The organism is Lentzea kentuckyensis (genome assembly GCF_002150765.1).
Taxonomy (GTDB): domain Bacteria; phylum Actinomycetota; class Actinomycetes; order Mycobacteriales; family Pseudonocardiaceae; genus Lentzea; species Lentzea kentuckyensis.
Window position 1 is genome coordinate 1 of the sequence record NZ_MUYM01000261.1, and the last position, 56,732, is coordinate 56,732.

55 protein-coding genes and 1 pseudogene (1 of these 56 running past the window's edge) are annotated in these 56,732 nt (G+C 68.9%); 24 read left to right on the forward strand and 32 right to left on the reverse strand.

The annotated features are described in order from the left end of the window. The 5 genes and pseudogenes from B0F77_RS46575 to B0F77_RS46595 form a co-directional block, all read left to right on the forward strand. Positions 1-1,721: pseudogene (locus tag B0F77_RS46575) on the forward strand (glycosyl hydrolase); the annotation flags it as partial. Between the two features lie 25 nt (positions 1,722-1,746). After that, complete coding sequence (locus tag B0F77_RS46580; RefSeq protein ID WP_086669424.1) at positions 1,747-5,076, forward strand: CARDB domain-containing protein; 3,330 nt, start codon at positions 1,747-1,749, stop codon at positions 5,074-5,076. A 54-nt stretch (positions 5,077-5,130) separates the two neighbouring features. Further along, complete coding sequence (locus B0F77_RS46585) at positions 5,131-5,982, forward strand: universal stress protein (protein ID WP_086669376.1); 852 nt, start codon at positions 5,131-5,133, stop codon at positions 5,980-5,982. Between the two features lie 4 nt (positions 5,983-5,986). Next, on the forward strand, positions 5,987-6,391 hold the full coding sequence (locus B0F77_RS46590; protein ID WP_086669377.1) for a hypothetical protein: 405 nt from the start codon (positions 5,987-5,989) through the stop codon (positions 6,389-6,391). 43 nt (positions 6,392-6,434) lie between these two features. Further along, positions 6,435-7,262: an MBL fold metallo-hydrolase gene (locus B0F77_RS46595; protein ID WP_086669378.1), complete on the forward strand. Its 828-nt coding sequence runs from the start codon at positions 6,435-6,437 to the stop codon at positions 7,260-7,262. A 3-nt stretch (positions 7,263-7,265) separates the two neighbouring features. Here the strand turns inward: B0F77_RS46595 and B0F77_RS46600 are convergent, their stop codons facing one another. From B0F77_RS46600 to B0F77_RS46610, 3 genes are all read right to left on the reverse strand, one after another. Then, complete coding sequence (locus B0F77_RS46600) at positions 7,266-8,201, reverse strand: alpha/beta hydrolase (protein ID WP_086669379.1); 936 nt, start codon at positions 8,199-8,201, stop codon at positions 7,266-7,268. Between the two features lie 148 nt (positions 8,202-8,349). After that, positions 8,350-10,350 (reverse strand): neutral/alkaline ceramidase, encoded by a 2,001-nt coding sequence (locus B0F77_RS46605; protein ID WP_086669380.1) that lies wholly within the window; start codon positions 10,348-10,350, stop codon positions 8,350-8,352. A gap of 25 nt (positions 10,351-10,375) precedes the next feature. Beyond that, positions 10,376-11,236 carry an EamA family transporter gene (locus tag B0F77_RS46610; protein ID WP_245849583.1) on the reverse strand — a complete coding sequence of 287 codons (861 nt, stop codon included), beginning with the start codon at positions 11,234-11,236 and terminating at the stop codon, positions 10,376-10,378. A gap of 69 nt (positions 11,237-11,305) precedes the next feature. Here B0F77_RS46610 and B0F77_RS46615 point away from each other — a divergent pair, with 69 nt between their 5' ends. Both B0F77_RS46615 and B0F77_RS46620 read left to right on the forward strand, forming a co-directional pair. Further along, positions 11,306-12,160, forward strand: coding sequence for a LysR family transcriptional regulator (locus tag B0F77_RS46615; protein ID WP_086669382.1), 855 nt, complete (start codon positions 11,306-11,308; stop codon positions 12,158-12,160). Positions 12,161-12,162: 2 nt separating this feature from the next. Next, positions 12,163-12,762: a 4'-phosphopantetheinyl transferase family protein gene (locus B0F77_RS46620; RefSeq protein WP_086669383.1), complete on the forward strand. Its 600-nt coding sequence runs from the start codon at positions 12,163-12,165 to the stop codon at positions 12,760-12,762. Between the two features lie 381 nt (positions 12,763-13,143). Here B0F77_RS46620 and B0F77_RS46625 read toward each other — a convergent pair whose 3' ends face one another. The 5 genes from B0F77_RS46625 to B0F77_RS46645 form a co-directional block, all read right to left on the reverse strand. Beyond that, positions 13,144-14,133 (reverse strand): beta-ketoacyl-ACP synthase III, encoded by a 990-nt coding sequence (locus B0F77_RS46625; protein WP_086669384.1) that lies wholly within the window; start codon positions 14,131-14,133, stop codon positions 13,144-13,146. Continuing rightward, on the reverse strand, positions 14,133-15,320 hold the full coding sequence (locus B0F77_RS46630; protein ID WP_086669385.1) for an aminotransferase class I/II-fold pyridoxal phosphate-dependent enzyme: 1,188 nt from the start codon (positions 15,318-15,320) through the stop codon (positions 14,133-14,135). The genes B0F77_RS46625 and B0F77_RS46630 overlap by 1 nt, the downstream gene beginning before the upstream one ends. Positions 15,321-15,346: 26 nt before the next feature. Further along, the gene (locus tag B0F77_RS46635; RefSeq protein ID WP_086669386.1) at positions 15,347-15,598 is read right to left on the reverse strand and encodes a phosphopantetheine-binding protein; all 252 of its coding nucleotides are present in this window, start codon (positions 15,596-15,598) and stop codon (positions 15,347-15,349) included. Beyond that, positions 15,495-16,499: a DMT family transporter gene (locus B0F77_RS46640; protein WP_245849585.1), complete on the reverse strand. Its 1,005-nt coding sequence runs from the start codon at positions 16,497-16,499 to the stop codon at positions 15,495-15,497. Before B0F77_RS46640 ends, B0F77_RS46635 begins: the two co-directional genes overlap by 104 nt. A 281-nt stretch (positions 16,500-16,780) precedes the next feature. Next, complete coding sequence (locus tag B0F77_RS46645) at positions 16,781-17,668, reverse strand: LysR family transcriptional regulator (RefSeq protein WP_086669388.1); 888 nt, start codon at positions 17,666-17,668, stop codon at positions 16,781-16,783. A gap of 82 nt (positions 17,669-17,750) precedes the next feature. On the opposite strand from B0F77_RS46645, the gene B0F77_RS46650 reads away from it, so the two are divergent. Continuing rightward, on the forward strand, positions 17,751-18,968 hold the full coding sequence (locus B0F77_RS46650; protein WP_086669425.1) for an MFS transporter: 1,218 nt from the start codon (positions 17,751-17,753) through the stop codon (positions 18,966-18,968). Here the strand turns inward: B0F77_RS46650 and B0F77_RS46655 are convergent. The 5 genes from B0F77_RS46655 to B0F77_RS46675 all read right to left on the reverse strand — a co-directional run bounded on the left by B0F77_RS46655 (position 18,922) and on the right by B0F77_RS46675 (position 23,236). Continuing rightward, entirely contained in the window at positions 18,922-19,752 is an 831-nt protein-coding gene (locus B0F77_RS46655) for a phosphotransferase (protein WP_158103040.1), read from the reverse strand. The genes B0F77_RS46650 and B0F77_RS46655 overlap by 47 nt on opposite strands. Further along, complete coding sequence (locus B0F77_RS46660) at positions 19,745-20,419, reverse strand: DUF1963 domain-containing protein (protein ID WP_086669390.1); 675 nt, start codon at positions 20,417-20,419, stop codon at positions 19,745-19,747. The genes B0F77_RS46655 and B0F77_RS46660 overlap by 8 nt, the downstream gene beginning before the upstream one ends. Continuing rightward, complete coding sequence (locus B0F77_RS46665; protein ID WP_245849587.1) at positions 20,419-21,165, reverse strand: YwqG family protein; 747 nt, start codon at positions 21,163-21,165, stop codon at positions 20,419-20,421. The genes B0F77_RS46660 and B0F77_RS46665 overlap by 1 nt, the downstream gene beginning before the upstream one ends. Positions 21,166-21,225: 60 nt before the next feature. Continuing rightward, positions 21,226-22,671 (reverse strand): argininosuccinate synthase, encoded by a 1,446-nt coding sequence (argG, locus tag B0F77_RS46670; RefSeq protein WP_086669392.1) that lies wholly within the window; start codon positions 22,669-22,671, stop codon positions 21,226-21,228. 85 nt (positions 22,672-22,756) lie between these two features. After that, positions 22,757-23,236 (reverse strand): hypothetical protein, encoded by a 480-nt coding sequence (locus B0F77_RS46675; protein WP_086669393.1) that lies wholly within the window; start codon positions 23,234-23,236, stop codon positions 22,757-22,759. Between the two features lie 177 nt (positions 23,237-23,413). On the opposite strand from B0F77_RS46675, the gene B0F77_RS46680 reads away from it, so the two are divergent. Continuing rightward, on the forward strand, positions 23,414-24,163 hold the full coding sequence (locus tag B0F77_RS46680; RefSeq protein WP_425435854.1) for an NPP1 family protein: 750 nt from the start codon (positions 23,414-23,416) through the stop codon (positions 24,161-24,163). A gap of 3 nt (positions 24,164-24,166) precedes the next feature. Here the strand turns inward: B0F77_RS46680 and B0F77_RS46685 are convergent, their stop codons facing one another. Beyond that, positions 24,167-24,838 (reverse strand): TetR/AcrR family transcriptional regulator, encoded by a 672-nt coding sequence (locus tag B0F77_RS46685; RefSeq protein ID WP_086669395.1) that lies wholly within the window; start codon positions 24,836-24,838, stop codon positions 24,167-24,169. 93 nt (positions 24,839-24,931) lie between these two features. Here B0F77_RS46685 and B0F77_RS46690 point away from each other — a divergent pair, with 93 nt between their 5' ends. Beyond that, positions 24,932-25,657 (forward strand): SDR family oxidoreductase, encoded by a 726-nt coding sequence (locus tag B0F77_RS46690; protein ID WP_086669396.1) that lies wholly within the window; start codon positions 24,932-24,934, stop codon positions 25,655-25,657. Then, positions 25,657-26,529, forward strand: coding sequence for an SDR family NAD(P)-dependent oxidoreductase (locus B0F77_RS46695; protein ID WP_086669397.1), 873 nt, complete (start codon positions 25,657-25,659; stop codon positions 26,527-26,529). The genes B0F77_RS46690 and B0F77_RS46695 overlap by 1 nt, the downstream gene beginning before the upstream one ends. A 3-nt stretch (positions 26,530-26,532) precedes the next feature. Here B0F77_RS46695 and B0F77_RS46700 read toward each other — a convergent pair whose 3' ends face one another. Beyond that, the gene (locus B0F77_RS46700; RefSeq protein ID WP_086669398.1) at positions 26,533-27,252 is read right to left on the reverse strand and encodes a polysaccharide deacetylase family protein; all 720 of its coding nucleotides are present in this window, start codon (positions 27,250-27,252) and stop codon (positions 26,533-26,535) included. 131 nt (positions 27,253-27,383) lie between these two features. Then, positions 27,384-28,127 carry a carboxymuconolactone decarboxylase family protein gene (locus B0F77_RS46705; RefSeq protein WP_086669399.1) on the reverse strand — a complete coding sequence of 248 codons (744 nt, stop codon included), beginning with the start codon at positions 28,125-28,127 and terminating at the stop codon, positions 27,384-27,386. Between the two features lie 65 nt (positions 28,128-28,192). On the opposite strand from B0F77_RS46705, the gene B0F77_RS50800 reads away from it, so the two are divergent. From B0F77_RS50800 to B0F77_RS46715, 3 genes are all read left to right on the forward strand, one after another. After that, positions 28,193-28,549 (forward strand): DUF202 domain-containing protein, encoded by a 357-nt coding sequence (locus tag B0F77_RS50800; protein ID WP_342746923.1) that lies wholly within the window; start codon positions 28,193-28,195, stop codon positions 28,547-28,549. Between the two features lie 184 nt (positions 28,550-28,733). Next, entirely contained in the window at positions 28,734-29,231 is a 498-nt protein-coding gene (msrA, locus tag B0F77_RS46710) for a peptide-methionine (S)-S-oxide reductase MsrA (RefSeq protein WP_086669400.1), read from the forward strand. Continuing rightward, complete coding sequence (locus tag B0F77_RS46715) at positions 29,210-29,707, forward strand: MOSC domain-containing protein (RefSeq protein WP_086669401.1); 498 nt, start codon at positions 29,210-29,212, stop codon at positions 29,705-29,707. Before msrA ends, B0F77_RS46715 begins: the two co-directional genes overlap by 22 nt. Positions 29,708-29,847: 140 nt before the next feature. Here the strand turns inward: B0F77_RS46715 and B0F77_RS46720 are convergent, their stop codons facing one another. The 3 genes from B0F77_RS46720 to B0F77_RS46730 all read right to left on the reverse strand — a co-directional run bounded on the left by B0F77_RS46720 (position 29,848) and on the right by B0F77_RS46730 (position 34,844). Then, a complete protein-coding gene (locus B0F77_RS46720; RefSeq protein ID WP_086669402.1) occupies positions 29,848-30,987 on the reverse strand; it encodes an AI-2E family transporter in 1,140 nt (379 codons plus the stop codon). A gap of 20 nt (positions 30,988-31,007) precedes the next feature. Next, complete coding sequence (locus B0F77_RS46725) at positions 31,008-33,968, reverse strand: DUF4062 domain-containing protein (RefSeq protein ID WP_143467330.1); 2,961 nt, start codon at positions 33,966-33,968, stop codon at positions 31,008-31,010. 102 nt (positions 33,969-34,070) lie between these two features. Next, positions 34,071-34,844, reverse strand: coding sequence for a DUF4142 domain-containing protein (locus B0F77_RS46730; protein ID WP_086669404.1), 774 nt, complete (start codon positions 34,842-34,844; stop codon positions 34,071-34,073). A 96-nt stretch (positions 34,845-34,940) separates the two neighbouring features. Here B0F77_RS46730 and B0F77_RS46735 point away from each other — a divergent pair, with 96 nt between their 5' ends. Next, entirely contained in the window at positions 34,941-35,426 is a 486-nt protein-coding gene (locus B0F77_RS46735; RefSeq protein WP_086669405.1) for a MarR family winged helix-turn-helix transcriptional regulator, read from the forward strand. 18 nt (positions 35,427-35,444) lie between these two features. Here B0F77_RS46735 and B0F77_RS46740 read toward each other — a convergent pair whose 3' ends face one another. Beyond that, positions 35,445-36,011: a GNAT family N-acetyltransferase gene (locus tag B0F77_RS46740; protein ID WP_086669406.1), complete on the reverse strand. Its 567-nt coding sequence runs from the start codon at positions 36,009-36,011 to the stop codon at positions 35,445-35,447. 58 nt (positions 36,012-36,069) lie between these two features. On the opposite strand from B0F77_RS46740, the gene lexA reads away from it, so the two are divergent. Beyond that, entirely contained in the window at positions 36,070-36,726 is a 657-nt protein-coding gene (gene lexA, locus B0F77_RS46745; protein WP_086669407.1) for a transcriptional repressor LexA, read from the forward strand. Positions 36,727-36,740: 14 nt separating this feature from the next. Here lexA and B0F77_RS46750 read toward each other — a convergent pair whose 3' ends face one another. From B0F77_RS46750 to B0F77_RS46760, 3 genes are read right to left on the reverse strand one after another with little or no spacing between them, the layout of a single operon-like run. Further along, the gene (locus B0F77_RS46750; RefSeq protein WP_086669408.1) at positions 36,741-38,264 is read right to left on the reverse strand and encodes a nucleotidyl transferase AbiEii/AbiGii toxin family protein; all 1,524 of its coding nucleotides are present in this window, start codon (positions 38,262-38,264) and stop codon (positions 36,741-36,743) included. A 28-nt stretch (positions 38,265-38,292) separates the two neighbouring features. Beyond that, positions 38,293-39,600 (reverse strand): DUF6297 family protein, encoded by a 1,308-nt coding sequence (locus tag B0F77_RS46755; RefSeq protein WP_086669409.1) that lies wholly within the window; start codon positions 39,598-39,600, stop codon positions 38,293-38,295. Continuing rightward, positions 39,597-40,208, reverse strand: coding sequence for an ABC transporter ATP-binding protein (locus B0F77_RS46760; RefSeq protein WP_086669410.1), 612 nt, complete (start codon positions 40,206-40,208; stop codon positions 39,597-39,599). Before B0F77_RS46760 ends, B0F77_RS46755 begins: the two co-directional genes overlap by 4 nt. A gap of 89 nt (positions 40,209-40,297) precedes the next feature. Here B0F77_RS46760 and B0F77_RS46765 point away from each other — a divergent pair, with 89 nt between their 5' ends. The 3 genes from B0F77_RS46765 to B0F77_RS46775 are packed head-to-tail and all read left to right on the forward strand — an operon-like array spanning position 40,298 to position 42,557. Continuing rightward, positions 40,298-41,455: an LLM class flavin-dependent oxidoreductase gene (locus B0F77_RS46765; RefSeq protein ID WP_086669411.1), complete on the forward strand. Its 1,158-nt coding sequence runs from the start codon at positions 40,298-40,300 to the stop codon at positions 41,453-41,455. Further along, positions 41,452-41,877 carry a MarR family winged helix-turn-helix transcriptional regulator gene (locus B0F77_RS46770; protein ID WP_086669412.1) on the forward strand — a complete coding sequence of 142 codons (426 nt, stop codon included), beginning with the start codon at positions 41,452-41,454 and terminating at the stop codon, positions 41,875-41,877. Before B0F77_RS46765 ends, B0F77_RS46770 begins: the two co-directional genes overlap by 4 nt. Next, a complete protein-coding gene (locus tag B0F77_RS46775; RefSeq protein ID WP_086669413.1) occupies positions 41,874-42,557 on the forward strand; it encodes a CE1759 family FMN reductase in 684 nt (227 codons plus the stop codon). The genes B0F77_RS46770 and B0F77_RS46775 overlap by 4 nt, the downstream gene beginning before the upstream one ends. Here B0F77_RS46775 and B0F77_RS46780 read toward each other — a convergent pair. From B0F77_RS46780 to B0F77_RS46790, 3 genes are read right to left on the reverse strand one after another with little or no spacing between them, the layout of a single operon-like run. Next, positions 42,548-43,279: an ABC transporter permease gene (locus B0F77_RS46780; RefSeq protein WP_086669414.1), complete on the reverse strand. Its 732-nt coding sequence runs from the start codon at positions 43,277-43,279 to the stop codon at positions 42,548-42,550. The two genes, B0F77_RS46775 and B0F77_RS46780, sit on opposite strands and share 10 nt — an antisense overlap. Further along, positions 43,276-44,010 (reverse strand): ABC transporter ATP-binding protein, encoded by a 735-nt coding sequence (locus B0F77_RS46785; protein WP_086669415.1) that lies wholly within the window; start codon positions 44,008-44,010, stop codon positions 43,276-43,278. Before B0F77_RS46785 ends, B0F77_RS46780 begins: the two co-directional genes overlap by 4 nt. After that, a complete protein-coding gene (locus tag B0F77_RS46790; protein ID WP_086669416.1) occupies positions 44,007-44,996 on the reverse strand; it encodes an ABC transporter substrate-binding protein in 990 nt (329 codons plus the stop codon). The genes B0F77_RS46785 and B0F77_RS46790 overlap by 4 nt, the downstream gene beginning before the upstream one ends. 54 nt (positions 44,997-45,050) lie before the next feature. On the opposite strand from B0F77_RS46790, the gene B0F77_RS46795 reads away from it, so the two are divergent. Beyond that, complete coding sequence (locus B0F77_RS46795) at positions 45,051-46,580, forward strand: FAD-dependent monooxygenase (protein WP_086669417.1); 1,530 nt, start codon at positions 45,051-45,053, stop codon at positions 46,578-46,580. Continuing rightward, positions 46,570-47,100 carry a cupredoxin domain-containing protein gene (locus B0F77_RS49560; protein WP_211294394.1) on the forward strand — a complete coding sequence of 177 codons (531 nt, stop codon included), beginning with the start codon at positions 46,570-46,572 and terminating at the stop codon, positions 47,098-47,100. The genes B0F77_RS46795 and B0F77_RS49560 overlap by 11 nt, the downstream gene beginning before the upstream one ends. Here the strand turns inward: B0F77_RS49560 and B0F77_RS46805 are convergent. From B0F77_RS46805 to B0F77_RS46820, 4 genes are read right to left on the reverse strand one after another with little or no spacing between them, the layout of a single operon-like run. Then, entirely contained in the window at positions 47,085-47,459 is a 375-nt protein-coding gene (locus tag B0F77_RS46805) for a YciI family protein (protein WP_086669426.1), read from the reverse strand. The genes B0F77_RS49560 and B0F77_RS46805 overlap by 16 nt on opposite strands. Positions 47,460-47,518: 59 nt before the next feature. Then, positions 47,519-49,198 carry a GMC family oxidoreductase gene (locus B0F77_RS46810; RefSeq protein WP_086669418.1) on the reverse strand — a complete coding sequence of 560 codons (1,680 nt, stop codon included), beginning with the start codon at positions 49,196-49,198 and terminating at the stop codon, positions 47,519-47,521. Continuing rightward, positions 49,195-49,473: a hypothetical protein gene (locus tag B0F77_RS46815; protein ID WP_086669419.1), complete on the reverse strand. Its 279-nt coding sequence runs from the start codon at positions 49,471-49,473 to the stop codon at positions 49,195-49,197. The genes B0F77_RS46810 and B0F77_RS46815 overlap by 4 nt, the downstream gene beginning before the upstream one ends. A 51-nt stretch (positions 49,474-49,524) precedes the next feature. Beyond that, entirely contained in the window at positions 49,525-49,857 is a 333-nt protein-coding gene (locus B0F77_RS46820) for a putative quinol monooxygenase (RefSeq protein ID WP_086669427.1), read from the reverse strand. A 93-nt stretch (positions 49,858-49,950) separates the two neighbouring features. On the opposite strand from B0F77_RS46820, the gene B0F77_RS46825 reads away from it, so the two are divergent. Next, positions 49,951-51,915 carry an MDR family MFS transporter gene (locus B0F77_RS46825; protein WP_086669428.1) on the forward strand — a complete coding sequence of 655 codons (1,965 nt, stop codon included), beginning with the start codon at positions 49,951-49,953 and terminating at the stop codon, positions 51,913-51,915. Here the strand turns inward: B0F77_RS46825 and B0F77_RS46830 are convergent. Then, on the reverse strand, positions 51,912-54,530 hold the full coding sequence (locus B0F77_RS46830) for an AfsR/SARP family transcriptional regulator (RefSeq protein ID WP_086669420.1): 2,619 nt from the start codon (positions 54,528-54,530) through the stop codon (positions 51,912-51,914). The genes B0F77_RS46825 and B0F77_RS46830 overlap by 4 nt on opposite strands. 194 nt (positions 54,531-54,724) lie before the next feature. Between B0F77_RS46830 and B0F77_RS46835 the strand changes: the two genes are divergently transcribed. Then, complete coding sequence (locus B0F77_RS46835) at positions 54,725-55,858, forward strand: endonuclease/exonuclease/phosphatase family protein (RefSeq protein ID WP_086669421.1); 1,134 nt, start codon at positions 54,725-54,727, stop codon at positions 55,856-55,858. Here B0F77_RS46835 and B0F77_RS46840 read toward each other — a convergent pair. After that, positions 55,855-56,145, reverse strand: coding sequence for a DUF1905 domain-containing protein (locus tag B0F77_RS46840; RefSeq protein WP_086669422.1), 291 nt, complete (start codon positions 56,143-56,145; stop codon positions 55,855-55,857). The two genes, B0F77_RS46835 and B0F77_RS46840, sit on opposite strands and share 4 nt — an antisense overlap. A 365-nt stretch (positions 56,146-56,510) precedes the next feature. Between B0F77_RS46840 and B0F77_RS46845 the strand changes: the two genes are divergently transcribed. Beyond that, a protein-coding gene (locus tag B0F77_RS46845; RefSeq protein WP_086669423.1) for a TetR/AcrR family transcriptional regulator crosses the window boundary here: on the forward strand, positions 56,511-56,732 show its start. It continues 330 nt past the right edge of the window; 222 of the gene's 552 nt are visible here — the first part of the coding sequence; the start codon lies at positions 56,511-56,513; its stop codon lies off the right edge, out of view.

Sequence of the window (56,732 nt, forward strand, 5' to 3'; positions counted from 1 at the left end):
CCGCCAAGCAGGGCAACAACACCGGTGAGCAGTCGCTGTTCATCGGGCGCGGCGCCAGCGTCCCGTGGCAGCACGTCGAGGCCGAGGACGCCGTCGCCGGTGGTGGCGCGCAGGTCCTCAGTCCGAACAGGACGATCGGTGACCTCGCCGGCGAGGCGTCCGGCCGCCGTGCCGTCACGCTGACCGGCACCGGCCAGTCGGTCGAGTTCACGACGTCGGCACCCACCAACACGCTCGTCACCCGGTTCTCCATCCCGGACAGTTCGGGCGGCGGCGGCATCACGTCGAACCTCAACGTCTACGTCAACGGCCAGTTCCACAAAGCCATCGACCTGACCTCGAAGTACATGTGGCTCTACGGCAACGAAGCCAGCCCGGGCAACTCGCCGGGCGCCGGCGGGCCACGGCACATCTACGACGAGGCGAACGTGATGCTCAACTCGACGTTCCCGGCGGGCACGAAGATCAAGCTGCAGAAGGACGCGGTCAACACCACGAACTACACGATCGACTTCGTGAACTTCGAACAGGTGACAGCTGCTGAAAACCCGGACGCCGCACGCTATGCCGTGCCCGCCGGGTTCTCCCACCAGGACGTGCAGAACGCGCTCGACCGGGTGCGGATGGACACCACCGGCACGTTGACCGGCGTCTACCTGCCCGCGGGCACCTACCAGACGCAGCAGAAGTTCACCGTCTACGGCAAGGCGATCCGGGTGGTCGGCGCCGGACCGTGGTTCACCAGGTTCCAGGCACCGACCAGCCAGGAGAACACCGACATCGGCTTCGACGCGCAGTCGTCCGCGAGCGGCTCGACGTTCAGCGGGTTCGCCGTGTTCGGCAACTACACCAGCCGCATCGACGGTCCTGGCAAGGTGTTCAACTTCGCCGGCGTGCAGAACATGACCATCGAGAACATCTGGGTCGAGCACATGATGTGCCTGTTCTGGGGCAACAACGTCGACAACAACGTCATCAGGGACAGCCGCGTCCGCGACCTGTACGCGGACGGCCTCAACATGACCAACGGGTCGGCGGGCAACCGGGTCTCCAACATCGAGGCCCGCTCGACCGGTGACGACGCGTTCGCGCTGTTCGCCGCCACCGACGCGGGCGGAACCGGCCAGCAGAACAACACCTTCGAGAACCTGAGTGTGCTGACCCCGTGGCGCGCGGCGGGTCTCGCGGTCTACGGCGGCAAGAACAACGTGTTCCGCAACATCTACGTGGCGGACACGCTGACCTACTCGGCGGTGACGATCAGCTCGCTCGACTTCGGCTACCCGATGGAGGACTTCGGGCCGGAGCCGACGACGTTCAGCGGCCTCACGCTGGTGCGGTCCGGTGGCCATTTCTGGGGCGCGCAGACGTTCGGCGCGATCTGGATGTTCTCGGCCTCCAAGAAGTACACCGGGATCCGGGTGAACGACGTCGAGATCATCGATCCGACGTACAGCGGAATCATGTTCCAGACCAAGTACAACGGTGCCGCCGAGAACATCTTCCAGGACACCGTGCTGTCCAACGTGAGCATCTCGGGTGCGCGCAGGAGCGGTGACCAGTTCGACGCCAAGTCCGGATTCGGCCTGTGGGCCAACGAGATGCCGGAACCGGGCCAGGGTCCCGCCGTGGGTTCGGTGACGTTCAACGGCCTGCGGTTCAGCAACAACTTCCAGGACATCAGGAACACGACCACCACTTTCACGATCAACATCAACTGATTCCCCTGCCGTGAAGGACGATTACATGAAATCCACGCTTTTGAAGCGTGCGGTGAGCGCTGGGCTCGTCACCGCACTGGCCGTCTTCGGACTGACACCCTCGGCGGGAGCAGCGGTCGTCCGGCTGTCCGCCACCCTGACCGCGTCGAGCAACAACGGCCCGTACGGCGCCGGCAACGCCGGTGACGGCAACCAGGGCAGCTACTGGGAGGGCACGAACAACGTGTTCCCGCAGTGGATCCAGGCCGACCTGGGCGCCGCCCGGGACGTCGGCAAGGTCGTGCTGCGACTGCCCTCGAACTGGGAGCAGCGCACGCAAACGCTTGCCGTGCAAGGAAGTTCGAACGGGTCGCAGTTCAGCGACATCTCCGCGGCGAGCGGTAAGGTGTTCTCGCCCGCGTCCAACAACACGGTGGCGCTGGACTTCGCGCCGACCAGCGTCAGGTACGTCCGCGTCACGATCACCGCGAACACCGCGTGGCCAGCGGGTCAGCTCAGCGAGTTCGAGGTGCACGGCGAATCCGGTCCGGTCGATCCACCGCCCGCCGGGGACAACCTGGCGCAGGGCAAGCCGGTCGAGGAGTCCGGGCACGTGCACGACTTCGTCGCGGCCAACGCGGTCGACGGCAACACCGGAACGTACTGGGAGTCGAGCGGCCTCCCCGGCCACCTGACCGCGAAGCTGGGCGCGAACGCGGACGTCACCTCGGTCGTCGTGAAGCTCAACCCGGACCCGATCTGGGGCGCGCGCACGCAGAACTTCGAGGTGCTGGGCCGGGAGGCGAGCGCTTCCGAGTTCGGGACGTTGAAGGCGCGCGCCGACTACCGGTTCGACCCGGCGAGTGGCAACAGCGTCACCATCCCGGTCACCGGCCGGGTGTCGGACGTGCGGTTGCACTTCTACTCGAACACCGGCGCGCCCGGTGGCCAGGTCGCCGAGTTCCAGGTGTTCGGCGCCGCCGCACCGGCTCCCGACCTGACCGTCACGAACCTGACGTGGACCCCGGCCAGTCCCAGTGAGGCCGACGCGATCAGGCTCACCGCGACCGTGCGCAACGGCGGCACCGTGGCGTCCGGCGCGACCACGCTGAACGTCACGCTCGGCGGCACCGCGGCGGGGACCGCCCAGGTCGGTGAGCTCGCCCCTGGCGCCACCGCCACCGTCAGCGTCGACGCCGGTCGCCGCGCTGCCGGGACCTATGCGGCGGCGGCCACCGTGGACCCGGCCAACCAGATCGCGGAAACCAACGAGGGCAACAACACCTTCACCTCCGGCTCGCCCCTGGTCGTCGGCCAGGCGCCCGGACCGGACCTGCAGATCACCGGTATCACGCCGAACCCGTCGTCCCCGGCGGCAGGCCAGCAGGTGACGTTCGCGGTGCAGGTCAACAACCGCGGCACCTCGAACGCCGGAGCCTCGGTGACCCGTGTGGTCGTCGGCGGCAGCACGTTGACCGCCAACACCTCCGCGATCAACGCCGGTCAGACCGTGACCGTCACCGTCGGCTCGTGGACCGCCACGAACGGCGGCGCCACGGCCACGGCGACCGCCGACGCGTCCGGTCAGGTCGCGGAGACCGACGAGAACAACAACACCTCGACCCAGTCCATTGTGGTCGGCCGCGGCGCTTCGGTTCCGTTCACCAGCTATGAAGCGGAATCGGGCCGCTACCAGGGCACGCTGCAGCAGGCCGACGCGAAGCGCACGTTCGGGCACACCAACTTCGGCAGCGAGTCGAGCGGCCGCAAGTCGGTGCGCCTCGACAGCCAGGGTCAGTTCGTGGAGATCACCTCGACGGTCAGCACGAACTCGATCGTCGTCCGCAACTCGATCCCGGACGCGGCCGCCGGCGGTGGCCAGGAGGCGACGATCAGCCTGTACGCGAACGACCAGTTCGTGCAGAAGCTGACCCTGTCGTCGCGGCACAGCTGGCTGTACGGCACCTGCGACGATCCGGAGTGCCTCACGAACCGGCCGGGTGGCGACGCCCGCAGGTTGTTCGACGAGACCTCCCAGCTGCTCGCGAACTCCTACCCGGCGGGCACCCGGTTCAAGCTGCAGCGCGACGCCGGTGACAACGCGCAGTTCTACGTCATCGACCTGATCGACCTGGAGCAGGTCGCGCCCGCCACGCAGAAGCCCGCCGAGTGCGTGTCCATCACGCAGTACGGGGCCACCGCGAACGACCAGACGGACGACGCGGACGCCCTGCAGCGCGCCGTCACGGCCGACCAGAACGGGGAGATCCCCTGCGTCTGGATCCCGGAGGGCAGGTTCCGCCAGGAGAAGAAGATCCTGACGCTGTTCAACAGCGGTCAGTACAACCAGGTCGGCATCCGCAACGTCACGATCCGCGGCGCCGGCATGTGGCACTCGCAGCTGTTCTCGCTGACGCAGCCGCAGGACGCGAACACGATCAACCATCCGCACGAGGGCAACTTCGGGTTCGACATCGACGACAACACGCAGATCTCCGACATCGCGATCTTCGGTTCCGGCCGGATCCGCGGCGGTGACGGCAACGCCGAGGGCGGCGTCGGCCTGAACGGCCGGTTCGGCAAGAACACCAGGATCTCCAACGTGTGGATCGAGCACGCCAACGTCGGTGTCTGGGTCGGCCGCGACTACACCAACCTGCCGGACCGCTGGAACCCCGGCGACGGCCTGCAGTTCACCGGCATGCGCATCCGCGACACCTACGCCGACGGCATCAACTTCACCAACGGCACCCGCAACTCCACGGTGTTCAACTCGTCGTTCCGCACCACGGGCGACGACGCACTGGCGGTGTGGGCGTCGAAGTACGTGAAGGACCAGAACGTGGATGTCGGCAGCGGCAACGCGTTCCTCAACAACACGATCGCGCTGCCGTGGCGTGCCAACGGAATCGCCATCTACGGAGGTGCGAACAACCGTGCGGAGAACAACGTCGTCTCCGACACCGCGAACTATCCGGGCATCATGCTGGCGACCGACCACGACCCGCTGCCGTTCTCGGGCACGACGACGCTCGCCAACAACGCGCTCTACCGCACCGGCGGCGCGTTCTGGGGTGAGGCGCAGGAGTTCGGCGCCATCACGCTGTTCTCCCAGAACCTGGCCATCCCCGGTGTCGTCATCCGCGACACCGAGATCCTCGACTCCACCTTCGACGGGATCCAGTTCAAGGGTGGCGGCAGCGGGATGCCGGACGTGCGGATCACCAACGTGCGCATCGACGGGTCGAACAACGGCTCGGGCATCCTCGCGATGGCGCAGGCCCGTGGTTCGGCCAGGCTCACGAACGTGACGATCACCAACTCGCGGGACGGCGACATCCTGATCGAGCCCGGTTCGCAGTTCGTCATCGACTAGGTCACCTTTAGAACCACCTCCAGCCGGGTATGCCCTGGCTGGAGGTGGTTTCTCATGTCCACTGTCGTGGTCGGGTTCGACGGCTCCGATCGCTCCCGCGCAGCCGTGCGCTGGGGCGCCGAAGAGGCTTCCCGCTGCGGTGCTGCCCTCCAGGTCGTGCACGCCGTCCGCGCGCCACTGCCCGAACCCGTTTTCACCCCGACGTCCGCCCCGATCCCGGAGTTCGTCACCGAGGAGACGATGCGTCGCGCCGCCGAGGACCACCTCGCCGAGCTCGCCGTCGAGATCAGGCAGGACTGGCCGGACCTCCAGCTCTCCACCGCCGTGCGCCTCGGCCGTCCGGTCGACGTGCTGGCCGAGGAGACCGGCGAGCTGCTGGTGCTCGGCTCGTCCGGGCGCACCGGCATCGCGGAGATGTTCCTCGGCTCCACCGCCGCCGGACTCGTGTCGATCGGCGGACGCCCCGTCGTCGTCACCCGCTCCGGACCGCTGGACGGCCGTGTCGTGGTGGGCATCGACGGCTCGGAGACGTCCACGGACGCCATCGAGTTCGCCTTCGCGTTCGCCTCCCGCCACGGCCGCGAGCTGCTCGCCGTCCACGCGTGGAACGACGTCGGCTGGGCCGAGCTGCCCGAGTACGACGTGGACCACGTCCGTGCGGACCTGGCGAAGCTGCTCGACGAACAACTGGCGCCCCACGTCGCCCGCCACCCCGAGGTGCACGTGGCACAGGAGGTCGCCTTCGAGGCGCCCGCACGCGCGTTGCTCCAGGCGGCCGACGGCGCTGCGCTCGTGGCGGTGGGCAGCCACGGCCGTGGGGCGGTGAAGCGTGCAATCCTGGGTTCAGTGAGCCACGCTGTGCTCCACCACGCGCCGTGCCCGGTCGCAGTGGTCCATCGGAGGTGACGTCATGCGCGGGTTGCCCGTGCTGTTGATGTGTTTGGTGCTGACGGCCTGCGGAGCGCAGAACTCGCCACCGCTGACACCGGGATCGAGCACGCCGGCCACCGACACGTCCACGCCGAGCATTCCGGCCCCGCTCCCGCCCTCGTCCGCGCCGCTCACCACGACGCCTTCGCGCGCGTTGGATCCGGGCGTGACGACGGTGCGGGGCACGGTGTCGGCGGGGACCGAGGCGGGGTGCCTGATCCTGGCCACCTCCGCCGAGCAGTACCTGCTGCTCGGCGCCGATCCGGCGATCGCGGTGGCCGGCGCGGAGATCGAGGTGACCGGGAAGGCCGATCCCGGGGCGATGACGACCTGTCAGCAGGGCACGCCGTTCCACGTCGCCAAGACGCTGCGGATCAATCCCTGAACGAGGTTGACCTCGACCTAACTGAAGGTCGCAGACTTCGATCATGACGATCTGGATCTGCGGCACCTGCGGTGTCGAACACCCTGACAGCGAACGACCTCCGGCGGCCGACTGCGTGATCTGCACCGACGAACGGCAGTGGGTGCCGGCGTCCGGCCAGGTGTGGACGACGCTGGAGAAGTTGAGCACTGACGACTACGAACTGGTGCACCAGGAGATGGAGCCGGGCATCCACCGGCTGCACCGGGAACCGGAGTTCGGCATCGGCCAATGGACGTTCCTGGTCCAGACGCCGCAGGGCAACCTGCTGTGGGATCCGCCGAACCACCTCGACCGCGCGCTGCTCGACAAGATCGCCGAACTGGGCGGGGCCGCGGTGATCGTGGCGAGCCATCCGCACATGTACGGCTCGCAGGTGAGCCTCAGTCACGAGCTCGGCCACGTCCCGGTGCTGGTGCACGCAGCCGACCGGCGGTGGGTCCAGCGGGAGGACCCGGTGATCCGGGAGTGGTCCGGTGCCGAGGAGATCCTGCCCGGCGTCACCCTCGTCGAGGCCGGCGGGCACTTCCCCGGCGCCGCTGTCGCGCACATCGCCACCGGCGCCGAGGGGAAGGGCACCCTGCTCGTCGGGGACACCATCGTGCCGGTGCCCGCGGCCGGCTGGGTGACGTTCATGCGCAGCTACCCGAACCGGATCCCGCTCTCCGCCGGACTGGTGCGACGGATCGCGGAGCGGCTCGAACCCTATGCGTACGACCGTCTTCACTCATTGCTCGGCGCTTCGGTCCTGAGCGACGCCAAGGGAGCGGTGCGCCGCTCCGCCGACCGCTACGTCGCGTGGGTCAGCGGGGCGAACGACCACCTGGGGTGAGCATCAGCCGTTGAGGGCCTTGCGGAGGAAGCCGGCGGCCTGGTCGATCGCGGCCTCGGCGGCGTGCGTGCCGCGCAGCGCGTTCAGCATCACGAAGTCGTGGATCGCGCCCGCGTACCGGACGGCGGTGACGGGCACGCCGGCCTCGCGCAGCTTGTCCGCGTAGGCCTCGCCCTCGTCGCGCAGCACGTCGGCCTCGGCGGTGATCACCAGTGCCTGCGGCAGACCGGCGAGCTGGTCCTTGGTGGCGCGCAGCGGGGACGCGGTGATCTCGGCGCGCTCGGCCGGGTTCGTCGTGTACTGGTCCCAGAACCACTGCATGCCGTCACGGCGCAGGAAGTAGCCCTCGGCGAACTGCAGGTACGAGTCGGTGTCGAAGGACGCGTCGGTCACCGGGTAGAAGAGGACCTGGGCCAGCAGCGCGACGTCGCCGCGTTCCTTGGCCTGCAACGTCAACGCGGCCGCCATGTTGCCGCCGACCGAGTCACCGGCGACCGCGATGCGGGTGCTGTCGAGGCCGTGGTCCTTGCCGTGGCTGAGGATCCACTGGGCGGCGGCGTAGTTCTGGTTGATCGCGACCGGGTAGCGGGCCTCGGGTGACAGCGAGTACTCGGGGAAGACGACCGCGGCGCCCGCACCGACGGCGAGCTCGCGGACCAGGCGGTCGTGGGTGTGGGCGTTGCCGAACACCCAGCCCGCGCCGTGGATGTAGAGGATGACGGGCAGTGGGCCTTCGGCACCGGCCGGCTTGACCACGCGGATTTTGAAGCCGTCGAGCTCGACCCACTGCTCGTCGATCTCGGGCTTGTCGATCGCACCCGACTGCACCTCGTCGACGGCCTTGCGGCCCTCCTCCGGGGCGATCTCGAACAGGAACGGCGGCGTGGCGGTGGCGGCGGCGAACTCGGCGGCGGCGGGCTCGAGGACTGGGCGCTTCATGGCTGCTCCTTCGGGTCGGATGCCATAAAGCTAGTGCGCGATTAAATCGTGCACAACGTAATCACTGCCTCGCCCGGCCCGGGAATAACCGATGAAGGGCACCTTCATCCACCTCAGGTGGATGAAGGTGCCCTTCATCGACAGCCTGCTAGCCGACGGTGAAGCCGGCGGTCGCGCCGGTGAAGCCGGTGATCCTGCCGGTCCACCCGGACTTCTCGTCGCCGTGGTGCACGATCCGGTAGGTGCCGGCGGGTGTGTCCGCCGGGATCTGCCAGGTGATCGTGGCGTTCGAGAACGCGATGCCGACCCGTTCCCACTTGTAGCGCGTGGACCAGTCACCGTCGTCGGCGACGCGCGTCCACTGGCCGTTGACCTGCCGCTGCACCTCCAGGAACGTCCCGTTGCGGTGCAGGTTGTTCTTCGGGTGGCCGGTGACGAACACGGCGGTCACGGTCTCGCCGCGGGCATAGGACGACTTGGGCGCCGAGAGAACGTCGCCGTACTTCTTGTCCGCGGGCTTGTCGTCGAGCACGACACCGGTCTGCAGGTTGATCTCGGTGAACGGCGGCTTGCCCGGGTTCGGGCCCGCCGGCAACGCGGATCCGGCCTTCATCGACGCCGCGATCTTGCCCAGCTCCTGCTGGTACGCGGGCGTGGTGTTGCGGCCGAACAGCGTGGAGCCGCCCTCGTACTGCTGCGAGTCGTACTCCTCCGGCGTGGTCACGTACTGGCTGTAGTCGTTGGCGTAACCCTGGATCAGCACGTTCTGCACGGGCACGCCCAGTTCGGAGGCCACCGCCCTGCGGATGCGCAGGCCCGCGGTGATCGTGACCTCACCCGGCATCGCGATGAGGTGCAACTGTCCGATGCGGACGATCTGCAGCGGCACGATGTTCGGCGTCGCGCCGATCAGACCCGTTGGCACCAAAGAGGCCTTGGGGTACTGACAGTCCCGCAGCCACTGCGGGACCTCCATCTGCAACGGCTCGAAGAGCTTCTTCCACGGCGACTGCATGCCCTCGGAGAAGCCGGGGATCGCCGGGCCGTCCTCGACACTGCCCGCGATCGTCGACGCGCCGACGACGCCGGAGCACGTGGTGCCGGGCTTGCCGTCACTCATGAACCTGCCCTCGACCTGCACGGCCGACATGTCCACGAACCGCATGCGGGAGTCGACGCCGCCCGAGACGGCGGCCTGCGGACCGCGGTAGATCTCCTGCGCCTTGCGGTTCTGCCGCTCGCCGATGATGCGCGCGTTCTCCCACTCGTTCTCGGTGGGGCCGGAACCGGGCTTCAGGTTGAGGTTCGGCGACATGTCACCGGCGTTGGTGTTCGGGAACGCCGCCACGAACCCGGCGGTGTCGTCCAGGTAGCGCACGCCCTTGTCGTCGTGCTCCCACTGGTAGGCCGCGTAACCCTTGTTGTCGGGGCTGATCAGCGTGTTGGCGTTGGTGATCGACGTGTTGTGCGTGGCGAACCAGCTGATCGCGCCCACGTCGTTGCCGGACTGCTTGAACTTCAGCACGGTCATCTGCGGGTCGATCCCGGCGGGGAAGAAACCCTTGTCGGGGTTGCGGTCGAACGCCACCCGCGACCGGTTCACCGACGCGTTCGTGAGCTCGCCGAACCCGAGGCTGATCGAGCCGGGCTTGAGGTCCTCGTGCGCCTCGACGACCGACTCGGCGATGCCGTCGACCACGGCGGCGAGCGCCTGCGGTTGCAGACCGAGGATCGACAGGTTGTAGGCGAGGTTGTGCGACTGGCCGCCGGGCCCGCTGTGCGTGTGGGTCGCGGACAGCAGCAGGTTCTCGCGCGTGTAGGTGGTGCCGTACCTGGCCTGCAACTTGTCGAGCACGCCTTCCTGGACCGCGCGGAAGATCATCGCGAGGTCGGCGTTGACGTACGCGACCCGCTTGTTCGTGGTCCGGTCGACCACGACGTACGCCCGCGACCGCAGCCGCTGGGCGATGCCCGTCGTCTTCTGATCGAACTTGGAGTAGCCCATCATGCCGTTCTCGGCGGCCGGGCCGGTGACGTCCGCGATGCCCCGGCCGACGAGGTAGGGCTCGGGTTCCGCCCACGCGAACGGCCCGCTGACCAGGGCCGCTCCGACGAGGGCGGCGATGACCGTCATGACTGCTGTCCGCATGGACACCCCACTAAGTGAAGGGGATTCACATTTCGGACTGCACGTTAGGTGATCCAGGCCACTTCGAGCAAGTGACGGCGAGTGCATTGGCGGTGACGACGAGCAAGATTCCGGCCCAATGGTGGAGCGCGAGTGCCTCCCCAAGCAGGATCAGACCCGCGAGAGCGGCCAGCACCGGATGCACGCTGCAGGCCAGCCCGAAGAACCGTGCGGGCACCTTCCGCAGAGCGATCACGTCGGCGGCATAGGGCACCACGCTGCAGAACACGCCCGCGCCGATCGCGTACAGCACCGACATCGCCGTGAACTGGCCCTGGACGACCAGGAAGACCGCGACCGGGACGTAGAGCAGCGCGGACACGCTCGTCGCGGCCGCCGGCGCCTGCAGGCCGGGCAGCCGCTGCCCGACCAGGCGGTTGAGCAGGATGTACGCCGCCCAGCACGCGGCGGCGAGCAGACCCGCGCCGATGCCGAGGTAGTCGCTGCTCGGGCCGGGCAGCACCAGGACGTAGACACCGACGGCCGCGATCAGCACGAACAGCACGTCCTTGCGGGTGTGCGAGCCTGCCAGCGCGACCGCGAGCGGCCCGAGCACCTCCAGCGTGACGGCGAGACCGAGGCCGATCCGGTCAACCGCCGTGTAAAGGCTGAGGTTCATGGTTGCGAACACCAGGCCGAGCGCGATCGTCGGCCACCACTGCGCCCAGGTGAATCTTCGCGGATCGGGCCGGGCGACCGGCAGCAACACCGCGGCGGCCACGAACTGGCGGACGGCCACGACCCCGGCCGGTCCGATCGTGGCGAACGCGTGGGCACCCACGGCGGCGCCGAGCTGGCTGCTGGCGGCACTGGCAGTCATCGTCGCGAATCCACCGAGGCTCTTCATGCCGCACAGCCTGCGGTTTCCGAGTTGATACGGGAAATGCATGATCCGCTCTACCTATACGCTGAGCGCATGGATCTGCGACAGTTGCGGGCGTTCGTCGCGGTCGTGGACGCGGGGACGTTCACCGACGCGGCGCGGGAGCTCGACCTCACGCAGGCGTCGGTGTCCCGCGCCGTCGCCGCGCTGGAGGTCTCGCTGGGCGTGCGGCTCCTGCAACGGTCGACGCGGCACGTGGCCCTGACCGTCACCGGCACCCAGGTGCTGGCCGGCGCGCGGCGGGTGCTGGACGAGGTCGCGCACCTGCACCGGATCGCCGAGCAGTCGCGGACCGAACTGCGGATCGGCTACGCCTGGGCGGCGCTGGGCAAGCACACCCGGCGCCTCCAGAAGGTCTGGGCGGCCGCACATCCGGGGCTGCCACTGGTGTTCGTCCAGTCGAACTCGCTGACCGCCGGCCTCGCCGAGGGCACCGCCGACGTCGCGGTCGTGCGCAAGGCCCTTGACGACCCGCGGTTCGAGACGGCGTTGCTCGGCACCGAACGGCGCTACGGCGTGGTCGCGACGGACAACCCGTTGGCACGCAAGCGTTCGCTGAAGCTCGCGGACCTCGCCCGATACGGGATCGCGGTCGACGACCGCACCGGAACGACCACCCTGGACCTGTGGCAACCCGGCAAGGCCCCCGCGGTCGTGCGCAACACCCACGGCGTCGACGAGTGGCTGACCCTGATCGCCGCAGGGCAGGCCGTCGGCATGACGTCCGAGGCGACCGCGTCGCTGAACCCACGGCCGGGCGTGGCTTATCGGGCCGTGCAGGACGCACCGCCGATCGCGGTGTGGCTCGCGTGGTGGAAAGACCAGCCGCCACAACATCTGAACGACCTGGTCACGATGGCGTGCGACGCCTACCGGCCTAAGCTTTGATCATGCGGTTGTTCGTCGCCCGTTGCGACACAATGGATTTCCCGTCGGCGTTGGAGGCGCTGCCCTCGTCGGCGCGGGCGCGGTTCGAGGGCAGGGCGCCGTCCGCCGGCGCCCTGCGGTCGGCCCTGGCCGAGCTGCTGGTCCGCGAAGCCCTGCCGGCCGGGCAGTTCGGCGTCGAGTTCGTCCGCGACGGCAAGCCGCACGCACCGGACCTGCCGGACTTCCACTTCAACGTCTCGCACTCCGGCGCACTGGTGGCCGCCGCGGTGGACGACGCTCCGATCGGCGTGGACGTGCAACGGTTCGGCACCGCGTCACCCGAGGTCGGGCTGCGTTACTTCCACCCGGACGAACGGCACCGCGTCGACACCGGCCGGGCGTTCCACACGCTGTGGGCGGTGAAGGAGAGCTACGTCAAGCAGACCGGCCGGGGCCTCGCGACCAGGCTGAGCTCGTTCCTGGTCACCGAGGACCTCGACGTGCTGGTCGACGGCGTTCGCCAACCCGTGCACCTCCGGACGTTCGACCTCGAGGACCACGTGCTCGCGGTGTGCGCGGCGAATCCGATCACCGTGACACCGCGGCACGTGGATCTTCCCTAGTAGTGCTTTGTCGGGTCCGGAGGGACGGACTTCCGCGACAGCGGGCACAGGCGACCCCGGTGGTCGCGCTCTCACGATGCTGCACCTGCAAGTTGGTTGTAGTTACGAGCCGATGTAATCGATTGCAGATCACCTCAACTACCACCAACTGCGCTGGTAGTGGCCATGCGCGCACCGACACACGTCTGCGCAGGTCCAGGCAACCCGACAAAGCACTACTAGTGCGGTGACCACAATCCTCACCGTGTTGTGCGCGGCCAGGTGGACGCCTCGCGGCACCTCCCCCACGCCCCCGTACCACCAGTACGAGGCCGTGGGGGAGGCACCACGATGCATCGCCCTGGACCGTGCACAACACGGCAAGGGTTCGTGGCCACCGCACTAGACTTCCAGCGCCGGCCAGGTCAGCGCCGCCGCACCCCACGTCGCACCCGCGCCGAACGCCGGCAGCACCACCTTGTCGCCCGGCTTGATCCGGCCGGTCGTCGCACCGTGGTGCAGCGCGAGCGGGATCGAGGCCGCCGCCGTGTTGCCGACCTCCTCGATGTGCACGACGGCCTGTTCCTCGGCCAGCCCGAGGTGCTTGGCGAGCGCGTGCAGGATGCGGGCGTTCGCCTGGTGGCCGACGACGTGGTCGACCTCCGCGACGTCCCAGCCGACCTGCGCGAGCGTCCGCCGGGTCACCTCCTCCATGTGCTTCACGGCGTGGGCGAACGTCGCCCTGCCCTGCATGGTGATGTGCGCGGGCGAGGTGTCGCCGACGGCACGGGCCCGCGCTCCCCCGCCGGCGACGGTGATCAGTTCGGCCAGCGACCCGTCGCTGTGCAGGTTCACCGCGCGCACCGCGCCGAGTTCGGCGGCCTCACCCGCTCGCAGCACCACGGCACCCGCGCCGTCGCCGAAGATCGGGCTGGTGGCGCGGTCGGCCGGGTCGACCAGCGTCGTGAAGCTCTCCGCCGCGACCACGAGCACGGTGCCCGCGATCTCCCCCGCGATGAGGGCGCGCCCGGTCTGCAGGCCGTAGAGGAACCCGGAGCAGACCGCCGCCACGTCGAACGCGGGCACGCCGGTCAGGCCGAGCCTGGTCGCCACCTCCGGACCCGTGGCCGGACACAGCCGGTCCGGCGTGGTCGTGGCCAGCACCACGTAGTCCACTTCGGACAGACCAGCGCTCTTCAACGCGAGCGCGCCAGCCTCGACGGCCAGGTCGGCGGTACCGAGGCCGTCGCTGATCACGTGCCGCTGCCTGATCCCGGTGCGGGTGCGGATCCACTCGTCGGACGTGTCGAGCCGCGCCGCGAGGTCGTCGTTGGTGACGACCCGCGGCGGGACCCACGCGCCCAGCCCGCACAACACGGCCGAACGCGTCATCAGAAACCGAACTCGCGCTTGGCCTGGATCAGCAGCGAGACGAGCCGCTCGCACTCCGCCGGCGTGTGACCGGCGGTGATGCCGACGCGCAGCCGCCCGGTACCCGCCGGCACGTGCGGATAGACGAACGCCGCCGCGAAGACCCCGTTGCGCGCCAGCCAGTTCGCCACCCGGACCGTCTTGTCCTCGTCGCGGATCATCACCGGCACGATGTGGCTGCGGGTGTCGCCGAGGTCGACGCCGGCCTCGCGCAGGCTGTCGAGCACGAACGTCACGTTCGCCTCCAGCTTGGCGCGCAGCTCCTTGCCGTGCTCCTCCAGGTGCGTCAGCGAGGCGAGCGTGGCGCCCGCGACGGCCGGCGCCGACCCGCGCGAGCTCGTGTAGGACGGGGCGAGGTAGCGCAGTTCCCGCTCGAACTCCGGCCGGGTGAGCACGAACCCGCCGACGCTGCCGAGCGCCTTGCTGAACGTCGCGACGATCGTGTGCACCTTGTCGAGCACCCCGAAGTGCTCGGCCACACCCAGGCCGTTCGGGCCGATGATGCCGAACGAGTGCGCCTCGTCGACCACGATGTGCGCGTCGTACCGCTCGGCCAGCTCGGCGATCCGGTCCAGCGGCGCGTAGTCGCCGTCCGCGCTGTAGAGGCCGTCGACGATCACGATCCGCCTGCGCTTGTCCTGCGACTTCTGCAGCAGCTGCTCCAGCTTGGCGGTGTTGTTGTGCGGGAACGTCCGCACCTCCGCGCCGGACAGCGTGCTGCCCATGAACACCGACACGTGCGCCGTGCGGTCGTTGATGATCACGTCCTGCTTGCCGGCGAGGGTGGAGATCACGGCGAGGTTCGCGGCCATGCCGGACGGGAAGAGCACCCCGGAGCTCAACGGCGACAACGCCCCGAGCTTCGCCTCGATGTCGTGGTGGATCCGCGTGTGCCCGCACAGCAGCTGCGCGCCGTAGGTGTTCGTGCCGTACCGGCCGATCGCGTCGATCGCGCCGTCCTTGAGCACCTGCGACTGCGACAGCCCCAGGTAGTCGCAGGAGCCGAACATCAGCAGGTTCTCGTACTGGTCGGTCGTGACCGCGGGGCCGTCGTTGGACTCGATCACCGGGAAGAACGGCGAGATGCCCTCGTCCTCCCACTTCGCGTACAGCGCCTGCAGCGCGTTGCTCTTCGACTGAATGGCCATGGTGAAATCCCCCTGAATTTCGAATGTCAGGAAAGCTTTGCGGTGATGGACTCGACCAGTCCGCCCACCGTCGAGTTCGCGTCCAGCACGAACGTCTCCAGCAGTTCCTCGAGATCGACGCCGAATTCTTTCTCGACGCTCATGAGAACTTCGGAGAACGTCAGCGAGTCCATGTCAATTTCGTCGAGCTTCGACGCGAGCGTGACCCCGCTGACGCCCATCTCCTCCTCGATCTGGGTGATCACGAAGGTGTCCAGACCGGTCAGAGTTGCCGACATTGTTCCCCACCTCTTGTTTTTTCGGACCGATGATTCCCTGACTGAGCAGGATTCCGAGGACGACGATCAGCGCCCCCACCGGCTGGTTCCAGAACAGGTGCTCCCCCAGCACGACGATGCCGAGCACCACGCCCACCAGCGGCGAGATGTAGGTGACGGTCGAGGCGGGGGTGGCTCCCCAGCGCTCGACGATGATCGTGTTCCAGATGTAGGCCACGCCGCTGGCGAGCACGCCGAGCACCAGCACGGCGAGCACGATGGTCGTGTTCAGCTCCACCGGTTCGAACACGAAGAACGGCGCGGTGAGCAGCATCATCGCCGCCGCGAGCGTCACCTGGACCGCGGCGATGGTGGCCGCGTCGTGGGAGTGCTGGCCGGAGACGTACCGCCGCATGTGGCTGAACGCGAGCCCGTAGCTCGCCGTCCCGACCAGGCACGCCACCTGCGGCAACGCCGTCCCGGACAGTTCGTTGAGCTGTCCGAACAGCCGCCACGGCGCGAGCACGACGAGGATCCCGGCGGCACCGACGACGATGCCGAACGACCGCAGCGGGCCGAGGCGCTCGGCGGGCAGCAACGCGAGCCCGATGACCATCGTCATCAGCGGCGTCGTGGCGTTGTAGATGCTCGACAGGCCGGACGGGATGTATTGACCGGCCCACGCGAACAGCAGCAGCGGCAGCACGCACAGCAGGAACGCCACCACCGCGAGGTGCCCGATCAGCCGGCGGTCCTTCGGCCAGCGTTTCCTGGTGAGCAGCAGGATCACGTTGAGCGTGACCGCGCCGAGCACGAGCCTGCCGAGCACCAGCTGCTGAGGCGACAACCCGGCGAGCGAGATCTTGATGAAGAAAAAGCTCGAACCCCACGTCAGTGCGAGCACCAGATATGCGACAAGCACGCCAAAACCGCGCGACCCCGCCATTACTCCCCCTGTTTTGACGCATGGCAACAGCACAGCAAGCCCGAAAGTCGTGTGTGTTGCCCGCGACGCTGCGAGCGGATCCCCAGTGGTTCCTGACCAAATTCCTACCCAGGTCGGGAAGAACCGTCAAGAAGGTGGTCCGGCTTCACTCGAACGGCCCCAATCGATCACCAATGGGTGGACGTTCCAGGCGACTGGACGTACCGCTGCTAAAGTGCGCCCGCCGTCGAATCGAGAATCCGTTTTCGCTTCACTCTTCACTGAGTGAAGAACTCGTGCACCACCGCGATCAACGCCCTGGCCGCCGCGCTCGGCGCGCGGTCCGCCGGCCTGGCCAGCCCCAGCGGCCATCTGAGGTCCGCGCCGGTCACCTTCAGGGTGGTCACGCCGGCCGCGGCACCGAGGATGGAGTCGGGCAGCAACACGACGCCGAGGCCGTGCCGCACGTAGTCGACGCCGGTGCGGATGTCGGACATCTCCAGGGTGACCCGGCGCGGCACCGCGGCCGCCGCGAACGCCCGGTCCGCGACGGCCCGGTTGCCGAAGCCCAGCGGCGAGTCGATGAAGTCGAGGCCGGCGAGGTCCGTGATCGGGACCTCGGTCCGGTCCGCCAGCGGATGACCGTGCGGCACCACCAGATCCATCACCGAATGGGAGAGTCCGTCGAGGACGATCCCGTCCGGCACCTCGCCCGGCAGGGACACGAACGAGAGGTCGAGGCGGCGGTCCAGAAGTTGTTCGACCAGCCCCTGCGACCCCGAGGTGGCCACACTGGTGCGCACCAGCACGCCGGGGTGGCGGCGGTGGAACTCGCCGAGCAGCGCTGGCAGGTCCATCAGCATGATCGAGTTGAGCGTGCCCAGCCGGACGGTGCCGGTGAGGCCGCCCCGCACCTGTGCCACGGCGTCCCCCGCCTCGGTGGCCGCGTCCAGCACCGCCCTGGCCTTGGGCAGGAGCACCTCGCCCACATCCGTCAGCAGGACCCGCTTGGCGTTGCGGTCGAGCAGGGCCGCGCCGAGCTCGCGTTCGAGGGTCTTGATCGCGGCGGAGACGGCCGACTGCACGACGTGCAGGCGAGCGGCGGCACGGGTGAAGCTGCGTTCCTCCGCGACCGCGACGAAGTACTCCAGCTGGCGCAGGTCCACACCAGCGAGTATCTCAGAAAGTGATGATCGTCAGCTTCAACTTTCGTTGGACGTGATGAAGCCTGGCACGCAGGGTGGTGGCATGTCCCTGCTCCTCGATTCACCGGTCGCCCCGCCACCGGCGGTCAGCAGTCGCCACGGCAGAGGCTTCTGGGCCGTCGCCGGCGCCTTCCTCATCGCCATGGCCTACTCGACGGTGCCGTCGCCGCTCTTCCCCCTCTACGTCGCCCGCGAAGGCTTCTCGACCTTCGCCATCACCGTGGTGTTCGCCGCCTTCGCGGCCGGCGTCGTGATCAGCCTCGTGCTCGCGGGCCACGTGTCGGACTGGGCCGGCCGCAAGACCGTCCTGATCTCCGCACTGGGCCTGGAACTGGTGTCCGCCCTGCTCTTCCTGACCAGCACCGCACTGCCCGTGCTGATCACCGCCAGGCTGGTCAACGGCCTGGGCGTCGGCATGATCACCGCGACCGCCACCGCCTACCTCCACGACCTGCACGCGCGGCACCGCCCCGGCGCCTCGCCGCGCCGGTTCGAGATCGTGTCGACCGCCGCGAACATCGGCGGCCTCGGCTTCGGCGCGCTGATCGCGGGAGTGCTCGCGCAGTACGTGTCCTCGCCGTTGCGCACGCCGTACGTCGTGCTGGCCGGGCTGCTCGTGGTCAGCATCGTCGCGGTGGCACTCACGCCGGAAACCGTTGCCAGAAAACATGTTTCCTATCGTCCACAACGGATCAGCGCCGACCACGGCGACCGCAGGGGCTATGTGATCGCGGGTGCGGGCGCGTTCTCGGCGCTCGCGGTCTTCGGCGTGTTCACGTCCGTCTCACCGGGATTCGTGGCGGGTGAGCTGCACCACCCGTCGCGGCTGCTGGCCGGTCTCGTGATCTTCATCGTGTTCGGCGGCGCCGCCCTCGCACAGACCGTCGCAGGTGGACTGCCGGTGCGCGTCCTTCGCACGATCGGCATTGGCGGACAAGCGATCGGCATGCTGCTCGTCGTCGGCGGGATGTATGCGACGAGTTTCCCGCTGTTCCTCGCCGGTGGGGCGATCGCAGGGGCCGGCGCGGGGGTGCAGTTCAAGGCGGCGATCGGAGCGGTCGCGTCGATGGCGGCACCGGCGAAGCGCGGGGAGGCGTTGGCGGGCCTGTTCTTCATCGCCTACCTGGGAATGAGCGTGCCGTCGCTGTCGATCGGCCTCGCGACGCGGTTCCTCGCACCCACGACGGTCATGACGTGGTTCGCCGGAATCCTGCTCATCCTCCTGGCCGCACTAGGGCTAGCCGTTGCACGGCGGTCCTGACGTAGTGATCCTGGCCGGAGTCGATGCCGTAGAGCCCGGAGTCGACCGGCGCCATCCGGACACGTTCCTCGACGTGCCGCCGCATCCCAGGCCAGGTTCGCCCGCCGTGCCGTTCGTAGGCCTCGAGCAGCTCGTCGAGCCGCCCGAACCGCTGCACGAGCCGGCGGAAGTCGGCACCGGGATCGCCCACCAGCGCGTCGGTCCAGTCGATGACGCCGGAGAGCCTTCCGTCGTGCACCAACGTGTTCGCCGGCTTGATGTCGGCGTGCACCAGCAACGACCACGGCGGCCACGGCTCGTCGTCGCCGAGCCACTCCTGCCAGTGGTGCCACCACGCGTCCGGCAGCCCCAGCTCGGCGCGGGCGCGGTGGATCTTGCGCGCGATGGTCTCGCGGATCGCGTCCGGCTGCCGCACCTCGACGCCGGTCCGCGCGGCCTCGTCCTGCGGTACCGCGTGCAGGGCGGCGAGAAACCGCGCCACGTCTTCGAAGTACCGCTCCGGCGGGTTCTCCGAGATGTCGCCGGGCAGCTTGCGGTAGACGGCCACGTGCTCGACCTCGGGCAGCCAGCGCGGCACCGCCACCGGAACGCGGTCCGCGACGAGATCGAGCAACGCCCGTTCGGGACCCATGCACTTCAACGGCCAGTCACGCCGCGGCGCGCGCAAGATCCAGCCCGCGCCGTCGGCGTCCTCAGCGTGCAACACGAGGAAGTCCGCACCGGTGGTGGCGAACTCGACGGGCCGCAGTCCGAGCTCGGTGGCGAGCTCGTTCAGGTCAGTCAATGTGCAGCTGGGCGGGATGGCGGACGTCCTTGGTGCACAGCAGGATGTTCAGATTGCCCTCGCTGCCGAACTCCCACTCGACGTCGTCACCAGACGGCTCGTGCGTCGCGAGCGACAGCGTCTGGCGTTGCACCGAACCGCACTCCGGGCACGCGAACTCCAGCGGGCCCGACTGCCACCACGCGGTCCAGCCGCCGATCTTCGAGCCGCTCGACGTCTCCGGCCACTCCTCGTCCCGCAGTTCCTCAGGACGTTCGACCGGCTTCGGGTACTCGACGTACCGGATCGGCTCGAAGACGTTGACCGTGGGGACGTACATCTCCTCCTGCACCGACGGCTCGGGCTCCTCCTCGATCAGCTCGAACACCGTCGTGGAGTCACGCCACACCAGCCGCACGTCCGGGCCGTAGGCGTGCTCGGCGTCGTGATCGAGCGTGCAGAGGAACACCTGCAGCAGATCGATGCCGTCGGGGAACGGCAGCTCCGCGAAGTCGCGCTGATACAGCTGCACGGCACCGACAAAAGGCTCGCCGTGTTCGTCGCACGACGGCCACGGCTCGTCGATCGGCCACAGCATCGGGCCGCCGATGTGGCTGTCGGCGTCCGTCGGCTCGCCCTCCAGCGGGTTCAGCAGCACCGCGGGCCTCGCCCAGTCCTGCCTGCCCATCAGTCGACGTGCAGCTTGATCGGGTGCCGCACGTCCTGTGTGCACGCGAACACGTTCAAAGCGCCCTCCCGGCCGAACTCCCACCCGACGACCGCGCGTTCGGCGGTCTCGCAGGAACAGAGTTCCTTCTCGGGTTCCTCATGGGTGTACAGAGCTAGCAGAAGGCGGCGGTCGGTCCCGCAGGTGGGGCACTCCAACCCGTACGGCGAGGTCTGCCACCAGAACGCCCAGCCGCCGATCTTGCTGCCGTTCGCGACCGGTGGCCAGTCGTTCGCGCCGACGGGCTGTTCGTCGCCCATCGGGTGCTCGACGATCCGGCACGGGTGCAGCACGCACGGCCGTGTGCGGTACTGGGGCTCGAACACCGTGGGTTGCGGTGGAGCCTCCAGGGCGTCATCGACGGCAGACGAGCGCCACACAAGGCGCACGCACGGGCCGAAATGGTCCGTCTTCTCGTCGGTGTGTTCCAACGGGCACAACAGGACCTGGAGCAGATCGGTGCCGTCCGGGAAGGGCAGCTCCGGGAAGTCGCGCCGGAAGAGCTGCACGGCGCCGATCAACGCGACGCGGACGCCGAGGCTGTCGGCGGGGAGGATCGTGAGGCCCTCGTCGTGCTTGCTGCCGTCACACCACGGCCACGGCTCGGCCGCGGGCCACAGCATCGGCCCACCGATGTGGCTGTCGGTCACTCCCGGAGCACCCTGGGCCGGATGCAGACGAACAGCGGGCCGGGCCCACTCCCCCATGATCGACACGAGAGAACAGGCTAGCTTCCGGCCCCTCGCAAGGGGCCGGAAGCAGCCGAATCAGTCCGTTCCCGACTCGATCGCCGCGGCGTCGAGGAGTGCGTCGGCGTCCGAGACCTCACCGCGCGAGGCAATGGCCTCCGCGCCGCCGTCGGGCACCTCGCCGATCAGCTGCGTCGGCTCGACCTGGGCCGCGATGAGCGCCGACTGCCGCGTGCCGACCATGCCGAGGCCCGCGAAGAGCTCCAGCTTGGCGCGCGAGTCCGCGATGTCGAGGTTGCGCATGGTCAGCTGGCCGATGCGGTCGACCGGGCCGAACGCCGAGTCCTCGGTGCGCTCCATCGACAGCTTGTCCGGGTGGTAGCTGAACGCCGGGCCGGCCGTGTCGAGGATCGAGTAGTCGTCGCCCCGGCGCAGCCGCAGCGTGACCTGGCCGGTGACCGCGGAGCCGACCCACCGCTGCAGCGACTCGCGCATCATCAGCGCCTGCGGGTCGAGCCAGCGGCCCTCGTACAGCAGCCGGCCGAGCTTGCGGCCCTCGTTGTGGTACGCCGCGACGGTGTCCTCGTTGTGGATCGCGTTCACGAGGCGCTCGTAGGCGATGAAGAGCAACGCCATGCCGGGCGCCTCGTAGATGCCGCGGCTCTTGGCCTCGATGATGCGGTTCTCGATCTGGTCGGACATGCCGAGACCGTGGCGGCCGCCGATGGCGTTCGCCTCCAGCACCAGGTCGACGGCGTTGCCGAACTCCTTGCCGTTGATGGTGACCGGGCGGCCCTGGTCGAAGCCGATGGTCACGTCCTCGGTCGCGATCTCGACCGACGGGTCCCAGAACTTGACGCCCATGATCGGCTCGACGATCTCGATGCCCTCGTTGAGCAGTTCGAGCGACTTGGCCTCGTGCGTGGCGCCCCAGATGTTCGCGTCGGTCGAGTACGCCTTCTCGACGCTGGACCGGTAGGGCAGGTCACGCTCCAGCAGCCACTCGGACATCTCCTTGCGGCCACCGAGCTCGGTCACGAACGCCGCGTCGAGCCACGGCTTGTAGATCCGCAGCGACGGGTTCGCGAGCAGGCCGTAGCGGTAGAACCGCTCGATGTCGTTGCCCTTGTAGGTGGAGCCGTCGCCCCAGATCTGGACGTCGTCGTCGAACATGGCGCGCACGAGCATGGTGCCCGTGACCGCCCGCCCGAGCGGGGTCGTGTTGAAGTACGCGCGGCCACCGGAGCGGATGTGGAACGCGCCGCAAGCCAGCGCCGCGAGCCCCTCCTCGACGAGCGCGGCCCGGCAGTCGACGAGGCGCGCGATCTCGGCACCGTACGTGCCGGCGCGGCCGGGGACGGTCTCGATCTCGGGCTCGTCGTACTGACCGATGTCCGCGGTGTACGTGCAGGGCACAGCGCCCTTCTCACGCATCCACGCGACCGCGACCGACGTGTCGAGACCACCGGAGAAGGCGATGCCGACGCGTTCGCCGGCCGGAAGTGAAGTGAGCACCTTGGACACGTTGAGAATTATGCACGACAATGTATGAGCATGCACGTTCGGGGGTCTGTTACTTGTGCCTCAACCGTGTTTGCGCAGGTCGAGCCTAGATAGAGTCCAACTCGTCGGCCTTGTCCTGCATCCGCTCGATGCCGCCCTCGCGCTCGTCCGCGCGCATCGCCGTGATCGCCGCGAACAGGTGCGCGCCGATGTACGGATCCTGCTCCTTGCGCTCGTAGACCTCACCGAGCGTGGCGTTGTACATGGCGTGCGACATCGCGGCGAGCAACGCCCGTGCGCGAGGTGCGACGCCCGTGGGTGCGACGGCGTCGATGATCGGGGTGACGCGTTCCCAGACCTCGTCCGGCGGGCCGGGCGGGTAGAGCTGGTTGAGCGCGAGCAGGCCGTTCTCCAGCGCGCCCATCACCAGCCGGACCTCGTCGTCGTCCTCCGGCAGGATGCGCGCGACGCCTTCGGCATCCCGCTCGTGGTACGCGATGGCGAGCCGCAGGCCGATCGCCTGGCTGCGGTTCTTCTGCTCAGGCTCGGCGCACCACCACCGTTCCCGCGCGGTCCTGGGAAACATGGTTCGCAGTGTGACGACACTGGACCATTCCCGCCCGGCGTGCCGGCCGCGCCATCGTTGTTAATTTTCCGGTACGGCAAAGTTTTGGCCACGTATCTAGACGTGAACGCCGTTCATGTACCACCTTCTGCCTGGCAAGCCTCTCCGCTCCCCTGCTCCCCGGAATCGAGGCCCCTGTTGAGGAAGAAGCTCCTACCCGCGCTGGCCGGCGCACTCCTGATCACGGCGTTGTTCCCCGGAATCGCGCTCGCCGACCCGCCGCAGGCCATCCCGGCCAACTACGAGGAGGCCGACGGCAAGTGGCAACCGGCGTTCGACTACGACGGTGACGGCTGCTATCCGACCCCGGCGATCTCGCCGACCGGTCAGGTGGCGTCGGGCCTGAAGAACTCGGGCGCGCTGAACGGCCAGTGCCACGACAAGTCCGATCTGGACAACACGAACTCCTACAGCCGCAGCAAGTGCAACAACGGCTGGTGCGCCTACCTGTACGACCTGTACTTCGAGAAGGACCAGGCCGTGCCGGGCTGGGACTGCTGCGGTCACCGGCACGACATCGAGCACGTGATCGTGTGGGTGCAGAACGACGTGGCCCAGTACGTCTCGACGTCGGCGCACGGCAAGTACAGCACCTACTCGCGGGACAAGGTGGCCTGGGAAGGCACCCACGCGAAGATCATCTACCACAAGGACGGTGCCAGCACGCACTGCTTCCGCCTCGCGGGCTTCACCGAGCAGGCGGAGAACCACTACGGGGTCTACCAGTACCCCGACCTGGTCAGCTGGAACCGCTTCCCGGCCGGGGTGCGCGACGTCCTGGTGAACGCCAACTTCGGCAACGCCTCGCTGGCGATCAAGGACAGCGCGTTCAACCACAACCTGGGCATCGCGAAGCCGTCGGGGATCCCGTTCGACCCGAACGCGTGAGGCTCACTTAGCGACGCGATCGAGCCATTCGGTCAGGAGGGCCCGTTCCGCTGGAGACAGCATCAGGGGCGGGTCCTCCTCCAATGCGGCCCTCAGCGCGATCGCACGGCTCGGGATGTCCGTCGGCTCGTCCGGTGAGGCGTCCGTCGTGATCGCCCTGATCACCTGTTCCCGGGAGAACGTGATCAGCCCCAGATCGCGCTCGCGCTCCGGCGTCGCGATCAACGACAGCACCACGCCCATGCCCGCCGCGTGCACGAACTCCGCGGCCTGCTCGACCGGAACGGTCAACCGGCCCACCGCCGCGATCCGGCTGATGATCTCGCGGAGCATCGCGTCCGCCTCCAGCCGCGACTCGCGCTTGCGCGCCTCGCCGTACATCAGCAGGTAGAACGCGGGCTTCGCGAGGCCGAACCCGATGTGCATCTCCCACCCGCGACGCAGGTCGTCGACCGGGTTGTCGCTCGCACCCATCGCGTGCTTGGTCGCGAGGTAGTCGGAGAACCCGTAGGCCGCGACGGCGTCCAGCAGGCCGTCCTTGTCCCCGAACAACCGATACAGCGTCGGCGCCTGCACCCCCGCCGCCGACGCGACCGCGCGCGTGGAGACGGCTTCCTTGCCGCCCTCGATCAGCAGGTCGGCCGCAGCCTTCACCAGACGCGCTCTCGTGTCCATGTAACGACGATAACACATCAGAGGTAGCGCCGATTCGATACCGGTGATACGTTGATTGCGTTAGCGACGGAAACAGCAGCTGGGAGCACTGATATGACACGCGTTGCGATCGTCACCGGCGGTTCGAGGGGCATCGGGCGGGCAGCGGCCGAGCGTCTCGCCGCAGACGGCATGGCCGTCGTCATCGTCTACGCCGGCAACAAGACCGAGGCCGACAAGGCGGTCGAGGAGATCAAGTCGACCGGTGGCCAGGCCATCGCCGCGCAGGCCGACGTGGCCGACGAGATCGCGCTTTCAGCGGCCTTTGATCTTGCCGTTGAGACTTTCGGCGGCGTGGACGTCGTCGTGAACTCCGCAGGCATCATGCCGTTGGGCACGGTCGCGGACATGGACCTCGAAGTCTTCGACCGCATCATGCGCACCAACGCCCGTGGCACGTTCGTCGTGTCCCAGCAGGCAGCGCGTCGTCTCCGCAACGGCGGCGCGATCATCAACGTCTCGTCGTCGGTCGTGGGCCTGCGGTTCCCCCAGTACGGCGCCTACGCGATGTCGAAGGGCGGCGTCGAGGCGCTGACCCTGGTGCTGGCCCGCGAACTGCGCGGCCGCGACATCACCGTGAACACCGTCGCCCCCGGCCCCACCGCCACCGCCCTGTTCCTGGACGGCAAGGACGAGGCGACGATCGACACCCTCGCGAAGCAGGCGCCGCTGGAGCGCATCGGCTCCCCCGACGACATCGCCGAGGTCATCTCCTTCCTGGCGGGACCGGCCCGCTGGATCAACGGTCAGGTCGTTCGTGCGAACGGAGGCATCATCTGATGGGCAAGATCATCGTGGTCACCGGAGCGTCCAGCGGGTTCGGGGCGCTCGCTGTCCGTGCGCTGGCTCGCGCGGGCCACACCGTCTACGCGGGCATGCGGGAAACGTTGGGACGCAACGCACCCGCGGTCGCCGAGCTCGGTGCGTTCGGTGCGGAGAGCGGTCTCGACGTGCACGCCGTCGAGCTGGACGTGCAGTCGCAGGAGTCCGCCGACGCCGCGGTCGCGTCGATCATCTCCGAGCAGGGCCGCCTGGACGTGGTCGTGCACAACGCCGGCCACATGGTCACCGGCCCGGCCGAGGCCTTCACACCGGAGCAGTACGCGGCGCTGTACGACGTGAACGTCCTGGGCACCCAACGGGTCAACCGCGCCGCCCTGCCGCACCTGCGCGCGCAACGCTCCGGCCACGTCGTGTGGGTGGGTTCCTCGTCGACGCGCGGCGGCACTCCCCCGTACCTGGCGCCGTACTTCGCGGCCAAGGCGGCGATGGACGCGGTCGCCGTGTCGTACCGCGCCGAGCTGCTGCGGTTCGGCATCGAGACCACGATCGTCGTGCCGGGCGCGTTCACCCACGGCACCAACCACTTCGCGCACAGCGGCACCCCCGCCGACGGCGATGTCGCGTCCGCCTACGAGGAGTTCTACCCCGGCCTGATGGACCAGGTCGGCGCCCGCCTGGCAGAGCTGGAACCGTCGTGGGCCGACGTGAGCGCGGTCGCCGATGCCATCGTGTCGGTCGTGGGCGCGGAGAAGCCGCCGTTCCGGGTGCACGTCGATCCGTCCGACGACGGCGCCGAGGTCGTCAACAAGGTGGCGGACCGGGTCCGCGGCGAGTTCCTCCGCCGGGTGGAGCTGGCCGACCTGATCTGATCGTCAGGCTTGGCCGAGGAGCGCGGACACGGTGACGAACCGGTAGCCGCGCTCCTTGAGGTTGCCGATGATCGGCTTGAGCGCCCGCCTGGTCTGGTCGCGGCTCTGGTACATCGGGTGCAGCAGGATGATCGAGCCCGGCTTGGTGAGATTCAGTGCCTCCTGCTCGATCTGTTGTGCCGTGGGCGTTCCCGCCGAGTCCGGTTCGACGTCCCACATGATCGTCTTGCGGTCGTGCCGGCTCAGGTAGTGCGGCAGGGCGAAGAGCTTCTTGCCGTTGGGCGGGCGGAAGTGGATGGTGCCCTGGTAGCCGGTCTTCCTGATCTGCGCGTCGGTGTCCTCGACCTCCCTCGCCACCGTGCTCGGCAGCACGCCGACCATGCGCTGGTGGTTGTACGTGTGGTTGCCGATCTCGTGGCCGGCCTCCGCGATCTTCCTGCCGAGCTCGGGGTGGTTGTGCAGGTCGCGGCCCATCAGGAAGAACGTGGCCTTGACCTGCTCTTCGTTCAGCGTGTCGAGGACCTGCTGGGCGCCGGCCGGATCAGGGCCGTCGTCGAAGGTGAGCGCCACGACCTTCTCGGTCGTTTCGACGCGGTTCACCAGCTCACCGAAGAACTGGAACGTGCGGGAACTGCTGAGGTTCCAGAGGGTGGCCGCCACGGCGAGCACGACGACGAGGCCTGCGGCGGTGATGATCGTTGGCTTGCGGCGCAACCACTTCATGCGTCCACTATGGCCAACGCGCCCTTCCCGATGCGCAGCACCCCCGTCATCGAGCGGCGGATCACCATCGCCGAACAGCCCGAACACCGTGACGAAGCCGAGCGTCATCAGTGCGCTGGAGCCGAGCGAAGTCAACGCACAAAGGAGACAGGGGCTCTACGGGTGGTTGCGCGTGGCTCCATTCCTGGCCTTGCCAGGCGGGGTCCAGCGGGGTGTGCGCGATGTGGTTGGTTGTAGTTGGACAGCGTCTTCATGCCCACGCCGAGAATGATGTCGAGGACGTTCCGTCGCGTGTAGCCGGCCGCGAGGAACACGTCGATCTCCTCGTCGCCGACCCAGCCCCGGTCAGCCACGATCGACCGGGTGAGCCGCCGCACCGCTTCCAGTTCGTTGTCCGGCAACGGCTTTCCTGCTCGGAGCGCTTCGACGACGTCCTCGGCGACGCCGACGCGCAGAGCGATGGTGGAGTGCGCGGCCACGCAGTAGGCACCATGAGCCCGTAGCCGCGGCACGCACCGTCGTCGGTGGGCAGGTACGCCGCAAGCGCCGGGTGGCCGTTCGCCCGCGCTCAGCTGGGCGAAGAGGTGGATCATCGTGTCGTATCCGCGTTCGACCAGGTCGACGACGCCGCTGGGCGTGGCGGCGTCCAGTGCTCGCGGGTCGTGGATCAGCTCGCCGGTGACGATCTCACCGTCCCGCACGGTCAGCAGCTCGGCGGCGGTCATCAGCCCGTCGACCGGCGCCATCCGCCAGTCGATGATCGAACACACCGCATCGCCGTCGCGGAACTGTCGCCGCACGGAGAACTCGCGCACCCCGGCACCGGCCTGCTTCGCCATCGCGCGGAACCCTTCCGCGCTGTCGAAGCTCGCCACCGGGCCGCGGCGCGGCCGTTCCCCCTCACTGATCCCGCCGGCCGCCCGAACTCATCGCCCGCGTCCTGGAACCGCTTCGCCGTGGCCTTTCCGCTCAGGAACCGGACTACCGGTTCACGCTGGCCAACGAACGCACGTTCCTCTCCTGGATCCGCCGGACTCGCGCTGGGATGCATCGTCTTGGCGTTCTCGAACTTGAGTGGACCTACGGTCACTGTGCGTACACACGGCGCCAGCTAGGCAGGCTGCACGGGAGTGGCAGCCTGACGAGGCAGCCGGGTCACCCGCGTCGCCGAGGGCAAGCGCCAGCACAAGGTCAACATCGTGTGGGAGTGGCGTATCGCCGACGTCCGCGACGCCCTCCAGCGCCACTGCCCGCTGCAGCCCGTGTGCGAGTGGGTTGGCCTCGGCGGCCCGGCTAGAATGCTGGCCTGCTCGCGCAACACAACGCCGACCTCGAGTACTGGCTCGCCCTCTGCTTCAAATCCCGCGAGAGGTCCGACAATCATCGGCGGTGGCCGTAATGGTTACGTCACAACCTGGCGGGGATGAACCCGGCGAGCCAGAGCGTTCTGCAGAGTGAACACCGAGTAGAGGAGAACCACTGTGACGGAGAAGGCTGTTCTCGCGGGCGGCTGTTTCTGGGGCATGCAGGACCTGTTCCGCCGCCACCCCGGAGTCGTCTCCACCCGCGTCGGCTACACCGGCGACCCCAGCACGCCGAACGCCACCTACCGCCGCCACGGCAACCACGCCGAGGCCATCGAGATCGTGTTCGATCCCGCGCAGCTGAGCTACCGGCAGATCCTGGAGTTCTTCTTCCAGATCCACGACCCGTCGACCCGCAACCGCCAGGGCAACGACATCGGCGCCAGCTACCGTTCGGCGATCTTCTACGACACCGATGCGCAGAAGCAGGTGGCCGAGGCGACCATCGCCGACGTCGACGCCTCCGGCAGGTGGCCGGGCAAGGTCGTCACCGAGGTCACCCAGGCGTCGGACTTCTGGGAGGCCGAGCCGGAGCACCAGGACTACCTGGAGCGCTACCCGAACGGCTACACGTGCCACTACGTGAGGCCGGAATGGCAGCTCGGCGAGAAGTAGAGATCGTCGGCCTGCACGTCTCACCCGTGCACGCCTGCGAGGGCCGTCCGTCGGACGGCCCTCGTTCCGATCCTGAACCCGTTTCGCGCGACCACGTGGAGATCCGCGCCAAACGCGGCATCGTCGGCGACCGGTACTTCAACCACCCGGCGCACCGCAACGCCGCCGTCACGCTGATCGCCGCCGAGTCACTCGACCCGTGGCCCGTGGATCCCTTGGTGGCACGGCGGAACATCGTCGTGCGCGGGTTCGATGTGGACGCACTGCCGCGCGGCACCGTCTTCAGTCTCGACTCCGGCGACGGGCCGGTGCGGTTCGAGGTCCACCGGCCCGCGAACCCGTGCGCCTGGATGGACGCCGTGATCGCGCCGGGCGCGTTCAAAGCCTTGCGGGGCAAGGGTGGTGTCCGGACCGTGCCCCTCGACGACGGGGTGTTGCGCCTCGGGACAGCGGCGTTCGGCACAGTTGGCGGATGAAGTGGTTGCGCCGCAAGCCAACGATCATCGCCGCGATCAACCCCACCACCGCACGCACGCGCCGGCGTGGCCTCTGGTTCCGCTCACCATCGCGAACCTGACCGAGAACGAGCCGGAGGTGCAGGTGCTCTGCTCGGTGTTCACTCAGGAGAACGTTCGGTCTCGGCCGGTTCATCCCCGTCAGGCTCTGACGTGACCATTGCGGACTTCGCCTCGATGACCTCGCCCAGGTAACGCAGGACGACGGCCACCGCGGCGGCGACCGGCACGGAGAAGAACGCGCCCGCGATGCCGTACAGCGAGGTGCCCGCGGTCACCACCAGCAGTACGACCGCCGCGTGCAACCGCAAGCTGCGTGACTGCAGGATGGGCTGCAGCACGTTGCCCTCGACCTGCTGCACCACGATCACGATGACCAACATGATGATCGCCGTGGTCAGCCCGTTGCTGACCAACGCGACCAGCACCGCCAGCGCCCCGGCGATGAACGCACCGATGATCGGGATGAAACCGCCGAGGAACGTCAGCGCGGCCAGCGGCACCGCCAGCGGCACCCCGAGGATCACCAGGCCCAGCCCGATGAACACCGCGTCGATGAGCGACACGATCGCCTGGCTGCGGATGAAGCTGCCGAGCGTGACCCACACCCGCTCCAGCACCGTCGTGACGTGCCCGCCCGCACGCTCACCGATGAGCCCGCGCAGCCAAGGCGTGAACCGCATGCCGTCCTTGACGAAGAAGAAGGCGAGCAACAACGCCACCAGCCCCGTGACGACACCGGACGTCACCGCCCCGGCGCCGGTCAGCAACCCGTTGGCGATCGACCCGATGCTCGACTTGACCTGCTCGACCCCCTGAGCGATCAACCGGTCGAGGTCGGTGTCCTTGAGGTTGAACGGCGGCCCCGAGGCCCAGTTCTGCAACTGCTGGATGGCCTCCTGCGCGCTCTCCGCGATCTCCGGCACACCGGACGCGATCGACGTGGAGATCGCCGCGATCACCCCGCCCAGCACCGCCAGCCCGACGACCAGCACGATCGTCGCCGACAACGCCGAGTTGAACCCCTTGGACATCAACCACCGAGCCGGCGGCCACAGCACCGTCGTGATCAGCAACCCGAGCAGCACGGGCATCACGACCACCCAGAGCTGCCCGATCACCCAGAAGACCATCCAGAAGCCGAGCGCGGCCAACGCCGTCCGCAGACTCCAGCGCGCGAGCCAGCTCACGCCGTGCCCGATGGCCTCACCCTTGTCCGCCCACCTGCGTTCCCGTTCCACACCGCACAGTCTGTCGTGATCTAGCCCGATCGGGTGGCAGACCCGCCGTTTTCACGGCGCAGCGACTCCATGTAGGCGCGTACGTTCGCCTCCCACGGCAGTTCCGGATCGTTGGCGGGGTCGTAGGGCGGCAGGACCGGGATCTCGGCGCCCAACGCTTCGAGCAGTCGCCGCGCCTGGTCCAGATCGAACCGCCGGACGTACGGCTCACCGTCCGCCCACGCCCAGCGGTAGGCGGCCAGCGCGTGCTTCTCCGCCTGTTCGACGTCGCCGATCGCCAGCCACAGCTCGGCCAGCGCTTGATCGTGCGTAGTGCGCGCGGCCGCAAGTTCGTTCGCTGCCTGCACCGGCTCGGTCAGCCGTCCGAGGTGCAAGTTCGCCAGCGCCAGCCGCGCTTCCGCCATGCCGTCGTGCATGCCGATCTGGCGGGCCATGCTCACCGCCGTGGACAGCTCGGCGGCGGAGCGCTCCCAATCGCCGCGCCGCGCGAGCCACGTTCCACGGAGCCGATGCACCCCTCTGGTCACGTATCTGATGCGATGCCGGTGGGCGCCCGCTTCGACCTCGGCAAGCACATCCGCCGTCAGGTCGCCCTGCTGGTACCGGAACCAGGCGTGGTCCAGCATGGTCTCGGTCCACAGCCGCGCAACACCGCGGCCAGTCCGGCCCACGGCCAGCGATTCCCACATCTCCTCTGCTTCGTCGATCCTGCCCACCACCACGAGCCAGACGAACGCCCGCCGCCGGGCTCGGTAGATGTGCTGCCGACTCCCGATTCGGTCCGCCAGCTCGATGGTCATCCACGTGGCGCGCTCAGACGCCGCGATCAGGTTCAGCTGACGGAACACCCGCGCGACGTTCGACAGAAAGACGACTGCCCCGGTCAGATAGCCCGCTCTGATCGCCAACCGCAGCGCCATCTCGTACAACGCCAGCGCCTGATCGACGTCCCCGAGGCGCCTCAGCACTCCCGCCGCACTGTTCGCCAGCGTTGCGGCCGCCCGGTCCGGCAACCCCGCCGGCGGCGACGACCACCCCGCGCCGAAGAACGGCTGGATCAAGGACAACATCTCCGGAAAGGCCTCGAACCGGTACCTCAGCACGCTGTTGAGTCCGCCGACGTAGATGTCGGCGGCTTCCGGCAACCTGCCGATCCGCAGCAACGTGCCGACCACGGTCAGATCGTCGCGCAGTTCGTCCATGCTGGACACCGCGTCGTACCGAGTCGTCCGGCGCGCGGAGAAGTGGTCGACCACCCGGCCACCCAGCATCTCCCGATCTCGAGCGGTCAGTTCGTCCGCGACGACGGCACGAACCACCGGGTGCAGGTCGTAGCGCTTCGCCTGCCGGTCGTACTGGAGCAACCCCCTGCGCTCCAGGTCGGGCACGGCTGAGGTCACTCCGTCCTGACGCAGACTCAGCGCCTTCAGCGTCTCGTAGTCGACCGCGTCCGACAGCAACGCCATGGTGGACAACAACTGCGCGCTCGGCGTCGCCAGTGCACGGATCGCCTCGCGCAGGATGTGGTTGCGCTTCTGGACCAGATCGAGCCGCCCGACGTCCAGGCTCCCTCCGCCCTGAGGATCCCCCGCCCACCTGTCGAAGTCACCTCGCGCGGGCAGGTACTCGTTCACGAGACCCGCCACGATCCCGGTGACCAGCGGATGGCAGTCGCAGTGGCGCTGCAGGAACGACCGCATCGCCTCGGAGTCGCCCGTCACCTGGCAGTTGCGCAGCAGCGCCTCGGCGTCGGATGGCCGCAGCCCGGGCAGACGGTGGTGCAGCACACCGGGAATCGGCTGGCTGGACTGGTTGAGCAGCTGCCTCGGCACGAGCCGTGACGTGATCAGCACCCGCGACGACCCGACTCCGGCCAGCCGCCGCAACAGATCGTCGTCCTCCGGCCGGATCGCCGTGGTGGGATCGCGGTGCGCGATCTCGTCCGAGCCGCCGGCGTCCTCGTCCAGCACCTGGGCCGCGTCGAGCCGGTGATAGGCGACCAGAACGCGTTCCAGCCCGTCCAGCACCAGCAACCACGGTCTGGACTCCAGCTCACGCACGACCAGTTCGGTCAGCTCGGGCTGTTGCTTTCCGGCGAACGTCTGCAACGGATCACCGGTCATGTACGCCAGGGCATGCCGGCAGAAGTCGGACATGATCGCGCCCGCCTCGTAGAACGAGTACCAGAACCGGCCCGCCCAGTCGCCGCGCACGCCCAGCGCGTGCCGCTTCGTCCACTCCCACGTCAGGATGCTCTTGCCGGAACCACCGATCGCCTCGAACAACAGCACCGAATGCTGTCCGTCGGGATGGGCCCAGTCGTTCAACGTCGTCAGCTGGGCCTCGCGGCCGACGAAGTCGTGGGAGCCGAGGTAGCGCGGCTTGGCGTAGAGAGCCGGCGCGGCCGGGACGTGGTCCTCCCTCCCCACCGGTGGGGAGGGAACGGGTACGTCGAGCACACGGCGCAGTTCGGCCACCGACTGGATGGCGGCCGTGGTGAAGGAACCCAGGTCGTTGAACTCCGCGTAGACCCGGTGCACCTCGCCGCCCGCGAACTTGGCCTCCTCGCGGAACGCCTCCAGCTTCGCCCGCTTGCCGGCGTCGAACTCGAACCCGTCCTCGGTCAGCAGATGACCCGAACCCATGACGAACACCAGGATCGGTCGTCCCAGCCGTACCGCCTCGCGGAACTCCAGATGGGTCAGCGACAGGCCGTCCGGGTTCTCCGGGCACGAGGGAACCGAGCCGTAGCGGCGGCCGATGATCGCGATGTAGGCCGCGGCGTCGCGCACCTTCTGCAGGGACGACTCGACGACGGTGACCAGGCGGGCGGAGTCGGACTCCATCGCCACTGGGTGGAGTTGCTGGCCCTCGATGGCGTTCATCAGCGCCACCCGGTGTTCGCGCAGGTCGGCGAAGGTCGACGACACCATCACACCGGGGTATTGCCGTGGCGCGGACATGTGAAGATCTCGCGCCACGGCCCGAACCTGTTACGCCCCGAACGGGTCAGGCGTGCGAGTGGACGTACGCGCGGCCGAGCATGGGAGGCGGTTGTGCCTGCGGGTGCTGCGGGTCCGACGCTACGGGTGCATCTTGCGACTGCTCCGGCCACTGCTCCAGAACCAGATACCGGCCACGATCAGCGCCAGCACGCCCAACCCGATCAAGCCGTCGGACACACCGCCGGTGTCCTGTTGTTGTTGCTGCTGGGAGTTCTGCGTGACGACCTGTGGCGCACCACGGGGAGGAGTGGCGGGCGCGGCCGACGACGGCTGCGCGACCAGGGCCAGCGGGATCGCCTCGGTGTCGTTGAAGTTGACCATCCCGGTCGCCTCCAGCACCGTCATGTGGTCGAGCACGGTGTCCATGCACACCTTGGCGTAGTCACGGATCGCGGTGTTGCGCGTGCCCGTCCGCACGGTGGCGAGGAACTTGTAGACCACGCCGTGCGCCGCCCGGAGCCGATTGGCGAAGACGCGATCGAACTCAGGACTGCGAGCCGGCGCGGCCTGCATCTCGTTCAACCAGCCCTGCTGGGACTCGTTGGGCTGCGTGGGCAGCTGCACGTTCAGCGTGCGGGCGAGTTCGACGGTCCGCCGGTCCAGATCGGCGTGCCCCTCGATCAGGTGCCGGCCGGCCTCCTGCACCAGCGGGTTCGCCGACTTCTCGAGGCCCATCCGCCCGGCGGGGCCCTCCCACAACCCGGCGAGAGCCACCTTCTGCAACAGGTCGCGCCCGGCCGGCCCCATGGGCCCGAACCGGGTCTGGACGTAGTCGGGACCCAGGTCCTGTTGGGCGAACGCGGACGGGGCACCGAGCAACATGATCAGCAGGGAGACGAGGAGGATCCGCATGCCGAGAGGTACGGACAGACGGCAACACGCCGACCGTTGCACAGTGCAATGTTTATCGTTTCGTTATCTTGAGCGACGCCCTGTAGAACTAACGGGGTGAGCGATGTCGACGACCTGACCGACGCGGTCCTCACCGCGTCCCGCCTGCTGATCGCCGTGTCGGCACGCTCGCTCGCCGCCGTCGAGGAGACGCTCACGCTGCCGCAACTGCGCATGGTCGTGCTCCTCGACAGCCGCGGCCCGATGAAGCTCACCGCGCTCGCCGACCTCCTGGAGGTCAACCCGTCGACCGCGAAGCGCATGATCGACCGGCTGATCACGTCCGGCATGGTCGACCGCGAGCCGAACCCGGTCACGAAACGCGAGGTCGTCGTCGTGGTCACCGAGGAAGGCCGCCGCGTCGTGGGCCAGGTGATGGCCCGGCGCCGAGCCGAGATCAGCAGGATCGTGGCGCGGATGCCGGAACACCTGCGGCACGGCCTGGTCGAGGCGCTGACCGCGTTCACCGAGGCCGGTGGCGAACCCCGCTGGTCAGCCCGTGACGAGGCGCCGGAACGGATCCCGGCCCCTCCTACCGCGTAGCGCCCAGCGAGTTCACGATCAGATCTCGCCCGGGAACGGGTGCCGGACCGCGAACTCGGCCGCGGTCATTCCGAACAGCACCACGTCGTGATGGCGGCCGGCGAAGAACTCGTGGTCGCGCAGCCTGCCCTCCTCGGTGAAACCGAGCTTGCGGTGGAACGCGAGAGAGGGCTCGTTGAACGCCCACACGCTCGCCTCGCACTTGTGGAACCGCCGCTCGCCGAACATGAAGTTCAGCAGCAGCGGCACCGCGTCCGACCCGTAACCGCGTCCTTTGTGCTCGGGATTGATGCCGATGCCGTAGCCGAACCGCCCGGCCCGATGGTCCGTCAAGAACGTTCCCACCGTGCCGACGAGCGCACCGTCCTCGATCGACTCGATCGCCAGGTTGACCTGATCGTCTTCCACCGGCTTGACCGCGGCCTTCTGCGCGTACTCGCGGTGCCGGGCGGCCGACCACGGTGGATGGATCTTGTCCCCCCTTCGCATGTCGGCGGTGTTCTCCTCGCGCTTCGCCAGCGCTTCCCAGTCCTCCGGTTCGATGCCACGCAACCGGACGCGTTCTCCCACCCAGGCAGAGCTCATCGGGTGATCAAACGACCACCCGTTCGTGTCCGGCAACCGGATTACTACTATCAGCCCGGTGACCGCCTACGACGATCTTGAGCTCGACACGACGGTGCTGCCGGAACGCCAGCAGAGGATCCTGGTCGCCATCCGCGACTGGGTGGTCGAACACGGCTACTCCCCCAGCACGCGCGAGATCGGCGAGGCGGTCGGCCTGAAGTCGTCCTCCAGCGTGTCCAGGCACCTGTCCGCGTTGGAGGACAGGGGTTTCCTGAAGCGCGGCTCCTCGGTGACGCGGCCGATGGACGTGCGCGTCTTCCTCACCGGCGCCCCTTCGGCCGGCCAGGTGTCCGACGACTCGATCTCCGTGCCCGTCGTCGGTGACATCGCCGCCGGTACGCCGATCTCCGCTGTGGAGCACGTGGACGACGTGCTGAACCTGCCGCGCGGACTGGTCGGCCGTGGCAGCAACGTGTTCGCACTGCGCGTGCGCGGTGACTCGATGATCGAGGCCGCGATCTGCGACGGCGACATGGTCGTCGTGCGGCAGACGCACGAGGCCTACAACGGGCAGATCGTCGCCGCCATGATCGAGGAAGAGGCGACGGTCAAGGTCTACCAGCGTCGCAACGGCCACGTGTACCTGGAGCCGCGCAACCCCGACTACCCGGTGATCGACGGCGACAAGGCCGTGATCCTCGGCATCGTGGTCTCGGTTCTGCGCAGTGTGTGACCAAGGCACAGTTTCTAGCGAAGTGCCGCCGCGATCCGTTGCAGGAGAACCGGTTCGTCGGCCTTCGTGACCGGCAGCTCGGTCGGCGCGTTGTCCCAGTCGACGTGGTCCAGCCCGAGCACGGACTTCCGGTCGAAGTCGACTGCGCGGTCACCGAGCTCCGGCCGCAGCAGGTCGATGACGAGACCGGTGTCCACAGTGGTGTGCTGGGCGAGCAGGGCGGCGTCGTAGAGGTCCTTGGCCTGCGGGTAGCCGTCCGTCGCGAGCCACTGGAGCTTCCAGGCGAGGGACAGCTCCTGGTTCGCGGCGAGCAGGGTCGTGCCGGCGACCTCGACGGGTTCCGGCGCGATCGGCAGTTCCTCGTTGAACACCAGGTCGATCTGGACGGAACCGTCCGGCAGGCCCTCGACCTCGAACGGGACCACGATCCGCCGTCCTGGCACGCGCTCGTAGGTCCAGATGTGCTCGGTCTGGGCCCCGGCCGCCCACAGGCCAGGACCGGGATCCGCGGCCATGGCCTCGATGAGGTCGTCGATCAGCTGTTGCGCCTGCGGGCTCTCGAACGCGAGGTGGCGCGGCGTGACCACGAAGTCGAGGTCGCCGGGCTCCCGCGCGACGTCGCCGAACCACGCCCGCATCACGACGCTGCCGCGCAGCACCAGGTTCTCGCGCCAGCCTGACGTCCCGATCAGGTGCAGGACGTGCGCCATCGCCCTGCGGCGCGCGTCCAGCCACCGCGCGCCGTCGGCGGGGTCGCCGAACCTCGGGTCGCCGCCGCGGAAGGCGTGGTCGAACTGCTTCAGGGCCGGGTCGAACACCGCGCGTTGCGTGATGTCCTGTCCCGGTTTGATCTCCAGCGGGTGGAAGGTCGAGGGGAATCCCCGCACCCAGCGCGGCGCCTGGCGCAGCCGCTCGTCCTGGCTGCGGCTGGACTTGCCGTGGATCCAGCCGTTGTCGAGGTGCAGCGCGTCGTCGTCGACGACGAACTCCTCCTCGACCTCCAGCACCTCGAACTCTTCGAGGGCACCGAGCAAGGCCCGCAGCCTCGACTTGGCCGTCTCGCGTCCGACCCCGAAGCACCGCTGCGTGATGAACCGCTCCTGCGAGCCGTCGTCGTACTTCCGGCGGGCGTTGCGCGACACGTGCGCGTCGTGCCCGTCGACCGCCTTGAAGACGCGGGCGTGCCAGTCGTACCACGTCCCGGTCATCAGGACTTTGACGTGGTGCTCGAAGTACCGCGCGGGATCGGCCTCGTCGTCGGTCCGCGGCACGCCGTCGTTCCACGGCGCCGCCTCGATCTTCACCCGCAGCAGGTGCAGCTCGGCCTCGAACAGCCGCGCGCGCCAGCCCTCGGCCACCGCCCGGACGTCGTCGATGCTGCCGGTGCACCCGATCGTCAGCATCGGCTGCGACGGCACGTCACCGCGCTGCAGTTCGATGTGGCTGAACTTGAGCCCGTGGCGCTCGGCGAACTCCCCCAGTTCGTCGACCTGCCACTCCGACCCGGTCAGATGCAGCTCGAACTCGCCCGCGTACATGACCTCCCCCTCTGCGAAGGGGCTGACCCTAACCGAGCATCACCTGCAGCACACACAACAAATACAGCAGCACCGGCCCGCGGCCCAGCTGCAGGACCAGCCCGATCGGCACCGGCCCGAGCACCCCGAAGTCGATCGCGGCGACGCCGTAGTCGAGCGGCGGCCGCGTCGCGATCCGGTACACCACGGCGACGGCCCCGGCGGCGGACACCGCGCCGTTGAGCCAGGAGACGTGCGGCGTGAACGGCACGGTCGCCACGCACCACACCACGGCGCCCACGACCGGCACCACGAGATGCGCGAGCCGCAGGAACCCGTCCGGCACCCCCAGCATCCGGCGGATCGCCGCGGACCGGCACACGACCTTGAGCCCGGCAGCCAGGCGATCGGTGGCGACGAAAGCCGCGAGCAGGTGCACCGCCGGCACCCAGTCGACCTCACCACCGAGTGCCACCAGCGCGGGCAACGGCAGCAACCCCGCCCAGACGAGCAGCGCGTTCGGTGCTCGCCGGGCACGCAACACGTCCGTCCACACCAGCACGGTCAGCCGGGATCCGCGCAGCCGTGCCGAACGAACACGACCGAGCAGCCGCGCCCGGCGTTCCGCCAGGATCGCGCCCAGCAACGCCAGGTCGAGCCACGCCACCGACACCCGCACCACCGCGGCGAGCGAGGCTCCAGCAGCGAGGTCCGCACGGTTCAGCCGCCGCAACGACAACCCCGCGATCAGGGCGAGCACCACCGACACCGGCACCAGCCAGACCGCGTCGAACACGAGGAGCTCGCTCGGCTGCGGCAACAACGCGATCACCGCCACTCCGGCCAGCACGCTCAACCAGCCCTGCGGGCGCACCCGGCCGCGTTGCAGCACGACGGCACCCGCCACGACCCCCAGGCCGGCCATCGCGGCGCCCGCGAACACCAGCGGCCCCGGCTGCGCGGTCGACCCCACCACGCCGAACACGACGGCGGGCCACACCGCGCCCACGGCCGCGCCGAACCCGAGCAGGCCGAGGAAGCGGGGCATCAGCAAGGCGGTCCGGTCCACCGGCGAGCTCAGCACCCAGAACATCCGGTCGCGGCCCGCGAAGACCGGCCCGAACGCCAGCAACACCTTGAGCAGCACCACCGCCGCCAGCACGGACAGCCACAGCGCGGTCCAGTCGCTGGCGCCCTCGTGCCCGGTCTTCTGCAACCCCTTGAACGCGACGCCCCAGCCGACCGCGCCCACGATCGCCGCGCTGACCAGCCGCTCGTAGAGGCGGGCGACCCGGAACCGCCACGGTGGCGGCGGACGCCTCAACCTGCGGCGAACCTGGCCCGCGGTGGGCGTCACAGGAGCACCGAACGGTCGGCGACCGCCTCGACGAGATCCCGGTCGTGCGAGGCGAACACCACGGTCACCCCGGCCGCCTTCTCCGCCTTCAGCCGCTCACGCAGCCACGTGCGTCCCTGCGTGTCGAGCCGTTGTTCCGGCTCGTCCAGCACCAGCAGACCGCGGGGCCGCACGAAGCACGCGGCGAGGCCCAGCCGGTGCCGCTGCCCGCTCGACAACGTGGGCGGCAGCTGGTCGCGCACCTCGGACAGCCCCAGCTCGTCCAGCGCGTCGAGCACCTCACGTTCGGGCTCCGGCGTGCCGTGCAGCCAGGCGACCAGCCGCAGGTGCTCCACCACGGACACGTCCGGGAAGTAGTCCGCGTCGTCCAGCAGCGACGCGGTCAGCGCGCGGAACGACACGGAGGCCTCGTCGCGCACCACCCCGTCGACCAGCACCTCGCCCGTGTCCGGGGTCTCCGCGCCGACCAGGCACTTGAGCAGAGTGGACTTGCCGGAACCGTTGCGGCCCTCGATCGCCACGGCCTCTCCCGCGGCGACGGTGAAGCGGAGGCCTGCGAACACGGGGTCGTCGCCATAGCTCTTGCGGAGATCCCGCACCTCAAGCATGTGATCAGCCTAGTGGGAATAGTTCGGGAGCCGGTGCGTTAAAGTAGATGCAAACGCATAGATCTCAGCGACAGAAGGAGGCGGGTGCCGTGCAGTTCGGAGTGTTCTCGGTGAGCGACATCACCAGGGACCCGGTGAGCGGCGAGACCCCCAGCGAGGCCGAGCGCATCGACGCGATCGTGCAGATCGCCGAGAAGGCCGAGGAAGTGGGACTGGACGTGTTCGCGATCGGCGAGCACCACAACCCGCCGTTCTTCTCGTCCGCGCCCACCACGTTGCTCGCCCACATCGCGGCGAGGACCAAGAGGCTGATCGTCAGCACCGCGACGACGCTGATCACCACCAACGACCCGGTGCGCATCGCCGAGGAGTACGCGATGCTGCAGCACCTGTCGAAGGGTCGCATGGACCTGATGCTGGGCCGCGGCAACACCGCGCCGGTCTACCCGTGGTTCGGCGCGGACATCCGGCAGAGCCTGCCGATGGCGCTGGAGAACTACAACCTCCTGCACCGGTTGTGGCGCGAGGACGTGGTGGACTGGGAAGGCAAGTTCCGCACGCCTCTGCAGGGATTCACCAGCACCCCGCGGCCGCTGGACGACCTGCCGCCGTTCGTGTGGCACGGCTCGATCCGCACGCCGGAGATCGCCGAGCAGGCCGCCTTCTACGGGGACGGCTTCTTCGCGAACAACATCTTCTGGCCGAATGAGCACTACATGCGGCTGATCAAGTTCTACCGCCAGCGGTACGCGCACTACGGCCACGGCACGGAGAAGCAGGCCATCGTCGGTCTCGGCGGCCAGGCCTACATCGCCAAGCGGTCGCAGGACGCGATCAAGGAGTTCCGCCCGTACTTCAACGAGGCTCCCGTCTACGGCCACGGGCCGAAGATGGAGGACTTCATGGAGATGACGCCGCTGTCGGTCGGCAGCCCGCAGGAGGTCATCGACAAGACGCTGACCTTCCGCGAGCACTTCGGCGACTACCAGCGCCAGATGTTCCTGATGGACCACGCCGGCCTGCCGCTCAAGACCGTGCTCAACCAGCTCGACCTGCTGGGCGAGGAGGTGGTTCCGGTGCTGCGCAAGGAGATCGAGGCGCGCCAGGACCCGGAGACGGCCAAGCCGCCGACGCATGCGGTGCGACTGAAGGAGAAGTACGGCGACCAGCCGGCCCGTCAGCCCAGGCCGAACGCCAACCGGGGTGACAACGTCACGGGTGGCTCGCCGTACCAGGACTCTGAATGACTCGTGCCAACGAGGCGTGGGAGTCCCTGATGAGGGCCTACGCCGTGCTGATGAAGCAGTTCAACGCGGAGGACGTCTGGGGCGACCTGACGATGCGCGAGTACGACGTCCTCTACACGTTGTCCAAGTGCGACAGTCCACTTCGGATGAGTGAGCTGAACCGCCACGTGCTGCTGAGTCAGCCCGCCCTGTCCCGCATGGTCGACCGCCTGGTCGACCGCGGGCTGGTCGAACGCTGCCAGGACCCCGGTGACCGCCGGGGTGTGCGTCTCTCGCTCACCCCGGCCGGCCGCAGCACCCAGCGGGAGATCGGCCGCCCGCACGCCCGCAGCGTCACGCGCGCCCTGAGCGTGCTGACGCCGGAAGAACTCGCACAGCTCGCCGCAATCACCGCCAAACTCGCGGAGAACGAGGAGAAATGACCAGCCAGCCCCAGTCTTCGACACAGCTTCAGCTCGTCCTGGTGTCGGCCGGCACGAGCGACCCGTCGTCGACGCGCCTGCTCGCCGACCGCGTCTCCCAGCGCGTGGCGACGCTCGGGCTCCAGAAGGAGCTCACCGTGGGCATCAAGACGATCGAGCTGCGCGAGCTGGCGAGCGAGATCGCGAACGCGTTGGTGTCCAACCACATCGGCCCCAAGCTGCAGCAGGCGATCACAGCCCTGCAGCACGCCGACGGCATCGTCGCGAGCACGCCCGTCTACAAGGCGGGGGCGAGCGGGCTGTTCACGTCGTTCTTCCAGATCCTGGACAACGACCTGCTGATCGCGAAGCCCGTCGTGCTCGCCGCGACCGCAGGCACCGCCCGGCACGCGCTCGTGGTCGACGACCAGATGCGCGGCCTGTTCGCCTATCTGCGGACCGTCGTGGTGCCGACGTCGCTGTTCGCCGCGACCGAGGACTGGACGGACCCCGGGCTGAACAAGCGCATCGACCGCGCCGCCCTCGAACTGGTCGCGCTGATGGCCTCCGGGTTCGAGAAGACCGTGCGCGACGAGTCGTGGGGGCGCTACCAGCACGAGTTCGGCAGCGCGGGCGGCACCGAGCTGTCGATCGACCTCGACTCCGACCTGATGCGGCTGGCCGCGGGCGGTCAGGCGTAGGGCAGCAGCTTTCGTTCGGCGAAGGTCAGCCCGTAGAACAGCGCGACGCTCATGATCGCGAGCAGGGCCATCGCCGCGAAGGCCAGCGAGGTGTTCGCGCTGCCGCCGGACTGGGAGATCACGAACCCCAGTCCGGCGCTCGCGCCGACGAACTCGCCGATCACCGCCCCGATGACGGCCAGCGTGATCGACACCTTCAGCCCGACGAAGACCTGCGGCAGCGCGTGCCGCAGCCGCAGCTTGAAGAACTCGTGGTGGCGCGGGGCGTCCAGCGACCGGAACAGCTCGACCAGTTCGCCCGGCGTGGACTTCATGCCGGACGCGGTCGAGATGACGATCGGGAAGACGCACACCAGCACCACCATGAGCACCTTCGAGGAGATGCCGAACCCGAACCACACCACCACGATCGGCGCGATGGCGACCTTCGGCACGGCGTTGAGGGCGACCAGCAGCGGGTAGAACATCCGCTCCAGCACCGTCGAGCCGACGATCAGCAACGCGAGCGGCACCCCGATCAGGATGGCCAGCCCGAAGCCGGACACCGCCTCCCACAACGTGATCAGCGACTGTTCCAGCAGATATCCCGGCACCTCCAGGAACTCACCGGCCACGTCGGCGGGCGACGGGACCAGGAACGGCTCGATCCCGAACACGATCGTCGCGAGCCACCAGGCGCCGATGATCGCGAGCAGGCCCAGCACCGGCAGCACGACCTTCACGCCGTCACCTCCGCCAGCAGTCCGCGCAGTTCCCGGCTCACCTGGTCCAGCTCGACCTGCCCCAGCGCACGCGGTCGCGACAGGTCCACGTCCACGATCTTGTGAATCCGGCCGGGCCGCGGGCTGAGCACCACGATCCGGTCGGCGAGCAGCACCGCCTCGTCGATCGAGTGCGTCACGAACACCACCGTGCGCGGCAGCTCCAGCTGAACCCGTTGCAGCTCCTCGGAAAGCTCGGTCCGGGTGATCGCGTCCAGCGCGGAGAACGGTTCGTCCATCAGCATCACCCGCGGGCTCTGGATCAACGACCGGCACAGCGACACCCGTTGCCGCATGCCGCCGGACAGCTCGTGCGGCAGCCGTTTCTCGAACCCGCCGAGCCCGACGAGGTCGAGCAGCTCGTGCGCCCGGTCCCGGTAGTCGCGCCGGGTGAAGCCGAAGATCTCGATCGGCAGCAACACGTTCGACAGCACCGACCGCCACGGCAGCAACGCCGGCTGCTGGAACATGAACGACACGTCGCGGCGAGGCTTCACCACCCGCTCGCCCGCCACCAGGACCTGCCCTTCGGAGGGCTTGAGCAGACCGGCGATCAGGCGCAGCAACGTCGACTTGCCGCAGCCCGACCGCCCGATCACCGCGACGAACTCGTGCTCGCTCACCTCCAGATCGATGCCCGCCAACGCTTCCACGCTGCCGAAGGTGTGCGAGACGCCGCGCAGGGTGATCACTTCGGTGCCAGCCCGAACGAAGCCAGGTCGTCGGGACGCACCGAACCCGCGGGGATCCCGCCCGCGTCCACCAGCGTGCTGATGATCTTCTCGACCCGCGGCTGGGTCAGCTCGCCGATCGGGCCGCTGAACCCGTCCGGTTCCACATAAGGCCCCATCAGCCCGACCTCGGCGGTCGCCACTCCCGCGTCCTGGGTCGGCTGGTACTTCTTGAGGATCCGGCCGACCTCGTCCGGGTGCTCGATCGAGTACTGCAGGCCCTTGAGCAGCGCGTCCCGGAACCTGGTCACCAGATCGGCCTTGGTGGACGCGATCTCCTTCGACGTCACCAGCGCGTTGCCGTAGAGGTCCGGCACCAGGTCGCCGTACGGCAGCACGACCGCCTTCCTGCCCTTGGCCGCCGCCTCGATCAACGGCTTGCCGACCACGAACTGCCCGATCCCGTCGACCTGCCCGGCCGCCAGCAGCTGCGGCAGCGCGGGCGGGGCCGACGGCACGAACTGGACCTTCGCGGGGTCGATGCCGGCCGCCTTGGCGTAGACCGGGAACATCACCTGGTTCGTCGAACCCGGCTGGTCGCCGATCTTCTTGCCCACCAGGTCCGCGGGCTTCGAGATCCCACCGCCCTCCAGCGCGACGATCGCCGCGAGCGACTTCTGCTGGATCGCGGCGATGGTGGTGACCGGCAGCTTCTCCTTCGCGACCGTGATCGCGGTGGCGGTGAAGTCCGCGATGCCGAAGTCCGCGCGCCCGCCCGCGACCAGCTTGAGCACGTCGACACTGCCGGTGCCCGGCGTGATCGTGACGTCCAGCCCGGCCTGTTCGAAGAAACCCTGCTCCTGCGCCACATACGCGTACGCGTCCCGGCCGAACGTGTTGAACGACGTCAGATAGTTGACCTTGGTCCTGTTCACCGGCGGGCCTCCACCACACCCGGTGACCGCCAGCACGATCCCGACCAGGACAGCTGAAACCGCTTTCCGCATGATCCCTCCCCCGAAGGCGCCCTCATGGTCGAACATAGAGGTCGGGGAGGACGGATGGACACGACCAATCTGCCCGTGGCCGTGATCGGTGCGGGCCCGATCGGGTTGATCACCGCGTTGGGCCTGGTCTCGCACGGTGTGCCGGTGGTGGTCTTCGAGGCGGGGGCCGAGCTGTCCGGCGAGACCAGAGCGGGCACGATCCTGACGCGGACGCTGGAGGTGCTGGACCGGTACGACGCGCTGGGCCCGGTGCTGGCGGCGTCGCTGCGGATCGACGAGATCGGGGAGCTGGACCGGGCGACCGGGACGTCGACCGGGAGCGTGTTCACCTCGGCGCTGGTGGACGAGACGCGGTTTCCGTTCGTCATCAACATCCCCCAGCACGAGCTGGAGCCGGTGCTCGCCGACGTGCTGGAGGAACGCGCTCCCGGAGCGTTGCGGATGCGCCACCGGCTCGTGGACTTCCAGCAGCACTCCGATCACGTGACCCTGCGGTTCAACGACCAGCCGGAGTTCGCGGCGGCCTACGTGCTGGGCTGCGACGGCGGCCGTTCGACCGTGCGCGAACGGCTCGGCGTCGAGGTCGACGGGCACACACTCGAACAGCGGTACATGCTGGTCGACCTCGTGTGCGACCTGGACGTCGGCAACCCGCGCGACTACCCGTACCTGGCCTACTTCGGCGACCGCGAGGAGTGGATGGTCCTCGTCCGGCAGCCGCACTGCTGGCGGTTCGTGTTCCCGCTGGCCCCCGGACGTGCCGAGCCGACGTCCGACGAGCTGCGCGACAAGGCGTTGCACTTCATCGGCGAGGTCGACGAGCTGAAGGTGCTGGGCAGCAACGTCTACACCGTGCACCATCGCGTGGCGTCGTCGTGGCACCGCGGCCGGGTGTTGCTGATGGGCGACGCCGCGCACCTGATCACGCCGATGTGGGCGCTGGGCCTGAACACCGGTGTGCTCGACGCGTCCAACGTGCCGTGGCGGCTCGCGTGGGTGTACCGCGGGTGGGCGTCTGACGCGCTGTTGCAGGGCTACGAGCGTGAACAGGCTCCGCTGGCGATCAACGGTTCCGGCGCGATGGCCGAGGCGGCGCGGGCGGTGATGGACCGCCGGCTGGACTCGGTAACGGGGTGGAGTGACGCGATGACCCGCACGTTGCTCGGCGTGCGGCTGGGCGAGGACTGGTCGCTGGTGCGCCCGGCGGGGCCGCTGCGGGTCGGCGACCGCGTCCCGGACCTGCGGGTCTTCGGGCTGCGCGGCCCGGTGCACCTGCACGAGCTGTGCCGCGACTCGTTCGTGGCCCTGCACCTCACCGACGCGCGCCGCCGACCGCCGGTGACCGGTGATCTCGCCGGTCTGCGCCAGGTCGTGGTGAGCCGCTGGGACGCGCCGCACGACTCCGGCATGCGAGATCGCGCGTACTTCGACCCCGGTTCGGCCGTGCGGGACCGCTTCGGCCTCGGCGACGCGGTCGTGCTGCTGCGGCCGGACGGGCACGTGGCGTTCGTCGAACCCTGGACCGCCGACTCGTGGCGGCACGTCCAGGACCGGTACCTGCGGGAGGTGTGCCTTGAGAGGTGACGTGGTGGTGTCGCCGTCGGGTGAGGAGATCGTGCTCGTCGACGTCGGCCAGCGCGTGCTGTACGACGACCCGGTGGTCAGGGTGTGGGAGGTCCAGCTCGAACCGGGCGAGACCCATCCGTGGCACCTGCACCACAACCCGTACGTCGTGCTGAGCATCGACGGCTCGGAAGGCCGGATGGACTGGCTCGACGGCAGCGAGCCGAGGTTCATCTCGGAGCGCCGCGGCGGCTCGGTCTACCGGCCGGTCTCGCCGATCCACCGGCTGACGAACATCGGCACGTCGTTCTACCGCAACCGTCTCGTCGAACTGAAGGACTTGGGCGAAAACCTGCCGGAGCCGCTCGACATCGTCGCGGACGACGTCAGCGTGCGCACCGTGGCCGACACGACCCTCGACCTGGAGGGGCCGCACGTCCTCGCTGCCTTGGACGTCGAGGACGTGCGGCTCCATCCGGGAGGGCGGTTCGCGTTCGACGGCGAGTGGTTCGTCGTCGAGCTGGCCTACTTGTTCAGGTAGGGCTCGATGTCCTCGGCCTCGACCAGCTGACGGACCTCGACCGACATCTCCTCGACGCCGGCGAAGCAGGTGATGTACTCCTCCGCGAGCGCCGTGGCCTCGGCGAGGTCCTTCGCGTTGATCATCATGAATCCGCCGACGACCTCCTTGGCCTCGGCGAACGGCCCGTCGATCGCCTTGACCGCGGTGCCGCGCCTGCGCACCACCGATCCTGCCTTCTGCACGCCGTCAGCGGTCAGCAGGGCGCCGTTCGCGGTCAGCTTCTCGACGAAGCCGTTCATCCGCTCGATGAGCTCGGCGTTCGGCTCCCACGAAGCCGGGTCGTCTTCGTGCACCCGGTGCATGAGCATGAAACGCATGTTCTCTCCTAGTGTCGACTGGCAGCGTTCGACCGCTGCCACCCCTGCGTCGATCGACGTCACGGAGCTTTCGACATTGTGCCGAGAACTTTCTCGACGCGGTGGGACACGAGGTGGTCGGCGGTGCGCAAGGCCAGCGCGGCCATCGTGATCGACGGGTTCGAGGTGCCGAGCGAGGGCATGCTGCCGCAGCCCACCACGTAGAGGTTGGGGTGGTCCCAGCACCGTTGCCACTGGTCCACCACCGAGTCGCGCCGGTGGGAACCCATGACGTGGGTGCCGCCGCCGTGCCCGGCGCCCCAGTAGCGCAGCGGTTCGCCGTTGTGCTCGAAGTACCGTTCCTCGTCCGGTTTGTACGACGTGTAGTCCTCGGCCCTGAGCAGCTCGAAGAGCTGGTCGCAGACCCGTTTCGCGGCCAGCAGACCGTCCTTGACGTAGTCCGACAGTCCGTAGTGGATGCTCGGCCGCGGGTTGCCCAGCGCGTCACGGCCGGCCGCCAGGGTGACGCGGTTCGCGGGATCGGCCTCCTGTTCGACCTCGACCTGGAGCGCGAACTGCCGGCCGACCCGTTCCGCCACGGCGTGCCGCAGTGCCTTGCCGCGCAGACCGGCCGCGACGAACTCGGCGGTGTCGGAGTCCGGGCTGCCGGCCGACCAGCCCCAGCCCCAGTTGCCGATCTCGATCCGGAACGGTGCGCGCCGGCCGCGCTCCGGTCCCCCGCGAAACGCCTCGATGCCCGTCGTCGAGCCAGGTCCGCGGAACGGGCCGACCGGTTGCGGCATCAGCGCCCAGGTGAGCAGCGCGGGGTGGTCCATCAGGTTGCGGCCGACCTGGTCGCTGCTGTTCGCGAGCCCGGACATCAGCAGCAGCTTGGCGTTCTCGATGGCGTGCGCGGCGAGAATGACGACGTCCGCTTCTTCCTCGTGCCGCGTGTGCCTGCCGGTCGTGTCGTCCTCGTACCGCTGATAGCTGACCTTGGTGATGCGTCCGAACTCGTCGGCGTGCACCCGGTTCACGACGCATCGGGTGCGCAGTTCGACGTTGCCGGACCAGCGTTTCTGCGTCCGATGCGGGGTGTACTTGGCCTGCTCCGGGCAGATCGGCACGCAGCTCGCGTACCCCGCGCACAGGTTGCCGTCGGGCCGGTAGCCGTCGACCGGTTTCCCGTTGCGCGCCTGCGGTGTGCCGACGACCAGCAGCTCGTGCCCGTCGATGCTGACACCGTCCACAACGGACGCGATGACGTGGTCGAGGTACGTGCGAGGCAAGGCGTGCATGGGATAGCGATAGCCCTCCGCGACGGGGAGGTGCTGCCGTTGCTCGTCGGCGTCGGCCGCGATCCCGATCTCCCACTCCGCGGCCCGGTAGTAGGGCTCCAGGTCGTCGTAGGAGATCGGCCAGTTGCGGCCGCGGCCGATGTCGGCGGTGCGGAAGTCGTCGGGGTGCATCCGGGGCGTGATCCCGGTCCACGCGGCGCCGGTGCCGCCGTTCATCCGCAGGTACGGGCTCGAGTAGTCGAACGGCCCGGTGTTGATCAGGTAGTCGCTGGACGGCGCGGCGACGGTCCTGCGGTACGGCACGAGCGGTGACTTGACGAGGCTGGCCCGGAACCTCTCGACGGCCTCGTCGTGGTCGGTGTCCGCCCCGGCCTCCAGCACGAGCACGCGGAACCCGTTGTCCCCCAGCACCTTCGCGATCAGCGAGCCGGCGAACCCGGCCCCGACGACCACGGCCCTCACAGCGAACTTCTTCGGGGCCTGCGCTCCCAGCTGCCGAAGCCCGGCGCGCGGGTCCCCGGCGGAGCAACCCCGACGGCCTTCCACGCGAGCCCCTCGGCGTAGGCCCGGGAACTGGGGATCACCCCGCGCCAGACGCCGGTGTACCAGAGCTCGATGATCTCGGCGTGCGACGCGTCCTGCGCCAGCGCGCGGTACTGCTCGACCAGTCCGGTCGACCTCAGCTCCTCCGCCGAGAACCCGGTCAGCTCGGCGGACAACTCCACGAAGGCGTCCATCCGGCCATCCTCTGCGGAGGAACTGCCTGCGCCAAACGATCCGGGCAAGCCTCACCCGCGTGGCGGAACCTCCATCTCGCCCAGGCGCGACCAGTCGTCCTGCTCCACGACCTGGCTGACGATGCGCGGCGTCTCCGCGAGGTAGGGCGGCAACTCCTTCTGCGCGTTCTTGAAGTGCTCCGACTGCACGTGCGCGCCACCCGCGTCCCCGTCCCGGAACGCCTCGACCAGGACGTACTCGGTGGCGTCGTCGAGACTGCGGGACCAGTCGAACCACAGGCAGCCGGGCTCGGCACGCGTCGCCTCGGTGAAGCTCCTGGAGATCTCGGGCCAGGCGTCCGCGTGCTCGGGCAGGACGCGGAACTTGGCGGTGATGAAGATCAAGACGGCCTCCTTCGCGATCGCCGTCAACCCTATGGGGTGCGGTCATCTCCTGCGAGGTCGCGCGACCTGCGCGATCATCGCCCCGTGCCCGAGATGATCGACACCCGCAGGCGGAACCTCGTCGTCGCGGCCGTCCTGCTCGCCATGCTGCTGGCCGCGCTCGACCAGACGATCGTGTCCACCGCGCTGCCCACGATGGTGGCGGACCTGGGCGGCGGCGCGCACCTGTCGTGGGTGGTGACGTCGTACCTGCTCGCCGAGACGATCATGACGGTGCTGATCGGCAAGTTCGGTGACCTGTACGGGCGCAAGAAGACGTTCGTGATCAGCGTCGTGCTGTTCCTGGTCGGGTCGTTCTTCGCGGGCTGGTCGGAGTCGATGGGCATGCTCATCGCGTTCCGCGCGGTCCAGGGTCTCGGCGCGGGCGGGTTGATGGTCACCTCGACGGCGATCATCGCGGACGTCGTGCCGTTGAAGGAACGCGGCAAGTTCCAGGGGTTCGCGGGCGCGGTGTTCGGCATCGCGACGGTGGCCGGGCCGTTGCTCGGCGGGCTGTTCGTGGACCACCTGAGCTGGCGGTGGGCGTTCTACGTGAACATCCCGCTCGGCGTCGCGGTGGTGCTGGTGGCCCTCGCCGCGCTGCCCACGATCCGGGCCGAGGGGCACCCGAAGATCGACTACGCGGGCATCGCGCTGATCGCACTCGCGGCGACCGGGTTGACGCTGGTCACGAGCTGGGGCGGCACCGAGTACGCGTGGACGTCGCCGACGATCCTGTGGATGGCGGCCGCGTCGATCGTGCTGCTCGTGGCGTTCGTGTTCGTCGAGCAACGCGCGGCCGAACCGATGCTGCCGATGAGGTTGTTCCGCAGCCGGGTGTTCACGGTGTCGGGCATCCTGAGCTTCGTCGTCGGGTTCGCGATGCTCGGCGGCATCACGTACCTGCCGATCTACCTGCAGTACGTGCGCGGCGAGTCGGCCACCGCGTCCGGTCTGTGGATGCTGCCGCTGATCGCCGGGCTGATGTCCACGGCGTTGCTGACCGGCAACGTGATCAGCCGCACCGGCCGGTACCGGGCCTTCCCGCTCGTCGGCTCGGTCGGGCTCACCGTCGGCCTCCTCCTGCTGTCCTATTTGGACGCGGACACCAGTTACTGGGTCATGGGCGCGTTCATGGTCGTGCTCGGCGCGGGCATCGGCCTGGTGATGCAGGTGCCGGTGATCGTCGTGCAGAGCACCACGAACTACTCCGACCTCGGCGTGGCCACCTCGGGCATCAGCTTCCTGCGCACGATGGGCAGCTCGTTCGGCGTCGCTATGTTCGGCACGATCTACGCCAACCAGCTGCCCAAGCACCTCGTGGTGCCGCAGGGCGCCGACCCGCGCGCCATCGCGAGCCCCGCCGCCGTGCACGCGCTCCCCGACGCGCTGCGGGTGCCGATCGTCGCCGGATACGCCGAGACGGTGCAGATGATGTTCCTGATCGCCGCGCCGATCGGGCTCGTCGCGTTGCTGGTCGCGTTCTTCCTGCCGCAGGTTCAGCTCAGGGACACCTCACGCGCCGCGGCGACCGGCAACAGCGGTGTGGGCGAAAGCTTCGCCGCGCCGCCCTCGAACTCCTACGACGAACTGCGCAAGCTCGTCTCGACGGTGGTCACGAAGTCGAAGGAGGACCCGACCCTGGCCGTGCTGCGGCGCTCGGGCGTCGACCTGCCGCTGGAACAGGCGTGGCTGCTCGGCCGGGTGTACCGGGCGTCGACGGACGACGGCGTCGCCACACTCGACGAGATCGCCGAGATGACCAAGGTGCCCGGCGGCATCTTCGAACCGACCGCGCGCGAGCTCGTCCGGTCCGGGCACCTGACGTTCGGCGACGACGGCTACCGGTTCACCAACCAGGGCTCGGACGTGTTCGCGCAGCTCGTGCAGGCGTGGCGGCGGTGGCTGCTCGACCAGCTGGAGGACTGGCACGAGCCGGACCAGCGCGACTTCGCCCAGGCCCTCGACTCGTTCACGGACGAACTGATCGAGAGCGGCCGCCAGCTGAGCAAGGTCTAGAGCCGCGCGGACAGGGCCGCCGCCTCCGAGCCGCGGCCCTGCTTCTCGTACAGCTCCAACGCGAGCGCCCACTGCGCACGCGCCTCAGCCTCCTCACCCGCCGCCGCGTGCACGTCGCCGAGGTGCTCCAGCACGGTGGCCTGTTCCGCCGAGTTGTCGAGCTCCCGGTACAGCGCCAGCGCCTCGCGGTAGTGCGCGACGGCGTCGGCGTGCCGGCCGTCGTGGTGGGCGATGTGCGCGAGACTGTCCAAAGTGGCCGCTGTGCCGTCGGCGTGCCCGAGCTTGTTGTTGAGCAGCAAGGCGTCTTCGCAGAACGTCCGCGCCTCGGCGTACCGGCCCAGGCACGCGTAGCGCCAGCCGACCTCGTTGAGCGACTCGGCCTCGCGGATCTCCGACCCGGCTGCGCGGAACTCCTCCAGCCCCCGCACCGAGTGTTCCAGGGCCTTCTCCAGGTCGCCCTCGAACTCGGCCGCCCACGCCATCGCCCGGTGCGCGGCGCCGTGGGCCGTGTGGTCGTCGTTGCGGGCGAACAGTTCCAGGCTGCGTTCGAAGTGCTTGTGCCCCAACGCCGACTCGCCCAGCTCGACGTAGTCCGCGCCGAGGCACATGTGCGCGGTCGCCTGCTTCGTCTCGTCGCCCAGCGCCTCGGCGGCGCGCAACGCCATCAGCCAGGCGTCGACGTCGTCGGAGGCACGTCCGCGACGCAGGTGGTAGGGGTTCAGCGTGCGGCCGAGCATCCACGCCACGTTGGAGGCGCCGCACTCCAAGGCCTGCCGCTGTTCGGTCATCAGGCAGGCGTGCTCCGCGTCGAACCACGCCATGGCCGCGGCGCTGCCCGCGAAAGCCAGGACATGGCGGCTTTCGTGCTCTGGCAGCACTTTGAACGGCTCCAGCACCATCGCCGCGGCCCGCGCGGTGGCCGCGTAGAAGTCGGCCAGCCGCGATCCGGCGTCCACCCGCACATCCGCCGCGTACAGCCCGACCAGGTCGTGCATCCGGTAGCGGCCGGGCACGTGCTGCTGCACCAGGTGGGAGTTCTCCAGTTCCCGCAGCACCATCCGGGTCCGTGGGGCGGGCCGGTCGAGCAGCGCCGCCACCGCCGCGAGGCTCACGTCCGCCGTGCCGACCGTCCCGAACAGCCCGAACGCGCGCGCTGCCTCGTCCGACAGCGCCGCGACGGACCAGGAGAAGACCGCCCGCAGGTTGGTGCCGATCTCCCCCGCGTCCAGTGCGTCGAGGGGTTGCTCGCGCAGTTCCTCGGCGAACACGGCAAGCGGGAAGTCCGGTTCCATCGCGACGCGCGCGGCGACGATCGACAACGCCAGCGGCAGCCCGTCGCACCAGCTCAGCAGGTCCTCGACCACCTCGGGTTCCGCCGCGACCCGCTCGGGGCCGAGCCGCGCGGTGAGGAACTCGTGGGCGTCGGCAGGGTGCAGCACGTCGAGCGACACCGACCGCGCGCCGTGCGCGGCCACCAGTCCTGCCAGCTTCAGCCGGCTCGTGACCAGCACCGTCACGTCGGAACCGGGCAGCAACGGCACGACCTGCTCGGTGGAGCGAGCGTTGTCCAGCAGCACCAGCATCCTGCGGCCCGCGACCAGGCCGCGGTACCGGGCGGCCCGCGCGTCCAGACCGGCGGGGATCGTCTTCTCCCCGAGTGCCTCCAGGAACTCGCGCAGCACCGTCTCCGGCGGCGTCGGCTCGGCTGACGGGTCGAAGCCGCGCAGGTTCACGTAGAGCTGGCCGTCCGGGAACGCGTCCAGGTTCCGGTGGGCCCAGTGCAGCGCCAGCGCGGTCTTGCCGACGCCGCCCGTGCCGCCGATCGCGGTGATCGTGGGGGTGCCTGCCGGTTCCAGCGCTGCCAGTTCGTCCGCGCGGCCGGTGAACCACGGGTGCGGCGCCGGCAACTGCCGTGGACCTTCGGCCCGCGCTTCCCCGGCCAGGATCAGCTGGTGCGCGTCCTGCAACGGTTTACTCGGGTCCGCCCCGAGCTCGTCGGCCAGTCGCCGTCGCATGGAGTCGTAGTGCCGCAACGCCTCCGCGTCGTTGCCCGACCGGTGCAGCGCCAGCATCAGTTGCGCGGCAAGGCGTTCGTCGTGCGGGCGTTCGTCCGCCGCCTGCCGGAGCGTCGGCAGGACCGAGACGTGCCTGCCGGCCGCGAGCGCCAGGTCGTTGCGATCCAGTTCGGCGGCGACGCGTTCGGCGTGCAGGCTCTCCCGCAGCGCGTCGAACCACTCCGACTCGAGTCCTTCCAGCGCCTCGCCACGCCACAACCCGAGCGCCTCGTCGAGCGCACCCTGCCGCACGAGTGCGCGGAAGCGGAACAGGTCGACCTGCTCGGGTGCGACCGTCAGCCGGTAGCCCGCCGGCGTCCGCTCGATGTCCAGTTCGAGCAGCTTGCGCAGCTTTGACACGTACCCGTAGAGCGTCTCGCGGGCTCTCAGCGGCGCGCGCTCGCCCCAGACGCGGTCCAGCAGCCGGTCGACGGGCACCGGCCTGCCCTCCTCGACCAGCAGCGCGACCAGCACGGACCGTTGCCGGACGTGGCCGATCTCGACCAGCGCGCCCCGGTCGCGCACCTCCACGGCACCGAGCAGCCCGAACTCCAAGATCACCCCTCAGCAGCGGATTCAAGGTTCATCCTAGGTTCATCCTTGATCACACGGGCAATCTCCTCCTCGCAGGAAGGCCCCGGTCACCAGACACCGGCAGCCCAGCCAGAAGGGGCCTTCCCCACACTCTTCCGCCACGAAAGATCACCCGACCAGCCCAGGGCGGACCCGTATATCCACATGCGACCCTGGAACTGATGAGCATCACGCGAATCGGGTCGTTCAACGTGGAGAACATGTTCGAGCGCCCCAAAGTCATGGGCCGCAACGCGACCAGGCACGCGGCTCCGATCCTGGCCGCCCATGCGCGGTTCAACGAGCTCATCGCGTGCGAGACGTACACGCCGGAAGTCAAGGAAGAACTCAAGGAACACCTGGCGACGCTCGAACTGCTGCGAAGTGACCGGAGCAAGTACGCGATCCTGCGGCGCATCCGCGGCCGGTTCCTCGCGCGGCACCGCACCGGCGAGACCACCGTCGTGGCCGGCGGTCGCGAGTCCTGGGTCGGCTGGGTCGAGCTCACCACCGAACCCATCAGCGAGCTCGCCACCCGCCACACCGCCCAGGTGATGCGCGACGTCGGCGCTCACGTGCTCGGCGTCGTCGAGGCGGAGTCCCGCGAGCTGCTGCACATGTTCTCCGCCAGCATGCTCAAGCACGTCGGCTGGACCCCGTACGAGGAGGTCCACCTCATCGACGGCAACGACGAGCGCGGCATCAACGTGGGCGTGCTGACGCGCGATGGACACCAGGTCATCACCATCCGCACGCACGTGTACGCCAAGGACTCCTCTGGCGTCATCTTCTCCCGCGACTGCGCCGAGTACCACGTCCGCACGCCCGCCGGTCCCGAGGTCGTCGTGCTGGTGAACCACCTGAAGTCCAAGGGCTACGGCGCTCCCGGCGACCCGATCGGCGCGCGCCGCCGGTTCCGCCAGGCGGTCCGCATCGCCCGCATCGTGAACCGGCTGCGCGACGAGGGCCACGAGCACATCGCGGTCGTCGGCGACCTCAACGACACCGCCGACAGCGAGGCCCTGCGCCCGCTGTTCCAGCGCACCGGCCTGCGCGACATCAGCGAGCACGAGAACTTCGACTGGGACCACCGCCTCGGCACGTACCGCGGCGTCAACGAGAAGGGCAAGATCGACTACGTCCTGCTCACCCCCGAGCTGTTCGCCAAGGCGGTGGGCGGCGGCGTCTTCCGCAAGGGTGTGTGGCGCGGTCCGCGGACCAAGAACCGTTGGGACGTCTACGAAACGATGACCAACGAGGTGCACGCGGCCAGCGACCACGCCGCGATCTACGCCGACATCGACTGGTCGCTCTAGACCACTTCGACGGTCACCTCGATGACGTCGCCGGGTTCCACGTTGTTCTTCTTGCGCACGGCGGCCTTGATCGGCAGCACGTAGCAACCCGACTGCTTGTCCGGGAACACCGACGTCGACCAGTTGCTCGCGCCCACACCGACCCGGACCTTCACGGAACCGAAGCCGGTGCCGGGCGTGGCGATGTCGCGGATCTGGTCCGAGACGTCCTCGGGCAGCGTCACGAAGGTCCACGTGTCCAGGCGGCGGGCGTCCCAGAGCCACAGTTCCGCGTCAAAGACGAACATCGCCCCATTCTCACAGCAGCGGACTCACAGGGACACGCTGACGTGGAAGTCCTCGTCGAACCGCTCGGCGAGCCCGGCCGGTGCCCACTGCCACCACCAGGCCCCGTGCCAAAGCGATACACGTTCACTCACAGGGCCCCCGCCAGCCCCACTTTTCGGCACGCGGGGACCTTTCGTACGGCGTGAGCGTACGAAAGGTCCCCGCGTGTCCAACGGCAACACGGGCGGGCCGGCGTGACGTCACTGTGGGTGACTGATGCCATGGCCTCGTCTCGGTCACTCCCCCATTGTGGTGACGAACGCCACCGACCAAATCGGTCGGTTTACCTACCGAACCGGTCGGTAAACGCCGTAAAGTCGGTCGTATGCCACGACAGGCCAGGACCGGAGTCGACGAGAAGATCCTCGACGCCGCCGCCGCGCTCTTCGCGCGGCACGGCTTCGAGCAGACCTCGTTGAAGGCGCTCGCGGACGCTGTCGGCCTGTCCAAGGCCGGTCTGCTGCACCACTTCCCGAGCAAGGACGCTCTCTTCGAAGCGGCGTGGCAGCAGAGCCGGGTGCTGAGCAGGCAGGTGGCCGAGCAGGTC

Coding starts and splice junctions, on each gene's coding strand:
- B0F77_RS46620 (WP_086669383.1), top strand. CDS start 12,163: ATGCGGTTGTTCGTCGCCCGTTGCGACACAATGGATTTCCCGTCGGCG.
- B0F77_RS46825 (WP_086669428.1), top strand. CDS start 49,951: ATGATCGACACCCGCAGGCGGAACCTCGTCGTCGCGGCCGTCCTGCTC.
- B0F77_RS46760 (WP_086669410.1), bottom strand. CDS start 40,208: ATGCTTGAGGTGCGGGATCTCCGCAAGAGCTATGGCGACGACCCCGTG.
- B0F77_RS46840 (WP_086669422.1), bottom strand. CDS start 56,145: ATGTTCGTCTTTGACGCGGAACTGTGGCTCTGGGACGCCCGCCGCCTG.
- B0F77_RS46805 (WP_086669426.1), bottom strand. CDS start 47,459: ATGCGTTTCATGCTCATGCACCGGGTGCACGAAGACGACCCGGCTTCG.
- B0F77_RS46630 (WP_086669385.1), bottom strand. CDS start 15,320: ATGGCCATTCAGTCGAAGAGCAACGCGCTGCAGGCGCTGTACGCGAAG.
- B0F77_RS46585 (WP_086669376.1), top strand. CDS start 5,131: ATGTCCACTGTCGTGGTCGGGTTCGACGGCTCCGATCGCTCCCGCGCA.
- B0F77_RS46700 (WP_086669398.1), bottom strand. CDS start 27,252: ATGAAGTGGTTGCGCCGCAAGCCAACGATCATCACCGCCGCAGGCCTC.
- B0F77_RS46600 (WP_086669379.1), bottom strand. CDS start 8,201: ATGAAGCGCCCAGTCCTCGAGCCCGCCGCCGCCGAGTTCGCCGCCGCC.
- B0F77_RS46690 (WP_086669396.1), top strand. CDS start 24,932: ATGACACGCGTTGCGATCGTCACCGGCGGTTCGAGGGGCATCGGGCGG.
- B0F77_RS46770 (WP_086669412.1), top strand. CDS start 41,452: ATGACTCGTGCCAACGAGGCGTGGGAGTCCCTGATGAGGGCCTACGCC.
- B0F77_RS46675 (WP_086669393.1), bottom strand. CDS start 23,236: ATGTTTCCCAGGACCGCGCGGGAACGGTGGTGGTGCGCCGAGCCTGAG.
- B0F77_RS46815 (WP_086669419.1), bottom strand. CDS start 49,473: ATGGACGCCTTCGTGGAGTTGTCCGCCGAGCTGACCGGGTTCTCGGCG.
- B0F77_RS46795 (WP_086669417.1), top strand. CDS start 45,051: ATGGACACGACCAATCTGCCCGTGGCCGTGATCGGTGCGGGCCCGATC.
- B0F77_RS46625 (WP_086669384.1), bottom strand. CDS start 14,133: ATGACGCGTTCGGCCGTGTTGTGCGGGCTGGGCGCGTGGGTCCCGCCG.
- B0F77_RS46660 (WP_086669390.1), bottom strand. CDS start 20,419: ATGGGCAGGCAGGACTGGGCGAGGCCCGCGGTGCTGCTGAACCCGCTG.
- B0F77_RS46715 (WP_086669401.1), top strand. CDS start 29,210: ATGGCAGCTCGGCGAGAAGTAGAGATCGTCGGCCTGCACGTCTCACCC.
- B0F77_RS46775 (WP_086669413.1), top strand. CDS start 41,874: ATGACCAGCCAGCCCCAGTCTTCGACACAGCTTCAGCTCGTCCTGGTG.
- B0F77_RS46580 (WP_086669424.1), top strand. CDS start 1,747: ATGAAATCCACGCTTTTGAAGCGTGCGGTGAGCGCTGGGCTCGTCACC.
- B0F77_RS46605 (WP_086669380.1), bottom strand. CDS start 10,350: ATGCGGACAGCAGTCATGACGGTCATCGCCGCCCTCGTCGGAGCGGCC.
- B0F77_RS46730 (WP_086669404.1), bottom strand. CDS start 34,844: ATGCGGATCCTCCTCGTCTCCCTGCTGATCATGTTGCTCGGTGCCCCG.
- B0F77_RS46590 (WP_086669377.1), top strand. CDS start 5,987: ATGCGCGGGTTGCCCGTGCTGTTGATGTGTTTGGTGCTGACGGCCTGC.
- B0F77_RS46665 (WP_245849587.1), bottom strand. CDS start 21,165: ATGGGGGAGTGGGCCCGGCCCGCTGTTCGTCTGCATCCGGCCCAGGGT.
- B0F77_RS46695 (WP_086669397.1), top strand. CDS start 25,657: ATGGGCAAGATCATCGTGGTCACCGGAGCGTCCAGCGGGTTCGGGGCG.
- B0F77_RS46650 (WP_086669425.1), top strand. CDS start 17,751: ATGTCCCTGCTCCTCGATTCACCGGTCGCCCCGCCACCGGCGGTCAGC.
- B0F77_RS46610 (WP_245849583.1), bottom strand. CDS start 11,236: ATGAAGAGCCTCGGTGGATTCGCGACGATGACTGCCAGTGCCGCCAGC.
- B0F77_RS46750 (WP_086669408.1), bottom strand. CDS start 38,264: ATGTACGCGGGCGAGTTCGAGCTGCATCTGACCGGGTCGGAGTGGCAG.
- B0F77_RS46595 (WP_086669378.1), top strand. CDS start 6,435: ATGACGATCTGGATCTGCGGCACCTGCGGTGTCGAACACCCTGACAGC.
- B0F77_RS46615 (WP_086669382.1), top strand. CDS start 11,306: ATGGATCTGCGACAGTTGCGGGCGTTCGTCGCGGTCGTGGACGCGGGG.
- B0F77_RS46635 (WP_086669386.1), bottom strand. CDS start 15,598: ATGTCGGCAACTCTGACCGGTCTGGACACCTTCGTGATCACCCAGATC.
- B0F77_RS46685 (WP_086669395.1), bottom strand. CDS start 24,838: ATGGACACGAGAGCGCGTCTGGTGAAGGCTGCGGCCGACCTGCTGATC.
- B0F77_RS46740 (WP_086669406.1), bottom strand. CDS start 36,011: ATGAGCTCTGCCTGGGTGGGAGAACGCGTCCGGTTGCGTGGCATCGAA.
- B0F77_RS46790 (WP_086669416.1), bottom strand. CDS start 44,996: ATGCGGAAAGCGGTTTCAGCTGTCCTGGTCGGGATCGTGCTGGCGGTC.
- B0F77_RS46835 (WP_086669421.1), top strand. CDS start 54,725: ATGAGCATCACGCGAATCGGGTCGTTCAACGTGGAGAACATGTTCGAG.